General features: G+C 61.9%; 39 protein-coding genes. 22 read left to right on the top strand and 17 right to left on the bottom strand.

Translation table 11 applies throughout. From position 1 onward, the window contains the following. The coding region (locus BMI01S_RS28695) for a DUF445 family protein (RefSeq protein ID WP_042291353.1) at positions 1–272 on the top strand (272 nt) is incomplete at its 5' end. A gap of 16 nt (positions 273–288) precedes the next feature. On the opposite strand, the gene BMI01S_RS28690 is transcribed toward BMI01S_RS28695, so the two are convergent. The 3 genes from BMI01S_RS28690 to BMI01S_RS28680 all read right to left on the bottom strand — a co-directional run bounded on the left by BMI01S_RS28690 (position 289) and on the right by BMI01S_RS28680 (position 4,805). Next, complete coding sequence (locus BMI01S_RS28690; RefSeq protein ID WP_028232141.1) at positions 289–3,036, bottom strand: LuxR C-terminal-related transcriptional regulator; 2,748 nt, start codon at positions 3,034–3,036, stop codon at positions 289–291. 68 nt (positions 3,037–3,104) lie between these two features. Next, a complete protein-coding gene (locus BMI01S_RS28685) occupies positions 3,105–3,422 on the bottom strand; it encodes a hypothetical protein (RefSeq protein WP_042291351.1) in 318 nt (105 codons plus the stop codon). A gap of 810 nt (positions 3,423–4,232) precedes the next feature. Further along, positions 4,233–4,805, bottom strand: a complete 573-nt coding sequence (locus BMI01S_RS28680; RefSeq protein WP_028232140.1) for a phasin family protein — start codon at positions 4,803–4,805, stop codon at positions 4,233–4,235. Between the two features lie 645 nt (positions 4,806–5,450). Between BMI01S_RS28680 and BMI01S_RS28675 the strand changes: the two genes are divergently transcribed. Beyond that, positions 5,451–5,726 (top strand): hypothetical protein, encoded by a 276-nt coding sequence (locus BMI01S_RS28675; RefSeq protein ID WP_028213516.1) that lies wholly within the window; start codon positions 5,451–5,453, stop codon positions 5,724–5,726. A 327-nt stretch (positions 5,727–6,053) separates the two neighbouring features. Here BMI01S_RS28675 and BMI01S_RS28670 read toward each other — a convergent pair whose 3' ends face one another. The 6 genes from BMI01S_RS28670 to BMI01S_RS28645 form a co-directional block, all read right to left on the bottom strand. Next, positions 6,054–6,443 (bottom strand): carboxymuconolactone decarboxylase family protein, encoded by a 390-nt coding sequence (locus tag BMI01S_RS28670; RefSeq protein ID WP_028213517.1) that lies wholly within the window; start codon positions 6,441–6,443, stop codon positions 6,054–6,056. Between the two features lie 158 nt (positions 6,444–6,601). After that, entirely contained in the window at positions 6,602–8,071 is a 1,470-nt protein-coding gene (locus BMI01S_RS28665) for an aldehyde dehydrogenase (protein ID WP_028232139.1), read from the bottom strand. Between the two features lie 14 nt (positions 8,072–8,085). Continuing rightward, a complete protein-coding gene (locus BMI01S_RS28660; protein ID WP_028213519.1) occupies positions 8,086–9,123 on the bottom strand; it encodes an LLM class flavin-dependent oxidoreductase in 1,038 nt (345 codons plus the stop codon). Between the two features lie 11 nt (positions 9,124–9,134). Continuing rightward, positions 9,135–10,118, bottom strand: coding sequence for a flavin reductase (locus BMI01S_RS28655; protein ID WP_244145420.1), 984 nt, complete (start codon positions 10,116–10,118; stop codon positions 9,135–9,137). After that, on the bottom strand, positions 10,115–10,936 hold the full coding sequence (locus BMI01S_RS28650; RefSeq protein ID WP_042291347.1) for an alpha/beta fold hydrolase: 822 nt from the start codon (positions 10,934–10,936) through the stop codon (positions 10,115–10,117). The genes BMI01S_RS28655 and BMI01S_RS28650 overlap by 4 nt, the downstream gene beginning before the upstream one ends. Beyond that, entirely contained in the window at positions 10,905–11,507 is a 603-nt protein-coding gene (locus tag BMI01S_RS28645) for an amino acid synthesis family protein (protein WP_028232137.1), read from the bottom strand. Before BMI01S_RS28645 ends, BMI01S_RS28650 begins: the two co-directional genes overlap by 32 nt. A 150-nt stretch (positions 11,508–11,657) precedes the next feature. Between BMI01S_RS28645 and BMI01S_RS28640 the strand changes: the two genes are divergently transcribed. From BMI01S_RS28640 to BMI01S_RS28585, 12 genes are all read left to right on the top strand, one after another. Continuing rightward, positions 11,658–11,948, top strand: coding sequence for a DUF1330 domain-containing protein (locus BMI01S_RS28640; protein ID WP_028232136.1), 291 nt, complete (start codon positions 11,658–11,660; stop codon positions 11,946–11,948). A gap of 126 nt (positions 11,949–12,074) precedes the next feature. Beyond that, on the top strand, positions 12,075–12,761 hold the full coding sequence (locus BMI01S_RS28635) for a GntR family transcriptional regulator (protein ID WP_028213523.1): 687 nt from the start codon (positions 12,075–12,077) through the stop codon (positions 12,759–12,761). A gap of 220 nt (positions 12,762–12,981) precedes the next feature. Further along, on the top strand, positions 12,982–13,875 hold the full coding sequence (locus tag BMI01S_RS28630; RefSeq protein WP_028232135.1) for an alpha/beta fold hydrolase: 894 nt from the start codon (positions 12,982–12,984) through the stop codon (positions 13,873–13,875). After that, positions 13,868–14,836, top strand: a complete 969-nt coding sequence (locus tag BMI01S_RS28625) for a flavin reductase (RefSeq protein WP_036046193.1) — start codon at positions 13,868–13,870, stop codon at positions 14,834–14,836. The genes BMI01S_RS28630 and BMI01S_RS28625 overlap by 8 nt, the downstream gene beginning before the upstream one ends. 103 nt (positions 14,837–14,939) lie before the next feature. Then, a complete protein-coding gene (locus BMI01S_RS28620; RefSeq protein ID WP_028232133.1) occupies positions 14,940–15,971 on the top strand; it encodes an ABC transporter substrate-binding protein in 1,032 nt (343 codons plus the stop codon). A 41-nt stretch (positions 15,972–16,012) separates the two neighbouring features. Then, positions 16,013–16,897, top strand: a complete 885-nt coding sequence (locus tag BMI01S_RS28615; RefSeq protein ID WP_028232132.1) for an ABC transporter permease — start codon at positions 16,013–16,015, stop codon at positions 16,895–16,897. A 1-nt stretch (position 16,898) separates the two neighbouring features. Beyond that, a complete protein-coding gene (locus BMI01S_RS28610; RefSeq protein ID WP_028213528.1) occupies positions 16,899–17,699 on the top strand; it encodes an ABC transporter permease in 801 nt (266 codons plus the stop codon). A gap of 12 nt (positions 17,700–17,711) precedes the next feature. Beyond that, the gene (locus BMI01S_RS28605; RefSeq protein WP_028213529.1) at positions 17,712–18,809 is read left to right on the top strand and encodes an ABC transporter ATP-binding protein; all 1,098 of its coding nucleotides are present in this window, start codon (positions 17,712–17,714) and stop codon (positions 18,807–18,809) included. An 11-nt stretch (positions 18,810–18,820) separates the two neighbouring features. Continuing rightward, a complete protein-coding gene (locus tag BMI01S_RS28600; RefSeq protein ID WP_028232131.1) occupies positions 18,821–19,528 on the top strand; it encodes a GntR family transcriptional regulator in 708 nt (235 codons plus the stop codon). Positions 19,529–20,512: 984 nt separating this feature from the next. Then, complete coding sequence (locus BMI01S_RS28595) at positions 20,513–21,712, top strand: glycosyltransferase family 2 protein (RefSeq protein ID WP_208461003.1); 1,200 nt, start codon at positions 20,513–20,515, stop codon at positions 21,710–21,712. A gap of 28 nt (positions 21,713–21,740) precedes the next feature. Next, positions 21,741–22,706: a hypothetical protein gene (locus BMI01S_RS28590; RefSeq protein ID WP_028232129.1), complete on the top strand. Its 966-nt coding sequence runs from the start codon at positions 21,741–21,743 to the stop codon at positions 22,704–22,706. A 250-nt stretch (positions 22,707–22,956) separates the two neighbouring features. Then, on the top strand, positions 22,957–24,081 hold the full coding sequence (locus BMI01S_RS28585) for an ATP-binding protein (RefSeq protein WP_028213533.1): 1,125 nt from the start codon (positions 22,957–22,959) through the stop codon (positions 24,079–24,081). 346 nt (positions 24,082–24,427) lie between these two features. Here the strand turns inward: BMI01S_RS28585 and BMI01S_RS28580 are convergent, their stop codons facing one another. The 7 genes from BMI01S_RS28580 to BMI01S_RS28550 all read right to left on the bottom strand — a co-directional run bounded on the left by BMI01S_RS28580 (position 24,428) and on the right by BMI01S_RS28550 (position 31,650). Next, a complete protein-coding gene (locus BMI01S_RS28580; protein WP_244145421.1) occupies positions 24,428–25,282 on the bottom strand; it encodes an oxidoreductase in 855 nt (284 codons plus the stop codon). After that, positions 25,269–26,009, bottom strand: a complete 741-nt coding sequence (locus BMI01S_RS28575) for an SDR family NAD(P)-dependent oxidoreductase (RefSeq protein ID WP_028213535.1) — start codon at positions 26,007–26,009, stop codon at positions 25,269–25,271. The genes BMI01S_RS28580 and BMI01S_RS28575 overlap by 14 nt, the downstream gene beginning before the upstream one ends. A gap of 120 nt (positions 26,010–26,129) precedes the next feature. Then, the gene (locus tag BMI01S_RS28570; protein ID WP_028232127.1) at positions 26,130–27,017 is read right to left on the bottom strand and encodes an alpha/beta fold hydrolase; all 888 of its coding nucleotides are present in this window, start codon (positions 27,015–27,017) and stop codon (positions 26,130–26,132) included. A 46-nt stretch (positions 27,018–27,063) separates the two neighbouring features. After that, positions 27,064–27,585 carry a protein tyrosine phosphatase family protein gene (locus BMI01S_RS28565; RefSeq protein WP_208461004.1) on the bottom strand — a complete coding sequence of 174 codons (522 nt, stop codon included), beginning with the start codon at positions 27,583–27,585 and terminating at the stop codon, positions 27,064–27,066. Positions 27,586–27,654: 69 nt separating this feature from the next. Further along, complete coding sequence (locus BMI01S_RS28560) at positions 27,655–28,542, bottom strand: MBL fold metallo-hydrolase (protein WP_042291355.1); 888 nt, start codon at positions 28,540–28,542, stop codon at positions 27,655–27,657. Positions 28,543–28,968: 426 nt separating this feature from the next. Further along, complete coding sequence (locus BMI01S_RS28555; RefSeq protein WP_051381509.1) at positions 28,969–29,907, bottom strand: helix-turn-helix transcriptional regulator; 939 nt, start codon at positions 29,905–29,907, stop codon at positions 28,969–28,971. A 240-nt stretch (positions 29,908–30,147) separates the two neighbouring features. Then, on the bottom strand, positions 30,148–31,650 hold the full coding sequence (locus BMI01S_RS28550) for an efflux transporter outer membrane subunit (protein ID WP_042291344.1): 1,503 nt from the start codon (positions 31,648–31,650) through the stop codon (positions 30,148–30,150). A gap of 87 nt (positions 31,651–31,737) precedes the next feature. Between BMI01S_RS28550 and BMI01S_RS28545 the strand changes: the two genes are divergently transcribed. From BMI01S_RS28545 to BMI01S_RS28535, 3 genes are all read left to right on the top strand, one after another. Continuing rightward, positions 31,738–32,355, top strand: a complete 618-nt coding sequence (locus BMI01S_RS28545; protein ID WP_028213539.1) for a TetR/AcrR family transcriptional regulator — start codon at positions 31,738–31,740, stop codon at positions 32,353–32,355. Between the two features lie 79 nt (positions 32,356–32,434). After that, positions 32,435–33,556, top strand: coding sequence for an efflux RND transporter periplasmic adaptor subunit (locus BMI01S_RS28540; protein ID WP_028232125.1), 1,122 nt, complete (start codon positions 32,435–32,437; stop codon positions 33,554–33,556). Next, positions 33,553–36,651, top strand: a complete 3,099-nt coding sequence (locus BMI01S_RS28535; RefSeq protein WP_028232124.1) for an efflux RND transporter permease subunit — start codon at positions 33,553–33,555, stop codon at positions 36,649–36,651. The genes BMI01S_RS28540 and BMI01S_RS28535 overlap by 4 nt, the downstream gene beginning before the upstream one ends. Before the next feature lie 181 nt (positions 36,652–36,832). Here the strand turns inward: BMI01S_RS28535 and BMI01S_RS28530 are convergent, their stop codons facing one another. Continuing rightward, positions 36,833–37,309, bottom strand: coding sequence for a cytochrome P450 (locus BMI01S_RS28530; protein ID WP_407669077.1), 477 nt, complete (start codon positions 37,307–37,309; stop codon positions 36,833–36,835). A gap of 170 nt (positions 37,310–37,479) precedes the next feature. On the opposite strand from BMI01S_RS28530, the gene BMI01S_RS28525 reads away from it, so the two are divergent. The 5 genes from BMI01S_RS28525 to BMI01S_RS38250 all read left to right on the top strand — a co-directional run bounded on the left by BMI01S_RS28525 (position 37,480) and on the right by BMI01S_RS38250 (position 43,380). Next, positions 37,480–37,767 (top strand): DUF1330 domain-containing protein, encoded by a 288-nt coding sequence (locus tag BMI01S_RS28525; protein ID WP_028213543.1) that lies wholly within the window; start codon positions 37,480–37,482, stop codon positions 37,765–37,767. Between the two features lie 1,112 nt (positions 37,768–38,879). Beyond that, a complete protein-coding gene (locus BMI01S_RS28515; RefSeq protein WP_028213544.1) occupies positions 38,880–39,701 on the top strand; it encodes a prohibitin family protein in 822 nt (273 codons plus the stop codon). 10 nt (positions 39,702–39,711) lie between these two features. Further along, positions 39,712–40,059 carry a hypothetical protein gene (locus tag BMI01S_RS28510; protein ID WP_028213545.1) on the top strand — a complete coding sequence of 116 codons (348 nt, stop codon included), beginning with the start codon at positions 39,712–39,714 and terminating at the stop codon, positions 40,057–40,059. Positions 40,060–40,730: 671 nt separating this feature from the next. Continuing rightward, complete coding sequence (locus BMI01S_RS38255; protein ID WP_081716129.1) at positions 40,731–41,234, top strand: DUF2726 domain-containing protein; 504 nt, start codon at positions 40,731–40,733, stop codon at positions 41,232–41,234. 823 nt (positions 41,235–42,057) lie between these two features. Beyond that, entirely contained in the window at positions 42,058–43,380 is a 1,323-nt protein-coding gene (locus BMI01S_RS38250; RefSeq protein WP_154671363.1) for a CHASE domain-containing protein, read from the top strand. Positions 43,381–43,451 lie beyond the last annotated feature (71 nt).

Below are 43,451 nucleotides of genomic sequence, written 5' to 3'. Positions count from 1 at the left end.
TGCTAGGCAAGAGCATCGGCGAGGATCGCGCAATCCAGCACAAGCTGAACGCATGGTGGCTCGAAGTGGCGCGCGATCTGGTGGTGCGCTATCGCCATCAGCTTTCCACTCTCATCACCGATGTCGTGAAGAGCTGGAAAGCCGAGGAGGTGAGCCGCAAGATCGAAGTGGAGATCGGGCGCGATCTGCAGTTCGTGCGCGTGAACGGCACGCTGGTCGGGGGTACCGTTGGCGTGCTGCTGCATGCGCTCATACTTGTCGTCGCGACGTGAAGCGCATCGATGCGCGCTAGACGCTTTCCACGAGCCCGAGCGACTGTGCCCGCGCCACCGCCTGTGCGCGCTTTTCCACGGCGAGCTTCACAAACACGCTCTTGACATGAGACTTGACCGTTTCGGGCGCGATGCCCAGCGTACGCGCGATCTCCTTGTTCGACTGCCCGCGTGCGATCAACTGGACAATATCGCGCTCCCTCATGCTGAGCGGGTCGCGCTCGGCGTTGCGATCGGCCTTTTCGACGGGTTCGTATAACGCGCGGCTGCTGTCGAGCAGATGATCGACATAAGCGACGAGTTCCTTCGATTGTTGCGTGACGCGCATCTCGTCGCGAACCGCTTGCAGCAACGGGACGATAACCGGACCTTTCTCGACGATGGTCTGGTACAGACCCACCTGTGCACCCGCCTTCAGGACTTCCATGAATGCCTCGACGGCCAGCGCACGCTCATCCGCCGTCATCCACACTATCGCAAGCACGACGCGAAGTCGCAACGCGAAGTAGCTGGCGCGCTGGCGTTCGAGGGTCTGCAGCGCGGCGTTCAAGGCGTCGGCGCCGTCCTGCGCGCGCCCCTGTGCCATCGCCAGATAGGCCGCTGCCAAGCCCCAGTAGGTGGCGATATCCGGCGCCGCGGAACTTCCGGCCGCTTGCGCCGAAGCCGCGAGCCGGTCGAGTTGCGCGACGCCGGCGGTGGCCTCCGCGACGCGCCCCTCGACGAGACATAGCCGCGTGCGCTCCATGAGGACGGCGGCGTTCATCCGATCCCATTGGCGCGCATAGCTCAGCTTCTGGGCCCGATCGAGCAACGCGTGGGCTTGCACGATGTCGGAGCGCGCAACGGCGATGCGCACGAGCAACCAGTAAGCAATCAGTGCGCTGTCCAGAAACACGGCGGCGTCGACCACCGACATCAGGTCGGCGGCAAGGGCCTCGGCCTCGTCGAGCCGCCCTTGCTCGTAGCGGAGCTGCCCGATCATCGGCGCCACCAGGGCAACGGCAATCGACTTCGGGCCGGCGTGATGTTCGGCAAGCCGCATCGATTCCAGAAAGTAGCGTTCCGCGAGCGGGAAATGCAATTGCTGCATTTCCACGTGGCCAAGCATGCACAGCCGATAGACGGATGCAAAGACGTTGCGCGGGTTCTCCTCGCTCGAATACGGGATCCACGGCACCGCATAGAGCGCTTCGAGATTGCCCGCCTTCCAGTGCCCGAAACGCGCCACATAGGAAGCCACGTTGGTGGTCCAGATATTGGTCGAAGGTCTTTCGAGGCACCGTTCGGCAAGCGCGAGCGCCCGGTACGCATCGTCCTGGAAGGCAGCCACGACCGCCCGGATTGCCAGGCACTCCGAACGGATGCTGTCGGGATCGGCACTCGTGCTGGGCGCCTCGCGCTCGATCGCATCGAGCAGGGGCAGCGCTTCGTCAAAGCGCATGGCCAGCGCCATCCCCCATGCTATCGCCAGGGTGACCTTGACCTGCGAGCGCATCAGCCGTGCCGGAAACTGCCGTTGCCAGCCGAGAAGCGTGAGCAGGTCGCCTTTCGCGACCAATGTCATCGCGCAGTGGCCGATCAGCGAGACGGCATCTTCGGTGTCGCCAGCGGAGATCGCATGCTTCACCGCATCGATCCAAAGCGCTTGTTTCGAGTACCACTGGCACGCCCGGCGGTGCAGGTCGGCGACTTCGCCGGCGTGCTGCGGTTGCAGGCGCTGTCGCAGGAACTCGCTCATCAGGTGATGAAAGCGGAACCACTTGCCGTCCGTGTCCATCGGTTCGAGCAGCAAGTGCCGTGCGGCGATCGACTCCAGCATCGCCTCGCTCGACTTCACGCCGGTGATCGCCTCGCACAGCGGTGCCGTGAGCCGATCGAGTATCGACGTGCGCAGCATGAATTCGACCATGGGGGAAGGCAGGCGATCGACCATGTCCTGCAGGTAGGCGGCGAACGAATATGACGCGCCGGAGGGTGGCGCGAGCTCCGTGTGTGGCTTGCCCGATTCGCGCGAGAGTACCGATGCGGCAATGCGCAGCGCCGCCGCCCACCCTTCCGTGTGTGCGAAGAGCGACTTGACGCTGGCGGGTTGCAGTTCGCCCGGATGTTCATGCTCGACGAAGCGGCGCGTTTCCTCGAGGTCGAAGCGCAGCATCGACACATCGAGTTCGAGCAAGCCGTTGCCGGCACGCAGCCGGGCGAGCGGTAGCGGTGGGGCCATGCGCGTGCAGAGCACCACATGCACGTGCGACGGCATGTTTTCGATGAGAAACCAGAGCGCGTCGTGGACGGCCGGGAGGCCGATGTGGTGGTAGTCGTCGAGGAAAATGCAGACCTCTTCGTCGAGCGCTGCCAACTCGTTGATGAGCGCCGATATGATCGATCGGGCCGGCGCGAGCGAGGCCGCCGCCGCGAGTCCGATTGCCGATTCGCCGACGTTGCCGCAGGCGTGCCGAAGCGCCTGCGCGAGCTGATAGACGAAGCGCACGGGCTCGTCGTCCCCGGCGTCGATCGACAGCCATGCGACCGACACGCCCCGTGCACGTAGCGGCTGGAGCCACGTCAGCGCGAGGGACGTCTTGCCGAACCCGGCCGGCGCCTTGATCACCGTGAGCCGTTTGTTCTCCGCGCCCGCGGCGAACCGGACGAGGCGCGGACGTTCGATCAGGCCAGCGGGAAGCCGCGGCGGAACGATCTTCGTAGCGAGCACAAGAGGCGGCCTCGCTCGCGGCGTTCCGGCATCCGGTGAATCAGTCTCGTGCATCGGCTGCTCCGAGAATAAATTGAGGTCCGCGCGCATTGATCAGACAGGCACACGGCAGAACGCGCTTGTCATCCTTTCTGCCCGGCGCCGATGATCCTCTCGAATAAGTTCGACTGCGCCGTTTGAAGCTTGAACCCGGGCCGGACGGCATATTCGCGTTCTTCGCGGCATCCCTTGCGCTGGTCGGATACCTGCTCGATGCCGTTGCGCGCCACATCCTCGATGAAGGCCAGGCGGGCCCGGTAGTAGTCCACGCGGATCTGCGCATGCATGACTTGTTGCTCGGCCTGAAACAGGTCCATGCGCAAGTCCTTCACTTCGCGTTCAGCCTGCTTCTCGGGAGTCGGAGCCTGATGGGCAATCAGGCTTGCAAGCAGTCGCCACATGTTCGGTCCCCCTGCGTCTGGTTGTACTTTCGATGGTGTCTACGCGCGTTGCGTGTTTGCCATTCAATGATCCTTTGTTCGCAGTGTCCGTGCGGCAGGCAACGCGCGTTGCACATGACAAGCCACCGTTCGAGAGCCGGCTTGCGGAAGAATCGGCGTTCCGGATCGGCTTTTGTCGCCCGGCACCGGCCAACTGAAAGGATCGACCCAAAACACATTGTTTATTAGGATTCCCCATTCACCGTTCGGCCAGGGCTCGCCCGCGGTGTCAAAAAAATCCGGCCCGTAGTGGCGCCGGCCAAGACACACAACGCCACCTTCAGAGGTGCCGTCGGGGGACTGTTCCACTCCAGCTATCAGAGCGAAAAAATGAATCCGGCCATGCTGGCGAACGCCGGAAATTCAGGCCGATTCGCCCGGGCGCAGCAGATGCCCGCGTGGGCACAGCGCGACGTGCTTCGCCGCATCAATTTCAAGGCACACTAGAAGCATTCCTGGCACCATGTTCCGTCGTCAATTCGATACGACAGCTGCTGCTCAATGCGCCGGACAGAAGCGGGGCGCTGGCCGTGTTAACCGATTGTGTGGCAGGTCGTGCGCAAAGCCTTGAATGAAACGGCTAGGTCGCCCCGGGGAAAACCCTTGGTTGGCGGCAAATGCGGACAGCGTGCACCAAGGCTTCCTGGCTGCTCGATGGCCAGGTCCCCACGCCGCTGCCCGATATCGTGCCGTTCAGCCCCAGATCGTACGCAAAACAGTCGCCAGGCATTTGCGTTCCCGTTCTGGCGCTACCTATTGACTTCCAACGGTCTATTCTTTATCAATCGGTGCGACGGGTTTGAGCGTCTGTTGGCTCGGTTTGCCAGTAGACGCGGCGTTGAGATTGCTTTCCGCCGTCTCCACTGCTTGCCTTGCCGCTTTCGCCGCAGTCTCGTACATCGAATTGGCCGTATCGGTCGCGCTCGTGACGAATGTCGTCCATGCCGTCACTGCGGCTTCGCTTCCCGGCGGCGCATTTTTCGTGAGTCCGTCGATGAAGGAGCGCACATCGGTCTGGACCTGCTTGTACTGCGCTTCGGCGAGCGCAGAAAATTCGGCTTGGGTTTTTGAAAGAATTTCGTAGACGTCGCGCCAGTACGACTGCACCTTCTCAGCGACAGGTTGGGCCACGATGGACTGTTGTGAAAACGTTTCCTGAGGATCTTTGGCCGAAAGAACCTTGATGACGAATTCCTGATTTTCAGCGAGGACCGATTTGACCGCTTGCACATTCAGTTCGGCCAATCTGTCAATGCCTTCAAACGCTTTGTTCAGGAGAGCAAACGATGTGTCGACACTGGCTTTCTGCGTTGCGACATGCTGTTCCGTTGTGAGACCGCTCATCAATGGCTCCATGAAAGGGGGAAGTGCCCGGATGTCCACGAAAACGGCTCACGGGCAACAAGACACAAGACAGAGTCAGTGGTGCGATGCAGCAATGTCCATTCTAGGTGCGAGTTGGCGTATGTCAATGGTTTGTTGGAGCAAGCCGCTTCCCGGCGCGGGAGCAAATCGGCAAAGCCGCGACAGGCTTCGGTCTGCAGGCAATAACCAGGACATACCCGCATAGGGAATGGGCGTTTGTCGCAAGCCGATGGATTATTTCAGCAGACGTTTGCAATGCAGCAATATCACGTTGCAATCTGCCTTTTTGCCCGCTTCGGACACTGCGAAATCTTGCCAGGCCAAGCGGGCATGGCGCGCCAGAACCTGTTCTTCTTCACGACGAGAGAATCTAGAGTCTCTTTTATAGTATTACCAATGAATAGACGATCGCCATTTTCAGAAACGATCAAGCGCGTTGACTGCGGGAAATGGATTCACTGCGAAGTCATACAGTCGCATGCTGTTGCGTCATTTCTACAACATGTTCGTTCGGGCACACACGGCGTTCTTTGCACTCTGATAGTCTTTTCGCAACCACCGCGCGCGGCCTGCAAGGGCCCTCGATGTGTGCGATTGCGGAATCGAAGACAGGAGGGCTCATTCATGCTGCGCTGGCTTTCAAACCTGATTGCACACAATGCCCCAACGCCGGAGAAGCAGGCTGAACGCGCGCTGGGTGAATTGCGCATGGCACTGTTCCAGGCTGAACAGCGGGTCATGGATGCCCAATTGCAGGCCGACTACTACCGCACGCGAATTTCGTTTTGCGAAGAAGTCGTGAAGGCCGGCATCGAACAGGTATCGGACCGACATAATAGGCAACGTGAAACGATGCCGCACGATTTGCGACCGAACCTGAAGCTCACTACTTCTCAGTAGCCGGCCGTTTCAGGCGGCTCAGCGACCGCGGTTTAGCGGCCGGTCCCGACTGCCTGGGTGCCCGTGCCGGCTCCGCATATTGCGCCGTTCACTGCGCGATGCGCGGAACTGTGCCGGACGTTGCGGTGATCAGCGCCTCGTGACGTGGGTGGATTTTCGATGACGGTGCCCCGCAAGGGGCTGTGGCCGTCCACGTGCAGCCGTACACCGGCTGTATCAGACGGCCTGGCAGCGCATCGAGCACGTGTCGGCGGAGGCGTTCCCGCGCGAGACGTTACATCGAGCCTATGTTGCCGACCCGGTGCAACATGGCTCGATCATCGGCGCTTACTTCAACGCCCCTTCAGCCATCAGCACTTCGTGCGCTGCCTTGAACGCGCTGAGGCCGTGTGGGATGCCCGAGTAAGCGGTAGCGTGCAGAAGCGTCGCTTTGATTTCGTCAACACTCACGCCGTTGTTGAGCGCGCCCTTCACGTGCAGCTTGAGTTCGTTGGTGTGTCCCGCGGCAGTCAACATCGCGAGATTAAGCAAGCTGCGCGTCTTGCGATCGAGGGTCTCGTCGCCCCATGCCCACCCCCATGCCCACGCCGTGGTCGCGCGCTGGAATGCCATCATGAAGGCATCGGCTTTTTCCATCGACGCATCGACATACGCCGCGCCGAGAACTTCCCGCCGAATCGGCAATCCTTTGCGGAACAGTGCATCATCTTCTTGCATGATCGAACTCCCAAGTTTCAATGCTACCCGCAGATGCCTTCAGGGGAAACCGACAACGAATTGCCTTCAGCGCGCAGAAAAAGCCACGCTTCGCGCAATGAACGGCATACGAACAGCGCGGCGGAGAAAGGCGGATGTCGACGACAAGCCGCAACGAATCAGCGCATCACGAACGGATCGCTGATCGGTTCGTCCGAGGTGCGAAGCCACACGGACTTCGTCGTCGTGTATTCGAGTGCGGCGGCCATGCCACCCTCGCGGCCGTGCCCGGAAAGCCCGAACCCGCCGAACGGCACGAGCGGCGAAACTGCGCGGTACGTGTTGATCCAGACGATGCCCGAGCGCACGCGGCGCGAAACTCGATGCGCGCGCGTGAGACTGGTCGTGAAGATGCCCGCGGCAAGTCCGTAAGCGGTACTGTTCGCCTTCTCGATGGCCTCGTGCTCGGAAGAGAACGTATCCACTGAAAGCACCGGGCCGAATAGTTCGGTCGTGACGCTGTCCGCGTTGCTCACGCCCGTGCAGTCCAGAATTGTTGGCGCGTAGTAATAGCCGTTGCGCTCCAGTGCCTTGCCGCCGGCAAGCACCTTCGCGCCCTGGCTCACGGAGCGCTCGACGATCTTCTCGATGTTGCGCAGTTGCCGTTCAGTGCACAGCGGCCCGTATTCCGTCGTCATCTCGTTGGGTGAGCCCACGCGAATGCGCGAGACCCGCTCCACGAGCAGTTCGAGGAACCGCTCTTTGACGGAGGCCTCGATCAGGAGCCGCGAGCCCGCCACGCAGCTTTGGCCGCTTGCCGCGAAAATGGCCGCAACCTGTGCGTTCACGGCACTCTGGATATCGGCGTCGGCGAATACGATGAAGGGCGATTTGCCGCCCAGTTCCAGCGACACCTTCGCGAGATTCCTGGACGTGTTCGAGACGATATGCCGTGCGGTTTCGGGGCCACCGGTGAAGGCGACCTTGTCGACCTTCGGATGGCCGCTCAGCACGGCGCCGCATTCCGGCCCGAAGCCCGTAATCACATTGACGACGCCCGGTGGAAAACCCGCTTCGTCCACGAGCTTCGCGAATTCGAGCAAGGGGCCGGGCGCTTCCTCGGAAGCCTTCAGGACTACTGTGCATCCCGCGGCGAGCGCGGGCCCGAGCTTGACCGCGGAAAGGAACAGCTGGCTGTTCCAGGGGACGATCGCGGCGACTACCCCAATGGGTTGCCGTTCGAGCCAGACCTGCATGTCCGGCTTGTCGACGGGAATATGGCTGCCTTCGATCTTGTCGGCAATGCCCGCGTAGTAACGGTAGTACTCGGCGACGTAAGCAATCTGGCTCGACGTTTCGCGAATGATCTTGCCTGTGTCGTTCGTTTCAATTTCAGCGAGTCGCGGTGCGGCCTTTTCCACGAGCCCGGCCAGCTTGTGCAGCAGCTTGCCGCGCGCCGAAGCCGTGAGTCCGGCCCATGCGGGATCGCTCAGCGCGCGATTGGCTGCCTCGACGGCGCGGTCGACCTCCTGCGTGCGCGCTTCGGGCATTTGCGCCCACACGTGGCCCGTGGCCGGGTTGACGCTGCCGAACGTGGCGGCGCCGGGCTCGAACTGGCCGTCGATATACAGCTGAAAATGAATGTCCATGGGATCGCCCCCCCTTACCTGAACGCCGGCATGACGTCGTTGATCATGCGCTCGAGCGATGCCTTCTTGCGCGCGAAGCTCATGCCCGTATCGATCCAGAACGAGTACTCGTCGAAACCGAGTTTCTCATAGGCCCGCAGGCGCGAGATCACTTCCCCGGGCGTGCCGATCACGTTGTTCCTGCGCATCGCTTCGGGCGTGTAGAACGGATGGGCGGCGATCTCCTCCTTCGTGAGCGGCTTGATCATGCCACGGCTCACCGGCCGCTCGTTCCTGAACCACGCGCCGAAGTAGTTGTAGAACGTGTTGACTTCGTCGGCGGCGAGTTGCGCGTCGTCTTCGCTGCTCGCCACATAGGTGTGGCGCAGCAGCATGATCTGCGGGCGCGGCACGTCGCGGAACTTCTCGCACGCGGCATTGAAGTGGCCAACCAGCTTCTCGACTTCTTCGTCGCCCAGATGCAGCGGCGTGACCTGTACGTTGCAACCGTTGGACACCGCGAATTCGTGGCTGTTCGGGTCGCGCGCGGCCACCCAGATCGGCGGATGCGGGCGCTGCAGCGGCAGAGGCGACGAGGTGGTCGAAGGGAATTTCCAGAACTCGCCTTCGTGCGCGTAATCGCCTTCCCAGAGCTTTTTCACGGCCGGAATGAGTTCGCGCATGCGCTGCCCCGCGCCCCATGCATCGAGGCCCGGCATCAGGCGTTCGTATTCGAACGAGTATGCGCCTCGCGCGATGCCCAGATCGAGGCGGCCGTTCGTGATGATGTCGGTCATCGCGGCTTCGCCGGCGAGCTTGATCGGATGCCAGAAGGGGGCAATGACCGTGCCCGTACCGAGGCGCACGTGCTTCGTCTTGTTGGCGAGGTCAGCGATATTGAGGAACGGGTTCGGCGCGATCGTGAAGTCCATGCCGTGGTGCTCGCCGGTCCAGACGGCGTGCATGCCGCCGCGATCGGCGATCTGGCACAGCTCGATCATTTCGTCGTACAACTGCTTTTGACTCGTCTGGTCGGAGACGCGCTCCATATGAACGAATAGCGAGAATCGCATGATGTAACCTTTCAGGAATGAAGCGGACGGACTGTGCCGTTGCTATGGTCGCCGAAGTACAAGCCGTAGCTCTTCAATTCGTTTTCCTTACGGTAGCGTTGAAGCATGCTGGCCAATGCATTGTCCTGGAACGCTTCGGTCTCGATGTCGTCGAGGCTGACGAATTGCCCCGAAGCGTCGCCCGAAACGTGGCCCACAGAGGCGAGTTCATCGGGCGCGCTGCACAGGAACGAGATGTACTGGTAATGGGTTTCGGTATTGTTGTAGACCGAATAAATGAAACTTGCCGAAGCATCGGGCTGGTACTTCGCGAAGATCTCGGCAAGCGCCTTGTCCGCGCCTTCCTTGCCGATTGCTTTCGAAGGCAGTCCCCATTTGTTGCCGGCTGTCTTCACGAGCAGCACTTTGTCTTCGCGCGCGATGATCGCATTCACGATGACCTTCGGTCCCGCGATGACTTCCGCCGACACCCTGGCCGGCGTGAAGTAGCCGCCACGATAGTAGCCAAGGCCCGCAAATCCCGCGGAATGAAACGCCCCGACCCGGCCGATGATGAGCGCGTGGTCGCCCGCGTCGATCACGGCGTGCGTCGTGCAGTCGAACCAGGCGCTGACGTCGTCGATGAGCGGGTTGCGGTTGGCGCTCAACTGCCAGCTCACGTTGGCGAAGCGATCGTCGCTCGGCCGCGCGAACGTGTTGGACAAATCCTTCTGCCCTTCCGCGAGAATGTTGATGGCGAAGTGGCCCGCCGTGGAAAACGCCTGGTAATTGCTCGACGTCTTCGCAATGCTCACGAGCAGCAAGGCGGGATCGAGCGAAACGGACGAAAACGAATTGGCGGTGAAGCCGAGCGGCTTGCCGCCGTCAGTGGCGGTGGTCACGATCGTCACGCCAGTCATGAAGGCGCCGAACGCGTCGCGCAGTTCGCGTGTGTTGATCTTCGATATCGCTTGACCCGCATTCCGTCCCATTGCCTGACTCGTCTCCTGGCTCATTTCACACTTCCACTTCGTGGTTTTCGGCTTGCGGCGCCGTTTGCAAAGGCACGCAGCGCGCGATTGACTTCGTTGGGCGCGGTCAGATTCACCACGTGACGCTCGTTTTTGATCACGACGGCCCGGCCGTTTCGAGCGGCTCGCGCCATCTGCCTTGCCATCTCCGGCGTCGAATTCGGATCGTCGGCGCCCGTGAGCACGAGAGCCGGGCAGGCAATCGTGTTCCAGCCGTCGGCGTAGACTTCGTCGCCGCTCGCAAAGGCCGCATACGCCGTGGCGTAGCCCGCGAGGTTCACCGTTTTTAGCCACGACTCGACTTTTTGCGCGGCGACCTGTTGCGCTTCGTCCGCGTTGAACCAGTGCCGCAACGGGGTCTCCACGTCGATCATGCCCGAACGCAATTCGGCGGCGCGCCGCAGCATCGCTTCGCGCGCCTGCTCCGTGCGGCGGTACACGCCGTTCAACACGGCTACGCGTTTCACCAGATCCGGCCGCGTGACGGCGACGCCAGCCGCGATCAACGAACCCATCGAGTGTCCGGCCAGGTTGACGGGGCCTGCGTTGAGCGCCTCGATGAAATCCGTTGCCCACTCAACGAACTGCGGCAAGGCGGCGCCGGCTTTGAGCCCATCGCTTTGGCCGTGGCCCCGCATATCGACCGAGATCACCCGGAATTCGGATGACAAGTCTTCGATCTGCGGATGCCACGCGGTTGCCTGCATGCCCACGCCGTGAATCAGGACGAGCGGTTCGCCCGCGCCCTGCTCCAGATAGTGCGCGACGCGCTTATTTGACAGCGGCAGGGTTCTTGACGTCATTTCCGAGTTCCGCGAGGTCTTTGTAGCGATCGCCAATGCGGTGATGCGGACGGCCGCCCGTTGCGGCGCCAATGGCGATGACGAGTTCGTCGGCGGCCGGCGCATCCGCAATCGAGAACTGCAGCGTGAGGTAATGCGAGCGGCGGCCTTCGTCGTTCTTGTCCATCATCGGAATGAGGAGCGGCGCATTGGCCGGGCCGCGCGTGTTGTTGAACGCGAGATACGACTTCGCCCCCACGGCCGAGCGGTAGGTGTTGCCGAAGTGCAGCGTGTGAATGAGCGCGGACGCATGCTCCAGCTCGCCGGAAAGACCGACGATGGCGCTCTTTCCGAAGGCTTCGACGGCTTCGCCCGAACCGGCTTCGTCGATGATGAGCTTCGTGAGGTGTTCGCTCAATTTAGGCGCCAGGGCGCGAATCTCGGGCGAGAGGTCTTCCACATAACCGCGGCCCGCCCATGGGTTCTTGATGACAGCGACCGCGCCGATCATCTTCAGCGGTTTTGCAGCGGGCTTTTCGCCATCTACGAAGATGTTCTCGACATGCAGGACGGACTTGCGGATCAGGCTCATGGCGACTTCCTCGGTACATTGATCGTGTGTGTGAGGCATTTTGGTATACCATGTTACGGAATGCCATGAGTGTTAACCCGATAGATGCCGTGACGCCCGTCTGGCAAGGGTTTGCGGACTTTTGATGCTCGAAGATGGACAGGAGGAGAGATGACTGCGTACTGGATTGCCCATGTCACCGTGCTGGATCCCGAGAAGTACAAGGACTACACGGACGCTGCGCCGCTGGCGTTCAAGAAGTTCGGCGCCGTGTTTCTCGCACGCGGCGGCGCGGCGCAGGTGCTGGAAGGGGAGTCGTTCGCGCGGCACGTCGTGATTCAGTTCCCCGACATGCAAGCGGCGCTCGACTGTTATCGGTCGCCGGAGTATCAGGCGGCCAAGGCGAAACGCGATGGACACTGCGTGGCGCAGATCACGATCGTCGAGGGACTGGTGGGGTGATCACTCACCTGCTGCGGCTGGCGGAGGGAAAGCTGAACGTCGGTTGCGTCATAATATGGCATTCCATATCCACGCCCTGGTGCGCGGCTTTTCGTTCATCTCCTGACCAACGCCTCATCGCCGCCTATGCAAGACCTCAAAATCGACCGCAACGCCAAGACCCTGCGTGAGCTAACGCTCGACAAACTGCGCGGCGCGATAGTCCAGGGATATTTTCGGCCGGGCACGCGCCTCGTCGAACGCACGCTATGCGACGAGCTTGGCGTGAGCCGCACGGTGGTGCGCGAGGTGCTCCGCCATCTCGAGACCGAAGGGTTGGTCGAGAGCGTCGCGCGGCAAGGGCCGATCGTGGCGCGGCTCGACCCCGCCCACGTGGGCGAGATCTACGAACTGCGCGGGCTGCTCGAAGCCAACGCCGCCCGGGCCTGTGCCGAGAGCGCCACGCCGGAGGTCGTGAAGCAGTTGCGCGAGATTCGCACGGAGATCGAAGACGCGTTCGAAAAAAGCGACTTGCCGCGCGTGGTGGAGTACACCGAGCGTTTCTATGAAACGCTGTTCCAGGCCGCCAACAAGCAGGTATCGCTCACGCTCGTCAAGACGCTCAATGCGCGCATCAACCGCCTGCGCGCGTTGACCATCGCCACGCCGGGGCGAGGCAGCGACTCCAACCGGGAGATGAACCTGCTGCTCGATGCGATAGAGCGGCGCGACGGCGAGGCGGCGGCCGCGGCGTCGTTCGCGCACATCAAGCGGGTTTCCGAGCTGGCGCTCTCGGCGCTCGCCGCGCAAAACGAGGAGCCCGGGGAGGCTTGAGGCGCCCCAGCTACCTGGCCGTCTCACAGAGGCCGCCGGCAAACGCCGGCGGCCTTTTTCTTTTGTCTGCTCAATTCGCGCGTCGGTTTTGGATGCGAAACCCGGCACTGCGCACGCCATAGCGAGGCGCGGACAATCTCATGGTATTCCATAATACATCGCGCATTGCTGTGGGCCATAAGATGGCATACCATAATCTCATCGAACACGAGCTTGAACCATGAAGCCTGATTTCGTCTCCGAACATGCTGTCTCGCGTGGCCAGCGCGCAAGCATCGCAGGCACTTGCTACAGCGTGTACGCGCCGCAGCCGGATGCCGACTGCGAAACCGTAGTGCTGATCCACGGCGTGGGCATGAACCAGAGCGTGTGGGCGCCGCAGATCGCGGCGTTGTCCGAATCGTTTCGTGTCGTCGCCTACGACATGCTCGGTCATGGGGAGAGCGCGCTTCCCAGCGCCGAGCCCACGCTCGACGAATACGCTGCGCAGCTCGAAGCGCTGCTCGACGCCATCCACGTGGAGCGCGCGCACGTGGTGGGGCATTCGATGGGCGCGCTCGTCGCGCTCGAATTCGCGCTGCTCAATGCGCCGCGCACGTTGAGCGTGGTCGCGATGAACGCGGTGTACGACCGTACGCCGGCACAGCGCGAAGCGGTGATGACGCGCGCGGCGAGTCTCGGCGACGCGCCCGCCGCGAGCGGTGTGGACGCGACGCTCTCGCGCTGGTTCGGCGATCCGGTTCCGGGTCATTTGACCCAGGCGGCGCAGGCAGTGCGAGCGCTGCTGCTTGCCGTCGATCCCGTGGGCTACGCGCGTGCCTACCGTCTTTTTGCGTCCGCTGACGATGCCCACGTAGGGCGTCTCGCGGCGCTCGCGGTGCCCGCGCTCTTCCTCACCGGCGAGTGCGATCCGAATTCGAGCGCGCAGATGTCGCATGCGATGGCGGCGGTCGCGCCGCGCGGCCGCGCGGAAGTCATCGCGAACGCGCGCCACATGATGAACGTCACCGACCCGGAGCGCGTCAACGCAAGCCTGCTCGCGTTCCTGTCCGAAGCTTCGGCGTCGACGCATGCCGCGAATAGCGTTGCAAACACAGGAGAACGCCATGGCTGAGCCGATGACTGACCACCTCGCGCAACCGACTTTCGATGCCGCCGAATTTCGCCGCGCGCTCGGCGCCTTCGTGACGGGCGTGACCGTCGTCACGACGATCCAGCCCGATGGTTCGCCGCGCGGCTTCACGGCCAACTCGTTCACCTCGGTGTCGCTCGACCCGCCGCTCATTCTGGTGTGCATCGCGAAGACGGCGTCGAGCCATGCCGTGTTCTCGCAAACGCGCCGCTTCGCCGTCAGCGTGCTTGCCGAAGACCAGCAGCAGGTTTCGGGCGTGTTCGCCTCGAAGGCCGCCGACAAGTTCGCACAAGTGCCCTGGAGCACACGCAAAACGGGCGCGCCGGTCATGGACGGCGCTGCGGCGAGCTTCGACTGCACGACGCACGACGTCGTGGACGCGGGCGATCACATCATCCTGATCGGCCGCGTGGTCGATTTCGTTCAAACGAGTGCCTCGCCGCTTGGCTACTGCCGTGGCGCGTACGTGAACTTCAGCCTCTCGCAGGACGCGCTGGCCGCGGCCGGTGCGCGTGCGACGGTGGGCGCGATTCTCGAACATCGCGACGGGCTCGTGCTCGTCGACACGGCCAAAGGCGTGACGCTGCCCACAGGCATCAGGCTCGAACCGGCGAGCGACCCCGCCAGCCTGCGGGGCGTGCTCGCGAAGCTCGGCTTGCGTGCGCATCTCGACTTTCTGTTCGCCGTGTTCGAGGACGCCGGCGGCAAAGCGCCCGGCGTGCAAATTTATTATCGCGGCCGCGTGATGCAAAACGGCTCGCCCTGGCTCGACAGCAGCATCCGCATCGTGCCGCTTTCGCAGATTCCCTGGGACGAACTGCGCGACGACGCCGTGCGCTCGATGCTCGAACGCTATGTGCGCGAACGCAGGCAGGACGCGTTCGGCATTTATGTCGGCGACAACGAAGCCGGCACCGTGCAGCCGCTCGCGCTGACGCATTGAAGCCGCGGCGATGCAAGACCCAGCTACCCCAACCCCGATTCCGGCGCGTTTTCTCGCAGCCGGCCTGACGAAGCGACAACCAACCGTATCACCGGAGAGAGCCATGAGCAGCAGAAGCACCTCGTTTATCGCGCCGATGTTCGTTGCGTGCGCAACGACGCTCGCGGCAGCGTCCGCACTGGCCGCCGACCCGATCGTCTTCACGAGCTGGGGCGGCACGACGCAATCGTCGCAGCAGAAGGACTGGGCGCAGCCGTTCACGCAGTCAAGCGGCATCAGTGTGCTCATGGACGGCCCGACCGACTACGGCAAGCTCAAGGCGATGGTCGACAGCGGCAACGTGAGCTGGGACGTCGTGGACGTGGAGGGCGACTTTGCCTATGCCGCGCAAAAGGCCGGGCTGATCGAGCCGATCGACTATTCGGTGGTGAAGAAGGACGAACTCGACCCGCGCTTCGCGACGCCGGCCGCTGTGGGGAGCTTTTATTACTCGTTCGTACTCGGCTACAACAAGGCGAAATTCACTGGCGCGCAGCCACAAACCTGGGCGGATCTCTTCGATACCAAGCGCTTCCCCGGCAAGCGCACGTTCTACAAGTGGTCGGCGCCCGGCGTGCTCGAAATCGCGCTGCTCGCCGACGGCGTGCCGCCCAGCAAGCTCTATCCGCTCGACCTCGACCGCGCGTTCAAGAAGCTCGACACGATCAAGAGCGACATCGTCTGGTGGAGCGGCGGTGCGCAGTCGCAGCAGCTGCTCGCTTCGGGCGAGGCGCCGATCGGCATGTTCTGGAACGGTCGTCTGCACGCGCTCGCGCAAACCGGCGTGCCCGTCGGGATCTCGTGGAACCAGAACCTCACCGCCGCCGACATGCTCGTGATCCCGAAGGGCGCGAAGCATCGCGACGCAGCGATGAAGTATCTCGCGGCCGCAACGAGTCCGCAGGCGCAGGCGAAATTCGCAGCCGACACGGGCTACGCCCCGGTCAACGTCAAATCGGCCGCGCTGATGCCGGCGGGTATCGCGAAGACGCTGCCCGATCAATACAAGGACTCGCAGATCAATCTCGACATGAAGTACTGGGCCGAGAACCGCGACGCGATCGCCAGGCGCTGGTACGCGTGGCAATCGAAGTAAAAGCCAGTCCGACGTCGCGAACCGGTTCGAAAGGAAACATCATGCCCAACGTATTGAGTACCGTCGCGCACCCGCCCGCGACGGCCGCGCGCAAGCGGCGCGACTGGCGTAGCATGCGGCTGCTGGCGCCGGCCATGCTGCTGCTCGTGATCTTCTTCCTGCTGCCGGTGCTCTCGCTGCTGTTGCGCAGTGTGCTGGAACCGACGCCGGGCCTGCACAACTACGAGCAGTTGCTCGGCTCGACCACGTATCTGCGCGTGTTCGGCAATACGTTCCTCGTGGCGACGGTCGTGACGCTGGTCACGCTGCTCGTGGGCTTTCCGATGGCGTGGCTGCTCGCCATCGCGCCGCGCAAGCTCAGTTCCGTGCTGTTCGCAATCCTGCTGCTCTCGATGTGGACCAACCTGCTCGCGCGGACCTTCGCGTGGATGGTGCTGCTGCAGCAGACCGGGCCGATCAACCGCATGCTGATGGCGATCGGCGTGATCCACGAGCCGCTGTCACTCGTGAACAACCTCACCGGCGTGACCATCGGCATGACTTACATCATGCTGCCGTTTCTCGTGATGCCGCTGCACGCCACGCTGCGCAGCATCGACCCGTCGACGCTGCGCGCCGCGGCGGTTTGCGGTGCGAGCCGCTGGCAGGCGTTCTGGCGCATTCTCGTGCCGCTCGCCATGCCCGGCGTCGCCTCCGGCGCGCTCATGGTGTTCGTGATGGCGCTGGGATACTTCGTCACGCCCGCGCTGCTCGGCGGTCCCTCGTACATGATGCTGGCGGAACTGATCGCGCAGCTCGTGCAGGAACTGCTCAACTGGGGCCTCGCGGGCGCCGCAGCCTTCGTGCTGCTCGCCGTGACGCTTGCGCTCTATGCGTTGCAACTGCGCTTCACGGGCCGTGCGAACGCAAGTATGGGAGGGCGCTGACATGCTGCTCGATTTCGATCGTCTCGGCGGGCTGCGCTGGATCCTGGTGGCCGTGGGCGCGGCCGTCGCGCTTTTTCTCCTGCTGCCTGTCGTCTTCATCGTCGCGCTGTCGTTCGGCGATTCGCAGTGGCTCATTTTCCCGCCGCCGGGCTGGACGCTCGAGTGGTACCGGCAGCTTTTCACCGACCCGGGCTGGATCGACTCGCTCTTCACGAGCGCGAAGCTGGCGGTGATCGTCACGATGCTCTCGGTGGCGATCGGGTTTCTCGCATCGCTTGCGCTCGTACGCGGCAAGTTTCGCGGACGCAAGGCGGTGCAGGGCTTTTTTCTCACGCCGATGGTGCTGCCCGTGGTCGTGCTGGCCGTCGCGCTCTATGCGTTCTTCCTGCGCGTTGGCCTGAACGGCACGATGACCGGCTTCGTGATCGGGCATCTGATCATCGCCTTGCCGTTCTCGATCATCTCGATCAGCAATTCGCTCGTGAGTTTCGACACGGCGCTGGAGGACGCAGCCGTCATTTGCGGCGCGTCGCCGCTCACGGTGAAGCTGCGCGTCACGCTGCCGGCGATCCGGCTGGGCCTGTTCGCCGCCGCCATCTTTGCGTTTCTCGCTTCGTGGGACGAGGTGGTCGTGTCCATCTTCATGTCCAGCCCCACCCTGCAGACGTTGCCCGTGCGGATCTGGTCGACGCTGCGCCAGGACCTGACGCCCGTCGTCGCGGCCGCGTCTTCGCTGCTCGTCGGGCTCACGACCGTATTGATGCTTGCCGGTGCCCTGCTGCGCCGCGTGCGTGCTAATTGAGGTAAACAAGCCATGACTGCATTTCTGCAAATCCAGCGTCTGCGCAAGACCTATGACGATGTCGTCGCGATCGACCAGGTGTCGCTCGACGTCCGCAAAGGCGAATTCATGACGTTCCTCGGGCCGTCCGGCTCGGGCAAGAGCACGACGCTGTATATCGTCGCGGGCTTCCAGGAGCCTACCGAGGGGCGCGTGCTGCTCGACGGCAAGCCGCTGCTTTCGGTGACACCCAACAAGCGCAACATCGGCATGGTGTTTCAGCGCTATACGCTGTTCCCGCATCTCACGGTGGGCGAGAACGTGGCGTTCCCGTTGCGCGTGCGCCGCCGCCCCGACGCGGAGATCAAGGCGAAAGTGGAGAAGATGCTGAAGCTCGTGCATCTTTCAGAGTGCCGCGACCGCATGCCCGCGCAGCTCTCGGGCGGCCAGCAGCAGCGTGTCGCCATTGCACGCGCGCTCGCCTACGATCCGCCCGTGCTGCTGATGGACGAGCCGCTTTCCGCGCTCGACAAGAAGCTGCGCGAGGAAATCCAGCTCGAACTGCGCCGCATTCACCAGGAGACCGGCGTGACGATCCTGTACGTCACGCACGACCAGGAAGAAGCGCTGCGCCTCTCGGACCGCATCGCCGTGTTCAACAAGGGCCGCATCGAGCAGGTCGGCACCGGCGAGGAACTCTATGGGAATCCGGCGTCGCGTTTCGTCGCGAGCTTCATCGGCAATTCGAATTTCCTGCCGGTGAGGGTGACGAAGAACGGCGGCGGCCAAATGAACGGCGTGTTTCCCAACGGCCACGAGATCGCCTCGGACGCCTTCACGCCGACACTCGCCGCCGGCGACGAGGGCACGCTCATGATTCGCCCCGAACAGATGCGCATCAGCGCGTTGCAAGGCGCGAGCGGTGCGAGGGCCGCGAGCGGTTTGCCCGTGACCGTGCGCGATATCACGTATCTCGGCGACGCGATGCACTACGCCGTGGCCACACCCTGGCAGCAGGAGATTTCGATTCGCATGCCGGCGGCGCATCGCCACGACAGCGGGATCACGATCGGCGCGCAGGCGTTCGTCGACTGGGATGCGCGGGACGTGCGCCTCTTTGCGCAAGCGTGAGCATGACTGCCATGAGCGACGCACTCCCATCGCTGAAGGTCCAGCGCCCGACCGCCACCCTGCGGGAACTCGCCCTCGAGAAAATGCGCACGGCCATTCTCGAGGCGCATTTTCATCCTGGCGAGCGACTGGTCGAGCGCTCGCTGTGCGAGATTTTCGGCGTGAGCCGCACTGTCGTGCGCGAAGTTCTGCGGCACCTGGAAACGGAGGGCCTCGTCGATTCGATACCGAACCAGGGGCCGATTGTCGCCGTGCTCGACTCCGAAACGGCGGCAGAGATTTACGAAATACGCGCGCTGTTCGAAGGGGAGGCGGCCATGGCCTGCGCGCAGCATGCCGACGAGTCTGTCATTGCCGATCTCGCAGGCGTGATCGACCAGATCCAGCAGGCCTTTGCGACACAGGATCATCAGGCCGTGAGAGCGCTCACGTCCGCTTTCTACGAGCGCATGTTCATGGGCGGCAAGAAACAGGTGGCGTGGGAGATCGTGCAGTCGTTGACGGCGCGCATCAACAGGCTTAGAGCACTCACGATTGCTTCCGACGACCGCGGCTGCCAGGCTGTGAACGAGATGCGCCAGATCCTGAGCGCCATCGAGGCGCGAGACACGGCAGGCGCGCGCGACGCTGCGATTGCGCACGTGGCCAGGGTGGCCGAGATTGCGCGCGGATTGCTGGCGGAGGGGCACGAGCAGGCTTTGTGGCGTCGGGCTGGTTAGTGATCTTTAGCATTATTTGTAAGGGTAGAAGTCCGCGTCCGACGCCGGTCCGGCGCTGACCGCCCACGATTCAGGCCGCGCCTGAATGACCTGGTCTCGTGCGAGCATCTCCGCAGCGTGACCGGGAAGACCCCGCCTTTCGTCCGTTATCTGAATGAGATCCCTCGATGTTTAACATGGAGAAAAGATCGCATTCAGTCGCCCCCAAATTTGCGAGAAGGCGCAAATGTTTGCGCAAACGTATGCGCAGTTGCGCAGTGTTGCGAAGAACAAAAATCTGTTGCCGCCACCCGGACATTTGGTTAGCATTTCGTCAGCCTATTTTCTAAAAGGCGGCCAGCAGAACCCGGAATCGCAATGAAATAGCGAGACTTTTCAGTCCCTAGCCGCGGAAAATCGAAGCTCCCACGTCAACGGGAGCGTCAAGGCATTTCAGAAGAACGAATAAGAACAGACTGCGGCCTCTTAAGCTTTACCGCGCCGAGCTGAACAAAAATAGAACGTCCGCTGGCAAAGAAAAGTCAACAGTGGGCGCAACAGCAATACCGGGGAAACGAAGTGTCAGTGCTGCCTACTCATGACGAGCAGAAGCGGGTGCTCGGTCAAATCTTTTCGCTCACGACGGCAAGCCGTACTGCCGCTCCACGCTTGCGCGTGCGTCGCCGCACGCCCCAATCTTCCAGCCAGCTTTAGATGCGTCGGCGGACACCGGGTCCGACAGGCAGAACGACTGCATCTACTTAGTACCCCTATCTGGTATTCAGTAATAAGCATCTCAACTTCCATGACTGTCTCAAAGTGACGAACCGTATTCAATCCGTCGATAGAAGCCCTCCACCCAGCCAGGTGGATCCGGCATCCCTTCCGTTGGATCACAGGTCGCGCCTGTATCTTCCAGTCAAGTACAAATTCGCGCTGTCTTTTGCGCTCGCGCTGCTATGGTCCGCGGTGTCGTGCCTTCTTGCGCAGGGATGGCTGAGGGAGATGAGTATCCAGTTGGGGGCAGTGTGCGCCCACCTGATCGTGTACGGCATCGCGATTTTGCCAGGGGGAATGAACGCGTTCTTGCTGTCGAGCCTGTTGCTGGATCGCCGGCCCCGGCTTCGCACAACCCATGAGCCACTGCCGGGACTCAGCATTCTGGTCGCCGCCTATAACGAGGAAGAATCCATCGCCCAAACCATCGAGAGCATTGCACGGCAGGAGTATGCGGGGCCACTGCAGGTGATTGTGATCAACGACGGCTCGACAGATGGCACGGCGCACCAGTTGGACGGACTCGAATATCCATGGCTGGAAGTCATTCACATGCCGAAAAATGTCGGCAAGGCGCGCGCGCTCAACGCGGGGCTTGAGCGCGTGCGCCACGGCCTGACGGTCACTGTCGACGGCGATTCATACCTGTACCGCAATGCTCTCGAAAACCTGATTCGCCGTTACCAGAACGACCCGCCAAACACGCGGGCAGTCGCGGGAGCGGTGCTGGTGCGCAATTCGCGAGCCAACCTCGTCACGCGAATTCAGGAATGGGATTATTTCCACGGCATCGCGTCCGTGAAGCGTCTGCAAAGCCTTTACCAGGGCACCCTTGTCGCGCAGGGCGCATTTTCGGTGTACGACACCGCCGTTCTTCGCGAGGTCGGTGGGTGGCCGGGCGCGGTAGGCGAAGACATTGTGCTGACCTGGGCAATTCTGAAGCTCGGTTATCGGGTTGGCTACGCCGAAAACGCCTGTCTTTTCACGAACGCGCCCACGACGTGGCGCCAGTTCATTCGACAGAGACAGCGCTGGTCCCGCGGCCTGATGGAAGCGTTCAAGGTGCACTGGCAGCTTTTGTTCCACCCCCGCATGAGCACGTTGTTCATTTGGTGGAATCTCTTGTTCCCCTACATGGATCTGGTCTACACGCTCGCCTTTGTTCCCGGGCTGGTGCTCGCGCTGTTCGGCATCTACTGGATAGCGGGCCCCATGACGCTTCTGGTGCTGCCGATGGCCATGCTCGTCAACTGGATCATGTTCCGCATACAGGCGGGGATGTTCTCGGCACAGGGCTTGAAGGTGCGCCGCAACGCCTTCGGATTCATCTTTTATAGCCTCTTTTACGGCGTCGTCTTGCAACCCGCCTGTGTAGTGGGCTATGTGCAGGAATTTGTCACGCGCGGCAAGCGTTGGGGCACCAAGTAGCAACTGAATCGAAATGGGTAATTTATTCATGCAAGCAAGCCGCTCCCTCAGCACACCCGCGCCCTGGCTAAGAGTCGGCCTCGCCGGCGCACTGGCCATCGGCGCCGTCTCCGCCGCTTTCGGGCAGTCGGCGGATAGGCAGGCAACGCATAGCGCGATCACTGGAGACGCCCTGTTCAGCAACGACAGCGATCACTTCCGGGAGGCGCGCGGTTATCTTGGCTACCTGTTCTCGAACGGCTGGGGACTAGGTGGTGGCGTCACCTACTACGGTGCGCCCGACTGGTCGGCCCGCGGGCGCGGCCTGTTCGGACAATACCGGTCCGCCGATGCGCAGCAAACCCTGTCGGCCCGCGTCGGGGTCATGGACACTGACGGTCACACGACGCCTACGGGTGCGCTAGATTTCATGCGTCATGTCACGTCCGCCACGTCGCTCGGGGTGAGCGCGGAGCGCGACGTTGTCGATTCGATCAAGGGTATCGAAAAAGGACTGACGTACGACAGTCTCGCGCTGGTGCTGGACCACCAGTTCACCCCGAGATTCACAGTGGGCGCGGTTGCAGGCGCCATGTGGTTCTCGGATCACAACACCAGACCTTTCCTGCGCACGCGCTGGAGCTACGAACTCGTGCAGAACAGCGGGGTCAACGCTTATATCAAGACCCGGCACTACTACGACACTGATCCGGGTCTGGGCAACTACTATTCGCCGCGTTGGCTCGGAGAGGTCTCGGGTGGTTTTTCGTGGCGAGCCGCACTGAGCGACAAGGCGGTATTTTTTGTGAGCGCCGACGCTGGCCGCCAGAATACGGAGAGCGGCGGTACCGGCATCTGGGGTGCACGCATCGGTCTGCAGAATCATCGCAGCCGGAAAATGCAGTGGCAGGTGGCGGTCGAAACGACCAACAACCACACGTCTGGATTCTCTAGCGGCGGAGATGGGTACCGGTATACATCCGTAACTGGCCAGCTGGTTGTGCCGTTTAACTGAATCTGCGGCCTGGCAGTACGCTGCTGTTCTACCGCGCACAACAGGAACGACGTCGACGCATTGCGTATCAGGGCCGCCCCGCGGCTGCGCGTCAGTAGCCTTGTTGCAGCGCGTTCGCGACTTCGGGGGTTCAATCGACTGGCACCAGGACTCGTGGGCATCAGGTCGGCTACCGGATACTTCTGGTTTGCGCTGGGCATCCCACTGCAGTATCATCCGGTATCATGCGATTTGATACTGATCGTAATCGATGATACCACTTGAAACCTTGCAGCCGGACCCTTGGCATTTTCCCCGGCCAGACCTCGCTGCTGCCTATCTCCAGGCCTTCGACCTGAAGCTTTCGTCTGCTCGCGGGCTATTTGCACGCCGGCGCATGGGAAAGACCGAATTCCTCCGCCGGGACCTGTTGCCAGCCGCGGCAGAGAGAAACTACCTCGTAGCGTATACGAACCTTTGGGACAAACGTTCCGCGCCGGACGAGGCCCTGGTCAGCGCACTTGCAGAAGCGCTCGAACCCCAGGGTGTGCGGGCGGTGCTCGCGAAGCTCGGTAGTCCGGTGAGGAAGCTGAAGGCGACCGCCCGGATCGCGGGAGCGGAGGGTTCCCTCGAAGCCGAACTCGGCGCGGCAGGCGACAGCGCAGTGGCGCTACGCGAGGTGCTCCGCCAGCTCGACAAACAAAAACGGCCGCTGCTCCTCGTCATTGACGAGGCGCAGGTTCTCGCTCTTGCGGACCACAGCGATTTCGCGCATGCATTGCGCGCGGCACTCGACGTTCGCAAGGATCGCATCAAGGTGATCTTTGCAGGGAGTTCGGAGACGACACTGCGTGAGATGTTTGCCCGGGCCTCCGAGCCGTTCTACAACTGGGCGGCGCTGGAGCCGTTTCCCTTGCTTGGCGAAGAATTCGTCGCGTTCACGGTGAAGCTGCTCAACAGCATGGCCCGTCACAGGCTGACACTGGAGCAGGGCATGCACGCGTTCGAAGAACTGCATCGAACGCCCGAGTTCTTCAAGCGGTTCGTCGAGCGGTACATGCTCTACCAGCTCCAGGGCGACGAGGCGGCGCTTGCGCATACGAGAACGTCGGTATTTTCGGACGAACACTTTCTGCGTCAGTGGACCGAGTTGAATCCCGCGGACCAGGCAATCGTGACCATGCTCGCGCGTGGGGAAGGGGATATCCACGGTGCCTCAGGTCTGGCGCGGCTCACAGCACTAACCGGAAAGCGGGCCACGAAGAACACGGCTGCCCATGCCTTACGCCGGCTCCAGTCTCACAATATCGTTACGAGACTAGCTATCGGTGACTACCGCATCGAGGATGAAGCATTCGCTGAGTGGGTGCGTCGCCGTAGGGATGTGCGGGCCTGAATGCGCGGTGTCGTCGATGCGCGGCATCATGTCGACCCTTTCCATACCGAAGGGCCGCACGCGACGGTGACGGCAGTCCGGCTGAGAAACGCGACTAACGGTCTACCGCGAACCGCGCCTCGCACATAGGTCGATTGCGCAAAAACCGGTGTCCAGACGGTTGGTATCTGCGCCCGTGATGCTCACGGCGGGCAAAAAAACCGCAGATCGGGCAACGGATCTGGAGACCGAGGGGCGCGGCGCCACGGGAAGCAACCTGTTCCGTGCGCCGCGACATCGCCCGTTTATCCATTCAGGCAGGGCAGTCGAAGCGACTTTCGCCTTGCGCAAACGCCTTGTCATCCCCTCATGCTTCGAGGCCGAAAGCGCGTCTAAGACTCTTGTCGACCTGTCCGGACGGCGCGAAGCGGCGCAAAAAGCTCAATAGCTTCGCCCGTCCGTCCGCGGGTTGTCTGAACTGGCGCGTCCCTTCCGCGATTGCGAGGACTTTCTTCGCCACTTCATCCGGCGGCGGGGCGTTGCTCACCTGCTGCCGCACGGCATCGACGCTGCATGCCAGAGCGGCGGCATAGTCCTTGATGACCGCCTTCGTCCGCGTCGCGTTCGTATCGAGATTCGTGTTCGTAAAGCTCGGCTCTAGCAGCACGATCCGGACTCCAAATGACCTCACCTCGTGATCGAGTGATTCGGACAGCCCTTCCAGCGCGTGCTTGCTGCTCGCGTAAAGCCCCATGAAAGGGGCTGGCAGGAAGCCGAGTACGGAGCTTATGTTGACGATCAGCCCACTGCGTCTGCTTCGCATCGAGGGCAAGACTGCCCTCACAACGCGCAGGACTCCGAAGACGTTCACGTCGAAAAGCGCTCCTGCCTCGGCGATGCTCGTTGCCTCGACAGGGCCGACGAGCGAAACGCCCGCATTGTTGACGAGGATGTCGATGCGGCCAGTCCGCTCGATTATCACCCTCACAGCGGCTGCGACCGACTCCTCGTCCTGCACGTCCAACTGGATCCACTCGATGCCCGGGACGCTGGTGACAGAATCAAGTCTTCGCACGCCGCCGAAAACCCGGTATCCAGCCGCCGCCAGCGTTCGCGCGGTCGCGCCCCCGATGCCGGAGGACGCTCCGGTGATCAATACAATTTTCTGTTCCATTGAATGCGTTTGAGTTTCGACTAATGGGCGTGTTTCAGGCAATTGCATGGACGAGGTTCGCCAGGTAAGCCTGGGTGCCCTCCGGGTCGGCCCTGAACGCCTTTGCCGTCGTCTGGGAAAGTTCGCCCGGGAAGACTTCGTCGTGTCCTGCGGCGAGCGCGTCGAGTGTGCCGACAGCGACCTCCCGCGGCGTCAGCTTGGGATCGGGCAGGGGAGCGCCGAGTGCCGTATCGGTTTGTGCCGGCATGACCGCCAGAACTTGAACGCCGCGTGACTTCAGTTCGGCGCGCATCGTACGAGTGAGATGCAATGCGGCTGCCTTCGACGCTGAATAGGTTCCGGCAACGGGAAGCGTGACATGCGCCAGAATCGAAAGAATATTGACGACCGCGCCGCCCGGACGAAATGCCGGGGTATCGCGCAGGGCCTGGGAAAGCGCGAGGACACCAAAATAATTCACTTCCATCTCCGCGCGCGCGCCAATCGTGTCGCTCGAAGACAGTGCGCCGGAAAAAGCGGCAGTCCCCGCATTGTTGATCAGCAGATTGATATCGGAAGCGATCTGCGCAGCGTGCGCGACCTGGTCGGGCCGGCTGACGTCCAGCTCGATGGCGACGAGCCGGTCCGAGACGGCAAGCAGATCCTGCACCGAGGTCGGGTTTCGCACGCCGAGATAAATCTTCGATGCGCCACGGTCCAGCAACTCGCTGACGAACGCGCGGCCAATGCCGCCATTCGCACCGGTTAGCAGTACTACGGAACCTTCGATGTTCATGTTTGACTCCGGAAATATGGAGAGGTCAAGGAGAATTGCGATGGCCGCCCACGCCGGACTGACGCGGGCGGCACAGAGGCCCTCGGGCAGCAGGAGCTGTCTGCTCGAGGAAAAACAGGTCTAGTGCGCGTCCAGCATGATTCGCGCGACTTCTCCGGCGGCATCGATCTGTGGCCAATGTCCGGCATCGACCGCGTGAAGCGTAGCTTTGCGTGCCTGCGACTGGATGTGGTGCGCTACGCTCACGTGAAGGTAAGGATCGGCGTTGCCCCAGACGAGCTGAACCGGAACGTCGGAGCGCCTGAAGTCCACGAGGCGGGCCGTATTGGCGGCGATCTCCTCGTGCAGCTGGGACGTCATCTGCGCGAAGGCCACGGCTGCGCTCGGCTGTTGCCTGAAGTTGTTGTCGATCACGGGGCCGAGGAAATCGAAGTAGTTGACTTTCTGCGCATCGGTGAGCCCATGTTGAAGCAGGTTGCGCTGAAAATCGACGAGCCAGGCGAACTGCTGCGGGCTTTGGAGGAAATGCAGGGCCAGTGCGCGCAATTCCCGGTTCGAGAAAAGCTCGATGAGCTCGGGCACCCTCAACCCCGGAGAGGCCCCGTAGAAGACGTTCATCAGGACGACCGCGCTCGTGCGCTCGGGATGCTTCAGCGCGAAATTGACGGCGGCGGGACCGCCTGCGTCGTGGCCGACCGGGATGATCCGATCGAGCGCGAGGGCCTCGACCACGGCTTCGAGGTCGCCGAGTTGTTGCGGGAAGCTGTATTGCATGCCGTCCGGTTTATCCGACCCGCCGAAGCCGAGAAAGTCTACCGCCACCACTCTTCGCCCTGCTGCAACCAGATGTGGAATGAGCAGGTCGTAGATGTGCGAATCATCGGGAAATCCGTGCAGCACGACGAAGGCGGGTCCGTTGCCGGCGAAGTCGCGGACATAGACGCTGCCGCGATCGCGCGCGACGCGATGCTCGGCGAAAGCCGGGAGAGGCAGATTGGGAGATTCCATTTCAACGATTCCTTGAGAGATTGAGAACAGGCGCACCCGCGGCGTTTCACGGCGCGTCGCTGCTCCCGTTGCATGGGCCGTCTGCGCGGGCTGAGCGACTGCTCTCATAAAGCGCTTCGAGCCTGGGTCGCAGGCCGTTCAGGTCGTAGCCTGCGGCAGCGATTCGTTCGAGCACGGCGTCGGGCTCGAGTCCTGCACCCACGGACAACGCCCAAAGCGTGGCCGCACGCACGCCGGTGCGGCAATACGCCACGACGGGCCCTTCGAGCGCCGCCAGCGCGGCTGCGAATTGCCCGGCATCCTCCATCGTGGCCTTCCCCGGAACGATGGGAATCGCGGCGAAGCCGAGCCCGGCAGCGCTGGCCGCCTCCTGCATCTCGACGAGGGTGGGCTGGCCGGCTTCCTCGCCATCGGGACGATTGACGATGATGGACCGGAACCCCTGAGCCTTGACGGTGGCGACATCGGCAAGACTCAGCTGGGGACTGACCGAGAGGTGCGGTGCGAGCGGTCTAACGAGCATGGCGATATGTTTGAGGATGGTCTTGCGATTCAGGGAAGCCCGCATGGCTTCGCGTGTTTTCCGCACCGGGCGGTCGGTGCGCGGACACGTCGGGGCGAAAAGCGGGCGAATCCATCAGATCGTGTCGAGCGGAATCTTGAGGTAACGCGTGCCGTTGCTTTCCATGGGGGGAAGCGCGCCGCCACGCATGTTCACCTGGATCGCCGGCAGGATCAGCCTGGGTACCGCAAGCGTCGCATCGCGTGCGTTGCGTGCGGCGACAAACTCGCTCTCGGTCACGCCCTCGCGAACATGTACGTTCGACATGCGCGCGGCGCCGATCGTCGTTTCCCAGACATAAGCGTCTCGCCCAGGTGCCTTGTAGTCGTGGCAAAGAAACACCCGCGCCTGATCCGGCAGGCTGAGCAAGCGCCGGATCGAGCGGTAGAGTTGCCGCGCCTCGCCACCGGGAAAGTCTGCTCGCGCCGTTCCGTAGTCCGGCATGAATATCGTGTCCCCACAGAACACCGCGTCACCAATGACATAGGCGACGTCGGCCGGCGTATGGCCCGGTACGTCAAGCACCGTGCACCTGAGCGAGCCGATCATGAACTCATCGCCGTCGTCGAAGAGGGCGTCGAACTGGGAGCCGTCCCGCCTGAACTCCGACCCGACATTGAAGAGATCACCAAAAATCTGCTGGACCACCGTGATGGCACGGCCGATTGCTACTTTTCCGCCGACCTGTGCCTGCAGGTAAGGTGCCGCCGTCATATGGTCCGCATGCGCATGCGTCTCGAGCAGCCATTCAACCGAGAGACCTTCGGATTCGACGTAAGCAACGATCGCTTGCGCAGACTTCGTCGAGGTTCGCCCGGCTGCGGCGTCGAAGTCGAGCACGGGGTCCACGATCGCCGCGGCGAGCGTGCCGGGATCGTGCACGACGTGGCTCGCAGTGAACGTCGCTTCATCGAAGAATGTCCGGACGACAGGTGTTGCACGGTCACCGGCACGCGTCTGCAGAACGCTTGCCGACGCGTGTTGAAGCGGCTGATCCACGGCTTCCTCCCTCCTGGCGTTCCAGGCTTGCTATTCATTCGACCATGGAATGCCTGAATGATGCATTTCGTGAAGTGCTTCGCGTGCAGCCAGACTCGCACCAGTCTGCGAATATTCAGCGCGACGCCGGGTTGTCATTCGCGCGGCGACTTCAGGAGTCAGCGCGCAGGCAGGGTATCCCGTCAGGCTCGCGCCGGTCTTGGATAAAACTACGCATCGATGCACAAACCATGGGCGTTCGGCTTTCGAAAGGCCGACACGCTGTTTTCCGGGAAGGTATGCGAAAGCCTGCCTCGCGGCGCGAAGCGTCGGAGATCAATCGATCCGGATATTCGTCCCGCGCCTGATATCTCACGAGAGGACGGCTCCCGTCACCCGACGGCAAACTGTCTAGCGCGACCGGTGGTGCGCGCGCCAGTCCTTCGGGCCGCAACCTGCATAGCGGGTGAACACGCGGGAGAAATGGCTCTGGTCAAAAAAGCCGCAATCCAGAGCGATGGAGGCAAGGCTCGCGTCCGTATCGCGAAGCTTCGATTTCGCGCGTTCAATCCGGCGCTTCAACAGCCACTGATGGGGCGACATTCCGGTTGTCTGTTTGAAGGCTTCGGCGAAATAGCTCGCGGAAAGATCGCATTGGCCTGCAAGGTCGAGAATGGACGGGTTGACGCCGGGATGGCTCTCGACAAACTCCGTGATGCGCCGCATCTGCCAGGGAGCGAGCATGGCGCGCCGCTGACGGGATGGCGCGTCGGCTTGGCCGTAGCGCGTAACCACGTGCTCGCAGAATGCGAGGCCCACGTAGTCGAGAAATAGCGAGGTCGCTAGCGCCGGCTGCTCAAGAACGGGCAGCACGGCCTGGGTCAGGTGAAACAGGACAGGGTCGTATACACCGAATTCGCGCTGCACGAGGTCGCCGATGCGGCGGCGCCCCTTTTGCCACGTGAAGTCATCGATCGTGCTGCGGGATAGATAGAGCCGTACGGCGTCGAACGGCTTGTCAAGCCGACGTGTCGGCTCGCAGCGAAGGTCGAGCAGATAGCTCCAGCCCTGTCTGCAGGCCGCCGAGTCGTCGATACGGATTCCTGAATAACATATGTCCGGTTCGGGGCAGGCAACAAGCGGTATCTGAAAGATGACCGCTTCTTCGGGTGGTGGCGGGAGTGAGCGGCCAGGTTGCGGCCGGTCGTTTCGCAGCCTCGAGAAGGTAACCGGCGGCGCGAGCGGTGCAACGCTCGCCCGCAGCGTCGGCGCTTGCCGCAGACGAAACCGTCCGGCAAGGGCTCTGTCCGGGGCGTGCTGGCCGGAATCCGCATCGATTTTCTCGTTCATTCAACGTCACCACGAATGCCGCCGTTCCGATGTTTTGAACCGTTGATGAGCAGCTGGGTTGAACGACAGCCAGGTTAGCTTAACCCGGCTTCATGGCTCTCGCGTTATCGCGCTTGCCTGTCCCAGATTGTGTGCTCCGTCCCGGTGCAACATTGCGCGCGGACCCGTATTTCCGCCGCGGCGGCCGGTCCGATACGCCGCCGATATGGAATCGTCAAACAGCGCACTGTCCGCTACAACTCATGGGGCGCTTGCGGCGGCAATCTGCGCGCCAGAATGTGCGGGCGAGGGCTTCTGCGTTTGCAGCGTTTCCGGATTCCAGCCGCCACCGAGCGCCCTGAACGTCGCAATCGCCGCTCGCGCGGATTCCGTTTGCGCCTGCGCCCTCGCGTCCGAAGCCTGCAGCAGGGTTTCATCGGCGTGCAGCACATCGATGAAGCTCGCGGCGCCGCCACGGTACGCCGCCATCGAGGAGTCCTTCGCTTTCGACAATGACGACTCTGCGTGCGACAGGGTGGCGGCCTGAGCCTCCCGGTTCACGAGCGAAGAGAGCGAATTTTCGACGTCCTCGGTGGCACGAAGGACGGCCTGGCGATAGGCCGCGAGGGCTTCCGCGTCGGCGCCTTTCGCTTCGCCGACGTCGGCGTTGATGCGCCCGAAGTCGAACAGGCGCCAGCGCAGACCGACGAGACCTGCCATCTGGCTGGCGCCGCCAGTAAACAAGGTGCCGGCCGCTGCCGAGGTCGCACTGCCGAGGAACGCGCTCAGCGAGACAGTCGGGTAATACTCGCTGATTGCCGCGCCGACGCGGGCATTGGATGCTGCAAGATGACGTTCTGCGGCGATCAGGTCGGGGCGCCGTTGCAGAAGATCCGCCGGTGTTCCCATATCCGCAATGGATGGGGCGGCGGGGATTGAACGCGCATCCGCGAGGTCTGCGCGGTGCGTACCCGGAGGGGAGCCCAGCATGACATCGAGGGAGTTCAATGCCGCGTCCAGGCCCGCATTGAGCACGGGCACCGTTGCCTGCACCTGGTCGAGCGATCCTTGCGCCTGCTGGACCTGATAGTCGGCGGCCGCGCCTTTCGAGTAGAGGAGCTTCACGTCGGCGAGCAGTTGTTCCTGCGTTTTCACCTGCCGGTTCGCAATATCCAGACGTGTCTGAAGCCCCCGTATCGTGACGTAGATATCCGCAGTTTGTGCGGCGACGGCAAGTCGGGTGGCGACAGCCGCTGCCTGGGTCGCCGAATAGTCTGCGAGCGCAGCTTCGCGCTGCCTGCGCAGTCCACCGAAAATGTCGATCTCCCAACCGGCTTCCAGGTTGACTTCATACTCGCTGCCCCAACGCTTGAAACCCGGCTGTGCGTTGAGAAGCTGGCCTACCGGCGTATCGACCGACTGGTAGGCTCGTGCCGCCGAACCCGAAACCGTGGCCGAAGGGAGCAATGCAGCGTCGGCAGCACCGAGGCGCGCACGGGCCTGGTCGATTCGCGCGACGGCCTGGGCGAGGTCCAGGTTCTGGGCGAGCGCAAGCGACACGTAGCGGGTCAGGAGGGGATCGTTGAATCCTTCCCACCAGGCCGACAGATTCGCCGAGGGAGCGGCCGCCGTCTTTGCGGCCGGCGGCTGCGTCATATAGCCCTGCGCGAGCGGTGCGTCGGGCCGGTGATAGTCGGGGCCCACGGTGCAGGCAGAAAGAACGGTGGCGCTCAACAGGAGCAGAAGAGGTCGATGGGAAAACATGGGAGTCTCGAAGAGTGGCAACGTAGTGACCAATATACAATACGGTCACTGGTTGTCAATCACTCTTTGAGAAGTTAAGCTTGAGCCATGAACAAGCCCATTGCCTCCGCCCAGCCGTCCCGTGGTCCTTCGGACCATGAGGTTCGTGCCCAGATCGTCGACGCAGCGACCGAATATTTCACCCGCTACGGCTACGAAAAGACAACCGTTTCCGACCTTGCGAAGGAAATTGGTTTTTCGAAAGCCTACATTTACAAGTTTTTTGACTCGAAGCAGGCCATAGGCGAGGTGATCTGCGCGAATCGCCTGGCTGCCATCGTCGAGGCCGTGAGCGGAGCGGTGAGCGACGCCCACAGCGCAACCGAAAAATTCCGCCGTATGTTCAAGGCGTTACTGGCCTCCGGCAGCGCACTCTTCTTTCAGGATCGCAAGCTCTACGATATCGCCGCCGTTGCAGCGGGCTCGCCATGGCCTTCGGTCGCGGGCTACGAGGAGCAGATCCGGAAACTGCTCTCCGATATCGTGCTGCTCGGGCGCGAGACGGGCGAATTCGAGCGTAAGACGCCACTCGACGAAACGGTGAATGCCATCTTCCTCGTCATGAAGCCGTATTTCAGTCCGCTGCTCCTTCAATACAACCTCGACGCGGCTGACGAAGCGACGGCCCAACTGGCGAGCCTCGTGCTTAGAAGTCTGGCTCCTTAAAATTTCGCGTTGTGACTATTGACTGATTTGGTCACCAGGATCAGAATGAGGCCTCCTACTCGTCGCAAGGAGCGACCTCATGTTCCGGCACCGTTACATTGTCTACACCCTGAGCCTGGCATCGCTCGCGCTTGCGGCATGCGGTGACAGCCATATCCCCGACGCGCGCACCGAAGCCCCGCTCGTGCGCACGGCCGTGGTCCATAGCGCCCCGGGGGCGAGCCGCTCCTTCACGGGGGTGGTTGGCGCCCGCGTGCAAAGCGATCTCGGGTTCCGGGTTCAGGGAAAAATCACCGAGCGTCTCGTCGATGCGGGGCAAACGGTCAAACGTGGCCAGCCGTTGATGCGCATCGACCCGATCGACCTCGGATTGCAGGCGCGCTCACAGCAGGAACTGGTTAGCGCAGCCCAGGCGCGGGCCACGCAGACGGCTGACGATGAGGCCCGCTACCGCGATCTCGTGGCGGCAGGTGCGGTGTCGGCGTCGACGTACGAGCAGCTCAAGGCGGCCGCCGATTCAGCCAGAGCGCAGCTTGTAGCGGCAAAGGCGCAGGCCGATCTCGCGAACAACGCGTCCGGCTACGCCGTGCTGCTGGCGGATGCGGACGGCGTGGTGGTCGAAACCCTGGCCGAGCCGGGTCAGGTCGTCGGCGCAGGCCAGATCGTCGTGCGCCTTGCGCACGCAGGGCCGCGCGAAGCCGTTGTTCAGCTTCCCGAAACACTTCGGCCCGAGCCGGGCTCGGCTGCGCAGGCGACGCTCTACGGCGCCGGCAGCAAGAGCGTTCCCGCCACTTTGCGGCAGCTCTCGGATTCCGCCGATCGTCTGACGCGCACTTACGAGGCCAGGTATGTCCTCGGCGGCGCGCTTTCCGACGCTCCGCTTGGCGCCACGGTGACGCTCAACCTGCCAGGCGACGACGGACAGCGGCAGGCCGCGCTCGAGGTACCCGCCGGCGCGTTGTTCGATCCGGGAACCGGCACGGGCGTCTGGACGATCGAAGGATCGCCGGCGCACGCGTCCTGGCATAAGGTCCACGTCGCGGCACTCGGCAACGAGACGGCGACCGTGACCGGCGATCTCCGCGAAGGCGAGCAGGTCGTCGCGCTTGGGGCTCAGCTGCTTCACGACGGCGAAAAGGTGCGCCTCGCCAATGACGGCATGACCACGGCGTCGGTCACACGCGAAGGAGAGGCGCAATGAGCGGCTTCAACCTGTCGGCCCTCGCCGTGCGCGAGCGCTCCATCACTCTCTTTCTCATCATTCTGATTTCCGTTGCGGGGATCGTCGCGTTCTTCAAGCTCGGGCGCGCGGAGGATCCGCCCTTTACCGTCAAGTCGATGACGGTCATCACGGCATGGCCCGGCGCTACCGCGCAGGAAATGCAGGAGCAGGTCGCCGAACCGCTCGAAAAGCGCATGCAGGAGCTGCGCTGGTATGACCGCACGGAAACCTATACCCGTCCTGGACTGGCATTCACCACGGTGACGTTCCTGGATAGCACGCCGCCTGCCGAGGTTCCGGAGCAGTTCTACCAGGCCCGCAAGAAGCTCTCCGACGAGGCAGCGAATCTGCCCCCTGGCGTGATTGGTCCGCTCGTCAATGATGAGTACTCCGACGTAACGTTTGCGCTGTTCGCGCTGAAAGCGAAAGGGCAACCGGAGCGCTTGCTCGTGCGTGACGCCGAGGATCTGCGACAGCGACTCCTCCACGTGCCGGGCGTCAAGAAGATCAACATCGTCGGCGAGCAGGCCGAACGCATCTACATCTCGTTTTCGCACGACCGTCTTGCGACGCTCGGCGTGACGCCGCAAGACATCTTCGCGGCGCTGAACGGCCAGAACGTGCTGACACCGGCAGGTTCGATCGATACGGCTGGGGCGCAGGTCTTCATTCGTGTCGAGGGCGCCTTCGACAAGCTGCAGAAAATCCGCAACACCCCGATTGTCGTTCAGGGCCGCACGCTCAAGCTTTCGGACGTGGCAAGCGTCGAACGCGGGTACGAAGATCCGGCGACATTCCAGATCCGGAACAACGGTGAACCGGCGTTGCTCCTTGGCGTGGTCATGCGGGACGGCTGGAACGGTCTGAGCCTCGGCCAGGCGCTCGACAAGGAAGTCGCATCGATCAATTCGGGATTGCCGTTGGGTATGAGTCTTACGAAGGTGACCGACCAGGCCGTGAATATTCATTCAGCCATCGACGAATTCATGGTCAAGTTCTTCGTTGCCTTGCTCGTGGTGATGGTGGTGAGCTTCGCCAGCATGGGCTGGCGCGTCGGCATCGTGGTGTCGGCCGCGGTGCCGCTGACACTCGCGGGCGTGTTCGTCGTCATGGCTGCGACGGGCAAGAACTTCGACCGTATCACGCTTGGATCGTTGATTCTCGCGCTGGGTCTGCTGGTGGACGACGCCATCATCGCCATCGAGATGATGGTCGTGAAAATGGAGGAAGGCTACAGCCGGGTGCAGGCATCGGCTTACGCGTGGAGTCACACTGCCGCGCCGATGCTTTCGGGCACACTGGTCACCGTAGTCGGCTTCATGCCGAATGGCTTTGCCCGCTCGACGGCTGGCGAATACACCAGCAACATGTTCTGGATCGTCGGCATCGCGCTGATCACTTCATGGATCGTTGCGGTCGTCTTCACACCGTATCTGGGCGTCAAGCTGCTGCCCGATATTCCGAAGATCGAGGGCGGCCACGAGGCGATCTATAACACTCCGAACTATCAGCGTTTTCGCGAGTTCCTGGTGCGCGTGGTTCAGCGCAAGTGGATGGTCGCGGGTATCGTAGTCGGATCGTTCGTGGTCGCCGTGATGGGAATGAGTGTGGTGAAGAAGCAGTTCTTCCCGACTTCCGATCGGCCGGAAGTTCTGGTCGAAGTTCAGATGCCCTATGGCACCTCCATCGAACAAACCGCCGCGGGAACGAAAAAGGTCGAAGCCTGGCTCGCGAAGCAACCCGAAGCAAAAATCGTGACTTCGTACATCGGGCAGGGTGCGCCGCGATTCTATCTGGCGATGTCTCCCGAACTTCCCGATCCGTCGTTCGCAAAAATCGTGATACGCACGAATGACGAGAAAGAGCGGGAAGTGCTCAAATTGCGTTTGCGCAAGGCCATTGCGGAGGGTTTGCTGCCCGGCGCGCAGGTCCGCGTGACCCAGCTCGTGTTCGGTCCTTATTCGCCGTATCCCGTTGCCTTCCGCGTCATGGGCCCCGACCCGCAGAAGTTGCGCGCCATCGCCGCGCAGGTCGAGGGCGTCATGAATGCCAGCCCGATGATGCGAACGGTCAATACCGACTGGGGTCCGCTCGTTCCCACCATGCACTTCACGCTGGACCAGGATCGCCTCGGGGCAGTTGGATTGACGTCCAGTTCGGTCGCCCAGCAGTTGCAGTTTCTTCTGACCGGCATACCCATCACGAACGTACGCGAGGATATCCGTTCCGTGGAAGTGGTAGCGAGATCGGCGGGCGACACCCGGCTCGATCCGGAGCGAATCAGCGGGTTCACCTTGATCGGTTCCGCTGGCCAGCGTGTGCCGCTGTCCCAGGTGGGAAAGGTCGATATCAGGATGGAGGATCCGATCCTTCGCCGTCGCGACCGCACGCCGACGATCACCGTTCGCGGCGACATTGCGGAGGGCTTGCAGCCGCCCGATGTATCGACGGCGATGCTGGCGAAGCTTGAGCCGGTGATTGCCCAGCTCCCGGACGGTTACCGGATCGAGGAGGCGGGGGCGATTGAAGAAGCCGGCAAGGCGACGAAGGCGCTCGTGCCGCTCTTTCCGATCATGATCGCACTCACGCTGCTGATCATCATCTTCCAGACGCGGTCCATCCCGGCCACCATGATGGTGTTTGCGACCAGTCCGCTCGGGTTGATCGGCGTGGTTCCGACGCTGTTGCTGTTCAACCAGCCATTCGGGATCAACGCGCTGGTGGGGCTCATTGCGCTCTCCGGCATATTGATGCGCAATACGCTGATCCTGATTGGCCAGATCGAGCAGAATACGCGCGAAGGGATGACGCCTTTTCATGCGGTGGTGGAGGCGACCATCCAGCGCTCGAGACCGGTCATACTCACTGCGCTTGCGGCGATGCTCGCCTTCATCCCGCTTACGCATTCGGTGTTCTGGGGCACGCTGGCCTACACCCTGATTGGCGGCACCTTCGCGGGAACGATCATGACGCTCGTGTTCCTGCCCGCGATGTACGCCATCTGGTTCAAGATCAGGCCTGAAGCCGGCAAGGCTCCGGCCGCCCATGAGGAGAGCGAGAGCACGATCGCGTAGCCGCCGTTGCGTGCAATCATGGAACCTTGTGATCGCTTGTCTGCGGAACGTGTTCAAACGTGCGGAGGCACTTTTTGAACTCGCCTCTTGTACAAAGAGCATGTTCCGGCGATGCGACGGTGAATGCGTCACCGTCGATATCATAAAGGGCGGTCAAGAGGGGATAAGGCCTCTTCGAACGTTATACGCCGGGTTGGCGGCCACCGGCGTCCCAGACGAGCGGCACGCGTGTCACGCAATTCACCATTCCGCCTTCAAAACTAATCTGCCCAGCGGGATCGAGTTCGAAATCGGGAATGCGCCGGAACCATTCTTCGAGGAAAACGCGAATCTCGTTTCGTGCCAGGAGCGCCCCTGCACAGCGATGAGGGCCGGTGCCGAAGGCTGCATGTTGCGATGCATTGGCGCGCGCGAAATCGGCGTGCATCGGGCACTGGAATGTGCGTTCGTCCATGCCATGCAACAGTGGGCGGACGTACACACGGTCACCCGCCTTGAACCGAACGCCTTTGTATTCGAAGTCGCGCGTCATCACGCGGCCCGTGCTGGACGGCGCAAACATGCGCAACAGTTCCTCCACGGCGTTGCCCACCGTCGGAGCCGCGTTGCGGCGGACCGTCGTTGAGGGTCGAAATGTGTCCGACGCGCAGAGGTAGATTGGGGTGGGGAACCCTGCCTCTACGATCGCCTCGCGAACGTCTGTATGCGAGGCTCAGGTGGTCCTCTCGCCCGGTGACGGCGAGATCTGCACCGACGCTGCGTATCGAGGCCCGATGCGGTTTCATGGCATCATCGTGCCGACCTTCACACAACCCGGGGAGCGACGCCATGGCGACTTATATTGTCTTCACGAAGGAAAGCACGCAGGATCAGAGTGAGCTCGACATCTACCAAAGCAAGGTAGGCGAGACCTTCAAAGGTCATCCGGTCAACATTCTTGCTGCCTATGGACCTCAACAGGTTCTTGAGGGCGAAGCGCCAGAGGGCGTCGTGATAGTGGAGTTTCCGTCGACTGCGGCAGCACGTGCGTGGTACGACAGCCCGGCGTATCAGGAAGTCGCGCAGCACCGGTTCAAGGGCGCGCGCTATCGCGCCGTTCTTGTAGAAGGCGTGTGACAAAAGACTTCGACGTTCGGCCCGAGGAGCCGGGCCCTGAACCATCGGCATTGTTGCCGCGCCATGACAATATGGAAAGCCCGCAAGCGTGAGCCAACGTGGTCACGCTACCGGTCGCCGAATCGTCCTCTGGCGTGATGCATTTGACGACATGAAATCGAGAGGCGGACCAGGTAATTTCCCCGCGAAAGCCTGAACGCGTCGTCATCCCGCACCCGCCGGTTCCCGGCGCGCAAAGCAGGCGAACACGGTGACGGGTGCTTGCTCTATTTGGTGCGCGTGCTGGTTGTGTTTGCAAGCAGGCAGGGCCATACTTCCTCGTAATGCGTTCAGTATCGAGGGCATTACAGGAAGGCAAAGCCGCCGGTCATCGAGCCACACGAGATTCGCCATGCACTCAAAGTCGCGGCGGTGACTGGACAGAATGCGGTTCGCGATGTTGCGCTGCTGACAGTGTTCTACGGAACCGGACTCACGGCCAACGAAGTGGCCAAGTTGCGGGTGGCCGACTACCTTTCCGAGAGCGGAAGGGTTCGTGTCGATTCGACGGTGCGGCCAGAAATTGCATTTAATGGCAAGGCGCGGCCGCTTGTATGGGCCAATGCGAGGACGTGCGCAGCGATCGATGCCTACCTCGCAAGATCACTACGCACCGCGCGGCGTTCCGGGGACTCGACGCGAACGGCTCGTTGTTTCTGACGGGTGACCGTGAGTCGTTCGCGTTCACCAAACGCGTCACGGGGACCGGAACGATCAGCTATTCGTGCGAGACGTTGACTGAAATCGTTCGGCGTCTGCATCAACAGGCGGGTATCGAGAACGGGAACGCAAGTGCCGCACGTCGAACGTTTGCTGTTCGCCTCCACCGTGACGGCCGATCGTTAAAGCTGATTCAGGAGTTGATTGGAGTTTCCAGCTTGTCCGCCGTTAAAAGATTGATAGACGCTGATCCGGTTCGGCTGGCGTCCATCGTTAGCGGGGTGATCTAGTGACACGAAGTTGGGGTTATTGCTAGCCAGGCTGTACAACGGGGCGGGTATCAGTGTTGGCGCAATAGATCATTCCTGTTCCTGAACAAACGTATCCAATGCTTCAAAATAGAGAAAATAACAATGAGCGCACAAGTGAATATGCCAACCATGACTCGCGCTGTCGGCCTCGCCGTGATCGGCTTTCTTGCTTTCACGCTGATTGCCGGCGGTTTCGTGACCGTCGGTCCCGGGCAACGTGGCGTGCTGATGACATGGGGCGCCGTCGAACCGGGTGTACTTGACCCTGGCCTGCATTTGAAGGTCCCGTTCGCGCAGTCGGTCGCCAAAATGGACGTTCAGGTGCAAAACTCCCAGGATGCGGAAACGGCGGCGAGCCTTGATCTGCAGGATGTGACGACGACTGTGGCAACGAACTGGCACATTCTGCCCGCCGACGCAGAGTGGGTCTATCAGCACATTGGCAATGAGTCCGCCCTGGTCGTCAAGATCATTAAGCCGGCGATCAGCAACTCGGTGAAAGCGGTGACTGCCCATTACAACGCCGAAGATTTGATCACCCACCGCGATCAGGTGCGTGGACAGATCGAAGCGCAAATCACCGCCGAACTCAAACCATATCGGTTGGTGGTGGATTCTGTGAACATCACTGATTTCCACTTCAGCGCGCAGTTCGCGCAGGCGATCGAACAAAAGCAGGTAGCCCAGCAGCGTGCGCAGCAGGCCCAATACGAGTTGCAGAAAGCCAGGGTACTCGCCGATCAGAAGATAGTCGAGGCACACGCGCAGGCCGAGGCGCAAAAACTACTCCAGCAGACGATCACGCCCGAGATCATTCAGCAGCAGGCAGTAGCCAGGTGGGATGGTCACTTGCCGGAAGTACTGGGGAGTAGCGGAGTTCTTCCAATGCTTGGAAATGTTGGCATAGGTAAGGTAGATCGATAGGAAAGGGGAAATGGATCGGGCTACTTTATCGCGGTTGCGTCAATCTATTGATGACCTCGACCGCGTATCAGTGACGCTTCCGCGAGAGAGTGAGGGTTTCATATCCCTCACCCGGATCATCCAGCAGTTGCGGATTCTTCAGGACACGGTGAGCGCGGGGGATGCCCGTGAAACTGTGTTTGTGTGTTCAGAGCAGATTGCCTCGATTGGGCGCTCGCGTGACACGTTCGCGCGTGCTGCTGGCATCGGCCTGTATAACCAGACCCTTGAGATCGTGACGGCGTTACAGAAGGAGGCGCATGTATTCGCTGCCATTCAGCCGCAACATCACGGCCCGGGCAAGATGATTCACGGGTAACAGGGGCTGGAAGATGGAAGACTTGCGGGGTGTACAAGAGTCTATCTGGGTAGCCTTGCCTGCTCTCGTATCGCGCCATCGGCGCCGTTCGTGTATTGACATGGCGCCAACTCCAACAGATCGAGAGCGAAGTTCTCGCAGCGGTTCTGTCGAGCGCGAAGCTTCCGAAGTGGATCGCTTACATGATCCGCTCCGGGAGAGCTTGCACATCAGGGAGACGGTATGCTACGTGAAGTTCGAGGCGCACGATTACATTTCGCCGGTTTTTGCGGTACGGGATGACGCTAGACGTCGGGTGAACTGATCCAACGGAAAACTGTCCGGTCAAGGCGCTCCAAGCGGAACCCGCCGGTCGTTTTTGCGGGGGGCGTCGCGGGCGTGTGTTGCAGGTGGATGTTACAGCCCACGCCAGGCGACGGAGCCTCGTGCCTGGACGCCTCGGCGTCGGCAGTGTCAAATTAATTGTCGTCGCTTCTAGACGGGAGATGCTCGTGAGGCTCGGACTCAGCCGCGTCGGCGTCGGGAAGGTCGTCGGGAGCCGGATTTTGCGGGCCCGTCGGACCGGGCGGCCGATCGGGCTGGCGAGTCGTGCCGGCGGTAGGGCGCGCGGCGTCGGGTGCGGTGCCGGCACACACCTCGTGTCTATCGCTCCCCGGCGTGAGGACGCCCAAATGCACATGGATAGATTGTTCCTCTTCCTGCCGGTTGTGACCATGGTTCTCGTCGTCGTCGCCATTGCGCCTCGCCGCATGAGAGCACGGAGTTTCTCCTACACGCGGTGCGAAATACTCACGCCGAATGAGGCGGAGTTTTTTGGACGGCTGCGCGCGGCGCTTCCGGATCACTACGTGTTCCCTCAGGTCGCTATGAGCGCGATCATTACGCCAAAGGGCTACGCTAGGTCCAGACAGGCAGCCTTTAACCAGATCTCACGCAAGCGCATCGATTTTGTGATCTGCACAGACCGGTTGGAACTCGTCGTCCTCGTCGAACTCGACGACCGAACCCATGATGCCCGACGCGATGCGAAGCGCGATGCGATGACCCGCTCGGCGGGGATCCGCACCATCCGCTTCTCCTCGAGCAGGCGCCCCTCGGTCTCCGAGATTCGCGCGGCGATACTCCCGCCTTCGGTCGTCCCGAAAGCAGGTGACTCGTTCACAGCGCTGGACTAGCATCCGGATATCAAACAAGGAGCAAAGCAGTCCGTGTGGCCGTTTAAATTCCGAACATTCGATCTGTAGTGTCAAGATGCGCGTGCCGAACCGCTTGGCGTCTCATGCATGTCGGGCGCGTCGGTGATCCGGGCGCCTATAGTGTAGCCAGGCATCGGACGCGCAGAAGGCCGAAGGGGGCTGTGTGAAAGCTAGTGGGTTATGCCCCGTTGCTATCCCTCGAGCCGTGGTTGGGCTAAGGGCGGGTATGTGAGGGGGCAGGTCATTCAACGACAGTCTCCGGCCTTTGCGGACGTTCAGCGATGGGGGGGCGAGGGACGGCTCCGCATAGGTGGTATCTGCGAAGCGACTATTCATCACTGGACGACATACATCGCTGGGGCGACGCGCCAAACAGTCGCCGGAACATGCTGGCGTACTGTATCCGAGGTCGACGGCGTCAGGTTGCCCCCCCGGCGCGCCTGATCGCCAGGGCGTCGGGAGGAGCCTGCGGACTACGCGTGAAGTCCCCGTAGCGAAATCGACTTCGTGCAAGCGCGACCGTCTTGTTGTGCCTCGGAATGGCATGCAAAAAAGTACCGCACCGAGGCGCCACTTGGTAGTGTGGATTGCCGTGCGTCTCTATCGTAGTACCCGCACATTGAGGTCGCACCAACCATTACTTTCCGCACGGCTTCGCTTCCTCTTAGAATGGCCGCCTTAGCCCATTCTCCGCTTGGCCATCATCTTGCTAATCGCTCGTCATAGCCGTTCCGTTCGTTTGATACTCGCCGCGTTCGTGTTTTGGCTCGTGAGTGCACTTGTGATCGTCGGTGTGTTGGTTATGTCCGAGACTTCCCGGCTACGACGGGACTTCGCGGCTCAGAGCGAAGCCACATACGAAATCATTCGCCAGCGCCTCGATCAGAACGAGGCAGTACTGGCCGGCATTGACTCCATGCTGCACACGTTCCCCGGTGTTGAGTCGGCGGGCCTGAGGGATTATTCACGGCAAATGCTGGCGCGATATCCGCACATCTACATGATTGAACTGCAGCCGCGTGTAGAAGAATCTGATCTTTCGCGGTTCGAGGCATGGGCGAGAAAGGCGATTTACCCGCAGTTCTACGTCAAGGACTACGGATATGGCGGAGAGCGACATTGGCATCCAGTGTCAGGGCGTCCGACTTATTACCCGATCACATTTATGGAGCCGCAGGCCCACGAGGCTCTTCCCGTTCTCGGCCTCGATGTCTATGCCGACAACAAATTCCGGGCGGCCATCGACGAGGCCGTCCGTACCGGAAAGCCGTCAATCTCTGCGCCATTCGATCTGTATGAGGGCGGAAGGGCCTACCTGATTTTTAAAGCCGTCTATGCACACGTGCCCGATGATCTGGCATCGAGGCCGCGTCTTGCGAGCCGGGTGGTGTCGATGTTGATCCACACCGGAAAATTTTTGAGCCGCAACGAAGTGCCGTCGCCGTTGGTGTCGATGCGTATCTACGAACAGGGCTTTGGCTACGACCAGCCGGACGGGATCATCGATCGCGTGGACGCGAAACCTGTTCCCGCGTGGATCAGGCGGTTCACGCCGGAATTCGTGTATCGAAAAACACTCGCGAGCCAGACACAGCCATTCGTGTTCGAAACGCGGCGGCAGCTTGGGGCTGAGGTCATTCCCATGTTGCCGGTCGTGCTGGCGCTGATTGTTACCTTCGTGATTAGCCTGCTCGCGCTCGTCATCTATCAGCAGCAGATCGTAAGCAGGCGGATCGCCCGTGAAGCTGAGCGACACATGTATCTGCGGGAAGAGCAAGCGCAGGTCGCCCGCTTGCATACGATGGGGGAAATGGCCTCGGGAATCGCCCATGAGCTAAACCAGCCATTGGCAGCAATTCTCAGCTACAACCAGGCATGTGTTCGCATGCTGCATGAATCGAACCCGGATCTCGTGGCAATCGAAGGTGCCATGAAATCAATGACCGGTCAGGCAAAGCGGGCGGCCGATATCATTGTGCGACTGCGAGCATTTGTCAGCAAGCGCCCGGCCCAGGTTCTTCCGTTGGATGTGCGGAAGGTCGTGGAGAGTGCGCTCTCTCTGGCCGAGCCGTGGCTAAGGCAGGGCTCGGTGGTGGTCAGCCGCACGCTGCTGATGCTGGTGTGATTGTCGGCGCCGCTGTCGGCAGGGGTGCCCCCGTCGAGACTGCCGATAACGGGTGTTTCCGGGCGCCAGCT

The organism is Paraburkholderia mimosarum LMG 23256 = NBRC 106338, from assembly GCF_000739815.1.
GTDB classification, from domain to species: Bacteria; Pseudomonadota; Gammaproteobacteria; order Burkholderiales; family Burkholderiaceae; genus Paraburkholderia; species Paraburkholderia mimosarum.
The sequence above is the reverse complement of the archived record's forward strand: the minus strand, read 5'-3'. Positions and strand labels throughout refer to the sequence as shown.

Coding starts and splice junctions, on each gene's coding strand:
- BMI01S_RS28625 (WP_036046193.1), top strand. CDS start 13,868: ATGGCTGAGCCGATGACTGACCACCTCGCGCAACCGACTTTCGATGCC.
- BMI01S_RS28680 (WP_028232140.1), bottom strand. CDS start 4,805: ATGAGCGGTCTCACAACGGAACAGCATGTCGCAACGCAGAAAGCCAGT.
- BMI01S_RS28580 (WP_244145421.1), bottom strand. CDS start 25,282: ATGCAATTGCCTGAAACACGCCCATTAGTCGAAACTCAAACGCATTCA.
- BMI01S_RS28600 (WP_028232131.1), top strand. CDS start 18,821: ATGAGCGACGCACTCCCATCGCTGAAGGTCCAGCGCCCGACCGCCACC.
- BMI01S_RS28650 (WP_042291347.1), bottom strand. CDS start 10,936: ATGACGTCAAGAACCCTGCCGCTGTCAAATAAGCGCGTCGCGCACTAT.
- BMI01S_RS28665 (WP_028232139.1), bottom strand. CDS start 8,071: ATGGACATTCATTTTCAGCTGTATATCGACGGCCAGTTCGAGCCCGGC.
- BMI01S_RS28615 (WP_028232132.1), top strand. CDS start 16,013: ATGCCCAACGTATTGAGTACCGTCGCGCACCCGCCCGCGACGGCCGCG.
- BMI01S_RS28595 (WP_208461003.1), top strand. CDS start 20,513: ATGAGTATCCAGTTGGGGGCAGTGTGCGCCCACCTGATCGTGTACGGC.
- BMI01S_RS28590 (WP_028232129.1), top strand. CDS start 21,741: ATGCAAGCAAGCCGCTCCCTCAGCACACCCGCGCCCTGGCTAAGAGTC.
- BMI01S_RS28575 (WP_028213535.1), bottom strand. CDS start 26,009: ATGAACATCGAAGGTTCCGTAGTACTGCTAACCGGTGCGAATGGCGGC.
- BMI01S_RS28620 (WP_028232133.1), top strand. CDS start 14,940: ATGAGCAGCAGAAGCACCTCGTTTATCGCGCCGATGTTCGTTGCGTGC.
- BMI01S_RS28540 (WP_028232125.1), top strand. CDS start 32,435: ATGTTCCGGCACCGTTACATTGTCTACACCCTGAGCCTGGCATCGCTC.
- BMI01S_RS28585 (WP_028213533.1), top strand. CDS start 22,957: ATGATACCACTTGAAACCTTGCAGCCGGACCCTTGGCATTTTCCCCGG.
- BMI01S_RS28610 (WP_028213528.1), top strand. CDS start 16,899: ATGCTGCTCGATTTCGATCGTCTCGGCGGGCTGCGCTGGATCCTGGTG.
- BMI01S_RS28515 (WP_028213544.1), top strand. CDS start 38,880: ATGAGCGCACAAGTGAATATGCCAACCATGACTCGCGCTGTCGGCCTC.
- BMI01S_RS28605 (WP_028213529.1), top strand. CDS start 17,712: ATGACTGCATTTCTGCAAATCCAGCGTCTGCGCAAGACCTATGACGAT.
- BMI01S_RS28645 (WP_028232137.1), bottom strand. CDS start 11,507: ATGAGCCTGATCCGCAAGTCCGTCCTGCATGTCGAGAACATCTTCGTA.
- BMI01S_RS28630 (WP_028232135.1), top strand. CDS start 12,982: ATGAAGCCTGATTTCGTCTCCGAACATGCTGTCTCGCGTGGCCAGCGC.
- BMI01S_RS28640 (WP_028232136.1), top strand. CDS start 11,658: ATGACTGCGTACTGGATTGCCCATGTCACCGTGCTGGATCCCGAGAAG.
- BMI01S_RS28565 (WP_208461004.1), bottom strand. CDS start 27,585: ATGCGGGCTTCCCTGAATCGCAAGACCATCCTCAAACATATCGCCATG.
- BMI01S_RS28660 (WP_028213519.1), bottom strand. CDS start 9,123: ATGCGATTCTCGCTATTCGTTCATATGGAGCGCGTCTCCGACCAGACG.
- BMI01S_RS28690 (WP_028232141.1), bottom strand. CDS start 3,036: ATGCACGAGACTGATTCACCGGATGCCGGAACGCCGCGAGCGAGGCCG.
- BMI01S_RS28675 (WP_028213516.1), top strand. CDS start 5,451: ATGCTGCGCTGGCTTTCAAACCTGATTGCACACAATGCCCCAACGCCG.
- BMI01S_RS28635 (WP_028213523.1), top strand. CDS start 12,075: ATGCAAGACCTCAAAATCGACCGCAACGCCAAGACCCTGCGTGAGCTA.
- BMI01S_RS28545 (WP_028213539.1), top strand. CDS start 31,738: ATGAACAAGCCCATTGCCTCCGCCCAGCCGTCCCGTGGTCCTTCGGAC.
- BMI01S_RS28670 (WP_028213517.1), bottom strand. CDS start 6,443: ATGCAAGAAGATGATGCACTGTTCCGCAAAGGATTGCCGATTCGGCGG.
- BMI01S_RS38250 (WP_154671363.1), top strand. CDS start 42,058: ATGTCCGAGACTTCCCGGCTACGACGGGACTTCGCGGCTCAGAGCGAA.
- BMI01S_RS38255 (WP_081716129.1), top strand. CDS start 40,731: ATGCACATGGATAGATTGTTCCTCTTCCTGCCGGTTGTGACCATGGTT.
- BMI01S_RS28685 (WP_042291351.1), bottom strand. CDS start 3,422: ATGTGGCGACTGCTTGCAAGCCTGATTGCCCATCAGGCTCCGACTCCC.
- BMI01S_RS28655 (WP_244145420.1), bottom strand. CDS start 10,118: ATGAGCCAGGAGACGAGTCAGGCAATGGGACGGAATGCGGGTCAAGCG.
- BMI01S_RS28510 (WP_028213545.1), top strand. CDS start 39,712: ATGGATCGGGCTACTTTATCGCGGTTGCGTCAATCTATTGATGACCTC.
- BMI01S_RS28555 (WP_051381509.1), bottom strand. CDS start 29,907: ATGAACGAGAAAATCGATGCGGATTCCGGCCAGCACGCCCCGGACAGA.
- BMI01S_RS28570 (WP_028232127.1), bottom strand. CDS start 27,017: ATGGAATCTCCCAATCTGCCTCTCCCGGCTTTCGCCGAGCATCGCGTC.
- BMI01S_RS28525 (WP_028213543.1), top strand. CDS start 37,480: ATGGCGACTTATATTGTCTTCACGAAGGAAAGCACGCAGGATCAGAGT.
- BMI01S_RS28550 (WP_042291344.1), bottom strand. CDS start 31,650: ATGTTTTCCCATCGACCTCTTCTGCTCCTGTTGAGCGCCACCGTTCTT.
- BMI01S_RS28535 (WP_028232124.1), top strand. CDS start 33,553: ATGAGCGGCTTCAACCTGTCGGCCCTCGCCGTGCGCGAGCGCTCCATC.